The organism is Mesorhizobium sp. CAU 1741 (genome assembly GCF_039839275.1).
Taxonomy (GTDB): domain Bacteria; phylum Pseudomonadota; class Alphaproteobacteria; order Rhizobiales; family Rhizobiaceae; genus Aerobium.
Window position 1 is genome coordinate 732,759 of record NZ_JBDOQP010000001.1, and the last position, 57,671, is coordinate 790,429.

Annotated in this window: 47 protein-coding genes (2 of these 47 cut by a window edge); 27 read left to right on the plus strand and 20 right to left on the minus strand. The window is 62.9% G+C overall.

The window, feature by feature from the left end:
* The 11 genes from AAFN84_RS03570 to treY all read left to right on the plus strand — a co-directional run.
* Positions 1-115 carry the 3' end of a MarR family winged helix-turn-helix transcriptional regulator gene (locus AAFN84_RS03570; protein WP_347513131.1) on the plus strand. The gene continues 314 nt to the left of window position 1, outside the view, so 115 of the gene's 429 nt are visible here — the last part of the coding sequence; the start codon falls outside the window, past its left edge; it ends in the stop codon at positions 113-115.
* Between the two features lie 72 nt (positions 116-187).
* Positions 188-694 carry a 2Fe-2S iron-sulfur cluster-binding protein gene (locus tag AAFN84_RS03575; protein ID WP_347513132.1) on the plus strand — a complete coding sequence of 169 codons (507 nt, stop codon included), beginning with the start codon at positions 188-190 and terminating at the stop codon, positions 692-694.
* Positions 691-1,677, plus strand: coding sequence for a xanthine dehydrogenase family protein subunit M (locus AAFN84_RS03580; RefSeq protein WP_347513133.1), 987 nt, complete (start codon positions 691-693; stop codon positions 1,675-1,677). Before AAFN84_RS03575 ends, AAFN84_RS03580 begins: the two co-directional genes overlap by 4 nt.
* A gap of 5 nt (positions 1,678-1,682) precedes the next feature.
* The gene (locus AAFN84_RS03585; protein ID WP_347513782.1) at positions 1,683-3,986 is read left to right on the plus strand and encodes a xanthine dehydrogenase family protein molybdopterin-binding subunit; all 2,304 of its coding nucleotides are present in this window, start codon (positions 1,683-1,685) and stop codon (positions 3,984-3,986) included.
* A 184-nt stretch (positions 3,987-4,170) separates the two neighbouring features.
* The gene (locus AAFN84_RS03590) at positions 4,171-4,383 is read left to right on the plus strand and encodes a hypothetical protein (RefSeq protein WP_347513134.1); all 213 of its coding nucleotides are present in this window, start codon (positions 4,171-4,173) and stop codon (positions 4,381-4,383) included.
* A gap of 423 nt (positions 4,384-4,806) precedes the next feature.
* Positions 4,807-5,313: a ferritin-like domain-containing protein gene (locus AAFN84_RS03595; protein ID WP_347513122.1), complete on the plus strand. Its 507-nt coding sequence runs from the start codon at positions 4,807-4,809 to the stop codon at positions 5,311-5,313.
* Between the two features lie 87 nt (positions 5,314-5,400).
* Positions 5,401-7,518 (plus strand): catalase, encoded by a 2,118-nt coding sequence (locus tag AAFN84_RS03600; RefSeq protein ID WP_347513135.1) that lies wholly within the window; start codon positions 5,401-5,403, stop codon positions 7,516-7,518.
* 524 nt (positions 7,519-8,042) lie between these two features.
* A complete protein-coding gene (gene glgX / locus AAFN84_RS03605) occupies positions 8,043-10,124 on the plus strand; it encodes a glycogen debranching protein GlgX (protein ID WP_347513136.1) in 2,082 nt (693 codons plus the stop codon).
* Positions 10,117-11,934 carry a malto-oligosyltrehalose trehalohydrolase gene (treZ, locus tag AAFN84_RS03610; RefSeq protein ID WP_347513137.1) on the plus strand — a complete coding sequence of 606 codons (1,818 nt, stop codon included), beginning with the start codon at positions 10,117-10,119 and terminating at the stop codon, positions 11,932-11,934. The genes glgX and treZ overlap by 8 nt, the downstream gene beginning before the upstream one ends.
* Positions 11,935-12,086: 152 nt before the next feature.
* Positions 12,087-13,763, plus strand: a complete 1,677-nt coding sequence (gene malQ / locus AAFN84_RS03615; RefSeq protein WP_347513783.1) for a 4-alpha-glucanotransferase — start codon at positions 12,087-12,089, stop codon at positions 13,761-13,763.
* Positions 13,760-16,411 (plus strand): malto-oligosyltrehalose synthase, encoded by a 2,652-nt coding sequence (gene treY, locus AAFN84_RS03620; RefSeq protein ID WP_347513138.1) that lies wholly within the window; start codon positions 13,760-13,762, stop codon positions 16,409-16,411. Before malQ ends, treY begins: the two co-directional genes overlap by 4 nt.
* A gap of 35 nt (positions 16,412-16,446) precedes the next feature.
* Here the strand turns inward: treY and AAFN84_RS03625 are convergent, their stop codons facing one another.
* Both AAFN84_RS03625 and glgA read right to left on the minus strand, forming a co-directional pair.
* The gene (locus AAFN84_RS03625; RefSeq protein WP_347513139.1) at positions 16,447-16,716 is read right to left on the minus strand and encodes a DUF2934 domain-containing protein; all 270 of its coding nucleotides are present in this window, start codon (positions 16,714-16,716) and stop codon (positions 16,447-16,449) included.
* A 45-nt stretch (positions 16,717-16,761) separates the two neighbouring features.
* Positions 16,762-18,249 carry a glycogen synthase GlgA gene (gene glgA, locus AAFN84_RS03630; RefSeq protein ID WP_347513140.1) on the minus strand — a complete coding sequence of 496 codons (1,488 nt, stop codon included), beginning with the start codon at positions 18,247-18,249 and terminating at the stop codon, positions 16,762-16,764.
* A 394-nt stretch (positions 18,250-18,643) separates the two neighbouring features.
* Between glgA and AAFN84_RS03635 the strand changes: the two genes are divergently transcribed.
* The 4 genes from AAFN84_RS03635 to glgB all read left to right on the plus strand — a co-directional run bounded on the left by AAFN84_RS03635 (position 18,644) and on the right by glgB (position 26,442).
* Positions 18,644-18,835 carry a hypothetical protein gene (locus tag AAFN84_RS03635; RefSeq protein ID WP_347513141.1) on the plus strand — a complete coding sequence of 64 codons (192 nt, stop codon included), beginning with the start codon at positions 18,644-18,646 and terminating at the stop codon, positions 18,833-18,835.
* An 88-nt stretch (positions 18,836-18,923) separates the two neighbouring features.
* The gene (locus AAFN84_RS03640; protein ID WP_347513142.1) at positions 18,924-20,957 is read left to right on the plus strand and encodes an alpha-1,4-glucan--maltose-1-phosphate maltosyltransferase; all 2,034 of its coding nucleotides are present in this window, start codon (positions 18,924-18,926) and stop codon (positions 20,955-20,957) included.
* Positions 20,954-24,241, plus strand: a complete 3,288-nt coding sequence (gene treS, locus AAFN84_RS03645; RefSeq protein WP_347513143.1) for a maltose alpha-D-glucosyltransferase — start codon at positions 20,954-20,956, stop codon at positions 24,239-24,241. The genes AAFN84_RS03640 and treS overlap by 4 nt, the downstream gene beginning before the upstream one ends.
* Positions 24,238-26,442 carry a 1,4-alpha-glucan branching protein GlgB gene (gene glgB, locus AAFN84_RS03650; protein WP_347513144.1) on the plus strand — a complete coding sequence of 735 codons (2,205 nt, stop codon included), beginning with the start codon at positions 24,238-24,240 and terminating at the stop codon, positions 26,440-26,442. Before treS ends, glgB begins: the two co-directional genes overlap by 4 nt.
* A gap of 55 nt (positions 26,443-26,497) precedes the next feature.
* Here the strand turns inward: glgB and AAFN84_RS03655 are convergent, their stop codons facing one another.
* The 5 genes from AAFN84_RS03655 to AAFN84_RS03675 all read right to left on the minus strand — a co-directional run bounded on the left by AAFN84_RS03655 (position 26,498) and on the right by AAFN84_RS03675 (position 30,971).
* Entirely contained in the window at positions 26,498-27,034 is a 537-nt protein-coding gene (locus AAFN84_RS03655) for a sigma-70 family RNA polymerase sigma factor (protein ID WP_347513784.1), read from the minus strand.
* Between the two features lie 136 nt (positions 27,035-27,170).
* A complete protein-coding gene (locus AAFN84_RS03660; RefSeq protein WP_347513145.1) occupies positions 27,171-28,700 on the minus strand; it encodes a tripartite tricarboxylate transporter permease in 1,530 nt (509 codons plus the stop codon).
* A gap of 3 nt (positions 28,701-28,703) precedes the next feature.
* A complete protein-coding gene (locus tag AAFN84_RS03665; protein WP_347513146.1) occupies positions 28,704-29,135 on the minus strand; it encodes a tripartite tricarboxylate transporter TctB family protein in 432 nt (143 codons plus the stop codon).
* Positions 29,132-30,100, minus strand: coding sequence for a tripartite tricarboxylate transporter substrate-binding protein (locus AAFN84_RS03670; protein WP_347513147.1), 969 nt, complete (start codon positions 30,098-30,100; stop codon positions 29,132-29,134). The genes AAFN84_RS03665 and AAFN84_RS03670 overlap by 4 nt, the downstream gene beginning before the upstream one ends.
* 70 nt (positions 30,101-30,170) lie before the next feature.
* Positions 30,171-30,971 (minus strand): GntR family transcriptional regulator, encoded by an 801-nt coding sequence (locus AAFN84_RS03675; RefSeq protein WP_347513148.1) that lies wholly within the window; start codon positions 30,969-30,971, stop codon positions 30,171-30,173.
* A 64-nt stretch (positions 30,972-31,035) separates the two neighbouring features.
* On the opposite strand from AAFN84_RS03675, the gene AAFN84_RS03680 reads away from it, so the two are divergent.
* The 11 genes from AAFN84_RS03680 to AAFN84_RS03730 all read left to right on the plus strand — a co-directional run bounded on the left by AAFN84_RS03680 (position 31,036) and on the right by AAFN84_RS03730 (position 46,352).
* Positions 31,036-32,001 (plus strand): hydroxymethylglutaryl-CoA lyase, encoded by a 966-nt coding sequence (locus tag AAFN84_RS03680; protein WP_347513149.1) that lies wholly within the window; start codon positions 31,036-31,038, stop codon positions 31,999-32,001.
* A complete protein-coding gene (locus AAFN84_RS03685; protein ID WP_347513150.1) occupies positions 31,994-33,274 on the plus strand; it encodes a CoA transferase in 1,281 nt (426 codons plus the stop codon). The genes AAFN84_RS03680 and AAFN84_RS03685 overlap by 8 nt, the downstream gene beginning before the upstream one ends.
* Positions 33,271-34,296 (plus strand): aldo/keto reductase, encoded by a 1,026-nt coding sequence (locus tag AAFN84_RS03690; protein WP_347513151.1) that lies wholly within the window; start codon positions 33,271-33,273, stop codon positions 34,294-34,296. Before AAFN84_RS03685 ends, AAFN84_RS03690 begins: the two co-directional genes overlap by 4 nt.
* A 241-nt stretch (positions 34,297-34,537) precedes the next feature.
* Complete coding sequence (locus tag AAFN84_RS03695) at positions 34,538-35,974, plus strand: ATPase domain-containing protein (RefSeq protein WP_347513152.1); 1,437 nt, start codon at positions 34,538-34,540, stop codon at positions 35,972-35,974.
* On the plus strand, positions 35,971-37,050 hold the full coding sequence (locus AAFN84_RS03700; RefSeq protein ID WP_347513153.1) for a sensor histidine kinase: 1,080 nt from the start codon (positions 35,971-35,973) through the stop codon (positions 37,048-37,050). The genes AAFN84_RS03695 and AAFN84_RS03700 overlap by 4 nt, the downstream gene beginning before the upstream one ends.
* Positions 37,047-37,436: a response regulator gene (locus AAFN84_RS03705; protein ID WP_347513154.1), complete on the plus strand. Its 390-nt coding sequence runs from the start codon at positions 37,047-37,049 to the stop codon at positions 37,434-37,436. The genes AAFN84_RS03700 and AAFN84_RS03705 overlap by 4 nt, the downstream gene beginning before the upstream one ends.
* A 142-nt stretch (positions 37,437-37,578) precedes the next feature.
* Positions 37,579-38,490 (plus strand): cellulose biosynthesis protein BcsN, encoded by a 912-nt coding sequence (gene bcsN / locus AAFN84_RS03710; RefSeq protein WP_347513155.1) that lies wholly within the window; start codon positions 37,579-37,581, stop codon positions 38,488-38,490.
* A 173-nt stretch (positions 38,491-38,663) separates the two neighbouring features.
* Entirely contained in the window at positions 38,664-40,856 is a 2,193-nt protein-coding gene (gene bcsA / locus AAFN84_RS03715) for a UDP-forming cellulose synthase catalytic subunit (protein ID WP_347513156.1), read from the plus strand.
* Positions 40,853-43,165, plus strand: coding sequence for a cellulose biosynthesis cyclic di-GMP-binding regulatory protein BcsB (locus AAFN84_RS03720; RefSeq protein ID WP_347513157.1), 2,313 nt, complete (start codon positions 40,853-40,855; stop codon positions 43,163-43,165). The genes bcsA and AAFN84_RS03720 overlap by 4 nt, the downstream gene beginning before the upstream one ends.
* Positions 43,162-44,205 carry a glycosyl hydrolase family 8 gene (locus AAFN84_RS03725; RefSeq protein ID WP_347513158.1) on the plus strand — a complete coding sequence of 348 codons (1,044 nt, stop codon included), beginning with the start codon at positions 43,162-43,164 and terminating at the stop codon, positions 44,203-44,205. Before AAFN84_RS03720 ends, AAFN84_RS03725 begins: the two co-directional genes overlap by 4 nt.
* Positions 44,196-46,352 (plus strand): cellulose synthase, encoded by a 2,157-nt coding sequence (locus AAFN84_RS03730; protein ID WP_347513159.1) that lies wholly within the window; start codon positions 44,196-44,198, stop codon positions 46,350-46,352. Before AAFN84_RS03725 ends, AAFN84_RS03730 begins: the two co-directional genes overlap by 10 nt.
* Positions 46,353-46,473: 121 nt before the next feature.
* Here AAFN84_RS03730 and AAFN84_RS03735 read toward each other — a convergent pair whose 3' ends face one another.
* The 7 genes from AAFN84_RS03735 to AAFN84_RS03765 form a co-directional block, all read right to left on the minus strand.
* Entirely contained in the window at positions 46,474-47,733 is a 1,260-nt protein-coding gene (locus AAFN84_RS03735) for a DUF5996 family protein (protein WP_347513160.1), read from the minus strand.
* Positions 47,734-47,759: 26 nt separating this feature from the next.
* On the minus strand, positions 47,760-48,695 hold the full coding sequence (locus AAFN84_RS03740; protein WP_347513161.1) for a pirin family protein: 936 nt from the start codon (positions 48,693-48,695) through the stop codon (positions 47,760-47,762).
* 128 nt (positions 48,696-48,823) lie between these two features.
* On the minus strand, positions 48,824-49,717 hold the full coding sequence (locus AAFN84_RS03745; RefSeq protein WP_347513162.1) for a LysR family transcriptional regulator: 894 nt from the start codon (positions 49,715-49,717) through the stop codon (positions 48,824-48,826).
* Between the two features lie 422 nt (positions 49,718-50,139).
* A complete protein-coding gene (locus tag AAFN84_RS03750; RefSeq protein ID WP_347513163.1) occupies positions 50,140-50,571 on the minus strand; it encodes a PRC-barrel domain-containing protein in 432 nt (143 codons plus the stop codon).
* A 137-nt stretch (positions 50,572-50,708) separates the two neighbouring features.
* Entirely contained in the window at positions 50,709-51,251 is a 543-nt protein-coding gene (locus AAFN84_RS03755; RefSeq protein WP_347513164.1) for a DsbA family protein, read from the minus strand.
* Positions 51,217-51,729 carry a redoxin domain-containing protein gene (locus AAFN84_RS03760; RefSeq protein ID WP_347513165.1) on the minus strand — a complete coding sequence of 171 codons (513 nt, stop codon included), beginning with the start codon at positions 51,727-51,729 and terminating at the stop codon, positions 51,217-51,219. The genes AAFN84_RS03755 and AAFN84_RS03760 overlap by 35 nt, the downstream gene beginning before the upstream one ends.
* 35 nt (positions 51,730-51,764) lie before the next feature.
* Complete coding sequence (locus AAFN84_RS03765; protein ID WP_347513166.1) at positions 51,765-52,376, minus strand: HdeD family acid-resistance protein; 612 nt, start codon at positions 52,374-52,376, stop codon at positions 51,765-51,767.
* Between the two features lie 175 nt (positions 52,377-52,551).
* On the opposite strand from AAFN84_RS03765, the gene AAFN84_RS03770 reads away from it, so the two are divergent.
* Positions 52,552-53,397: an aldo/keto reductase gene (locus AAFN84_RS03770; RefSeq protein WP_347513167.1), complete on the plus strand. Its 846-nt coding sequence runs from the start codon at positions 52,552-52,554 to the stop codon at positions 53,395-53,397.
* A 15-nt stretch (positions 53,398-53,412) separates the two neighbouring features.
* Here the strand turns inward: AAFN84_RS03770 and AAFN84_RS03775 are convergent, their stop codons facing one another.
* The 6 genes from AAFN84_RS03775 to AAFN84_RS03800 all read right to left on the minus strand — a co-directional run.
* Complete coding sequence (locus AAFN84_RS03775) at positions 53,413-53,712, minus strand: antibiotic biosynthesis monooxygenase (RefSeq protein WP_347513168.1); 300 nt, start codon at positions 53,710-53,712, stop codon at positions 53,413-53,415.
* 75 nt (positions 53,713-53,787) lie between these two features.
* Positions 53,788-55,473, minus strand: a complete 1,686-nt coding sequence (locus AAFN84_RS03780) for a cation:proton antiporter (RefSeq protein WP_347513169.1) — start codon at positions 55,471-55,473, stop codon at positions 53,788-53,790.
* 336 nt (positions 55,474-55,809) lie between these two features.
* On the minus strand, positions 55,810-56,463 hold the full coding sequence (locus AAFN84_RS03785; RefSeq protein ID WP_347513170.1) for a BON domain-containing protein: 654 nt from the start codon (positions 56,461-56,463) through the stop codon (positions 55,810-55,812).
* Between the two features lie 200 nt (positions 56,464-56,663).
* Entirely contained in the window at positions 56,664-57,167 is a 504-nt protein-coding gene (locus AAFN84_RS03790) for an Hsp20/alpha crystallin family protein (protein WP_347513171.1), read from the minus strand.
* A gap of 13 nt (positions 57,168-57,180) precedes the next feature.
* Positions 57,181-57,564, minus strand: coding sequence for an Hsp20/alpha crystallin family protein (locus AAFN84_RS03795; protein WP_347513172.1), 384 nt, complete (start codon positions 57,562-57,564; stop codon positions 57,181-57,183).
* A 13-nt stretch (positions 57,565-57,577) separates the two neighbouring features.
* Positions 57,578-57,671, minus strand: partial view of an Hsp20/alpha crystallin family protein gene (locus tag AAFN84_RS03800; protein WP_347513173.1) — the 3' portion only. The gene runs 347 nt beyond the window's last position; 94 of the gene's 441 nt are visible here — the last part of the coding sequence; the start codon falls outside the window, past its right edge — the gene reads right to left on this strand; it ends in the stop codon at positions 57,578-57,580.

The following is a 57,671-nucleotide window of genomic DNA, read 5'->3' on the forward strand; positions in this document are numbered from 1 at the left end:
CACGTACAAGCATGCGCACGATTCGCTCTTTCGAATGATGCTCGAACGGCTGTTGCCTGAGGAACGAGAGACCTTTCTCCACCTCATTTCGAAAATCGCACACCACGACGATTGAATAATACGAATATCGTATTATCTTCGTGGTGAGGCGCCGGAGGCGGCGTCCCTCAAGCACGGGGATAAAATCATGGCGATACGTATCAACGATACCGACGTAGCCGTACCCGACGACCCACGCGTGTCACTACTCGATCTGCTCCGGGACGGCCTGCACCTGACCGGTACGAAGGTCGGTTGCAACCAGGGCGCCTGCGGCGCCTGCACGGTGCTCATAGACGGCAAGCGCTCGCTTTCGTGCCTTACCCTCGCGGTGCAGGCTGACGGGCGCTCGGTCACGACGATTGAAGGAATTGGCAGCGCGGCCCAACCGCATGCGTTGCAATCGGCATTCATCGAGCACGATGGCTTTCAGTGCGGATATTGCACCCCGGGCCAGATTTGCGCTGCCGTTGCAATGTTGCAGGAGATCGCCGACGGCATTCCGAGCTACGTCACGGCCGACCTGGCCGAAAAGCGCATCCTGCTGTCGTCGGAGGAAATTCGCGAGCGCATGAGCGGCAACCTGTGCCGATGCGGGGCGCATAACGGGATCGTCGAAGCGATCCTGCACCACGCCAGGGAGAACGCGGCATGACGCCTTTCACCTATTCGCGCGCTGCCTCCGTCGACGATGCCATGCAGGCGATCGGGCAGGAGGGACAAAGGTTACTGGGCGGCGGGACCAATCTCGTCGATCTGATGCGAAAGGGGGTGGAGCGGCCGTCGACGCTTGTCGACGTGAGCGCGCTGTCCGCAGACATCCGGGAAACGGACACTGGCGGCCTTCTCATCGATGCGGCCGTCCGCAACAGCGCGCTTGCCGCGCATCCTTTGGTCCGCACGCGATATCCCATGCTTTCCAGGGCCATTCTCGCCGGAGCATCGGCGCAGATTCGCAACATGGCAACGGTGGCCGGCAACATCATGCAACGGACACGATGCGTCTACTTCAACGACGTGGCCGGTTCGCGTTGCAACAAGCGCGTGCCGGGCAGCGGCTGCGACGCCAATGGCGGGTTTGCACGTTACCAGGCGATCGTCGGCGCCTCCGAAGCCTGTAACGCTACGCATCCGTCCGATATGTGCGTCGCGCTGGCCGCGCTCGACGCGCTGGTCCATGTGGCCGGCGTGGATGGCGCGCGGGTAATACCGCTGGTCGATTTTCACCGCCTGCCGGGCGACAGGCCTGATCTCGAAACCGTGCTCGGGAGTGGCGAGATCATCACCGCAATCGAGATACCCGCTTCGGCCGTTGCTGCTCGCTCGACCTATCGCAAGGTGCGGGACCGGGCGAGCTATGCCTTCGCGCTGGTTTCCGTCGCCGCGGCCGTCAGTGTCCGGGACGGACTGGTCGACGATGTGCGGTTGGCGCTAGGTGGTATTGCACCCAAGCCATGGCGCGCCCATCGCGCCGAGGCGATGTTGCGCGGCGGACCGGCGACCGCGCCGGCTTTTGAAGCCGCCATCGCGGCGGAACTGGCCGAGGCGACGCCGCAAGCCGGGAATGCGTTCAAGATCGAACTGGCAAAGCGCACGACGCGTGCGGTCCTCGTCGAACTGGCCGGAGACAACCAATGAGCAGGATGCAGAACGTCGTCATAGACTCGGTCAAGACAGTGATCGGGTGGGTACCGGAGCGCTGGCTGCCCGGCGGAACCCCCGACCCGCTGATCGGCCGGCGTGGCGCGGTCGGTACGCAGGCATCGCGGCTCGACGGTCCACTCAAGGTCGCAGGCCAGGCACGCTTTGCCGGCGAGGTGGCGATGGAGGGGATGTGCTACGCCACGCTTGTCCACAGCCCCGTGACACGCGGGACCATAACCCGCCTCGATACCGGCCGGGCGGAAGCCGCTCCCGGTGTCATCCTGGTGATGACCCATCGCAACATGCCGCGGCTCGGCACCGTGCCGCTCATCAGCATGACGGACCTCTCTGCGGTCGGCAACAGCGCCGTGCCGATCATGCAGGATGCCGAGATACGCTATAACGGGCAGGTCGTCGCACTGGTGCTCGCCGAGACGCAGGAGCAGGCCGATCATGCAGCCTCGCTCCTTGACATCGACTACGCGGTTTCCGCCGCGAAGACAGACTTTGACGGGGCCAAGCCGAATGCTCGTGTCCCAGCCTCAATACTGATCGAAAAGAACCACGTCTCCGTCGGAAACGCGGAGCGTGAGCTGGGCAGTGCGCGATACAGCGTCGACAATGTCTACAAGACTCCCGGCCAGAACCACAATGCGATCGAACTGCATGCCGTCACACTGGCCTGGCAGGGCGACTCGCTCACGATCCATGACACGACGCAGATGATCGCGGCGAGTGCCACTGCAATTGCCAAGCTGTTCGGGTTGAAAAGAGAGCAGGTCCGTGTGCTCTCGCCCTATGTCGGGGGTGGCTTCGGCGGCAAGGGCCTGTGGGACCACCAGATCGTGGCGATCGCGGCGGCGAAGCTGGCAGGCCGGCCCGTTCGCCTGGCGCTCAGCCGGGAGGGTGTCTATCGCATCATCGGCGGGCGCACTCCGACCGAGCAGCGCGTCGCGATCGGCGCGGATGGGGACGGGCGGTTCACTGCGCTCGTGCATACCGGCTATTCCGTGATGCCACCCTACGGCGCATCGCCCGAACAGTACAGCATGAGCGCGCGTGCCGCCTATCGCTCCAAGAGTTTCGAGATCATTCAGCGCCATCTCGATCTCGATATCGTTCCCAACACATTCATGCGCGCCCCGGGCGAGGCGATCGGCACCTTTGCGGTGGAAAGCGCCGTCGACGAACTGGCCGACCAGATGGGCATCGACCCGATCGAACTGCGTATGCGCAACGAGCCGGAGCAGCATCCGTTGTCGGGCACTCCCTTCTCGCAGCGCGCCCTTCGGAAGGCATTTGAAGACGGTGCACGGCGCTTCGGCTGGGAAAAGCGTCAGGCGCAGCCGGGCATGGTGCGCGACGGCGAATGGCGTATCGGCATGGGCTGTGCCGCGGGCAGCTTCCCCTACGCACGAATGCCGGGCGCCGAAGTGCGCATCCGGCTCGGCCGCGATGGAACGGCAACCGTATCCTCCTCGGCACAGGAGATGGGGATGGGCACGGCCACGGTGCAGGTCCAGCACGCCGCGGATCGCCTCGGGCTGCCGATGGAGGCGATCACCTTCGAGATGGGTGACTCCGACCTGCCGGCCGCTCCCATGGCAGGAGGCTCCTCGCAGACGGCCTCCCTGGCGGCAGCCATCGCCGCCGCCGCCGACAAGCTGACGGTCGAACTGCTGCGGCTCGCCGGCAACGCCAGTCCGGTGGCAGGCCTGCGCGTCGGTGAGGTTCGTCTCATGGAGGGAGAAATCGTCGGCATTGAGGAGCCGTCGCGGCGGGAGAGCTTCAATTCCATCCTGTCCCGGTCTTCCCGCGACGAAGTCGTTGTCACCGCGGGCGGTGGTGCGCCGCTGGAAATCTTCAAGTTCGCCATGCACAGCTCGTCGGCAATCTTCTGCGAAGTAAGGGTGAGCGACGTTACCGGCGAGATACGTGTGGAACGGCTGCTTGGCTCATTCGACTGCGGTGCGATCCTCAACCCCAAGACAGCCATCAGCCAGTTCAAGGGCGGGATGATCATGGGGCTCGGTCTTGCGTTGACCGAAGAGACGCTGTTTGACGAACGCAGCGGCAGGATCATGAATGCCACGCTCGCCGACTATCACGTGCCCACCCATCTCGATGTGCCGGAGATCGAGGTGATCTGGACCGGCATTCCGGATTCGCGTTCGCCGCTGGGCGCGCGCGGCATCGGCGAAATCGGCATCACAGGGGTAGCGGCTGCTGTGGCTAATGCGGTCTACAACGCAACCGGCAAGCGTGTCCGCGACCTGCCGATCACTCTGGACAAGGTGCTTTGAGGAGACGCGTCATCGTTGGTCCGATGATGGCATATTGCTTTCCATCCGAACCTTGACGTACCACTGGGCGACCGAAGCGATAGCATCTGCTTCGGTCGCGGCGCCCGGCCACCGGCGGCGCAATCTGATGCACAGGCAGTCGGCGCGTGTCTCCCTGACACCGCGACGCCATCCGGAGAAAAGAATGGACTCCTCGCAGAGGGACTTCGTGGGACTGAGCTATCGCACCCTCACCAGCGCCGAGCGCGATACGCTCCAGGAGATCAAGGAAAGGGGCCAGGCCTTCATCGCCTTCATCGATGGTCTCGGCCGCTCGGAAGCGATCGACATCGCCCGCGTCCGCGCGGAAGAATCCGTGATGTGGGCCGTCAAGCACCTGACTTCCGCAAAGGGCTGACACGGCCCCGCGCTGCGGGACGCTTCCCTTTCTCGGGCGTGACCAGTTGCATCAAGGCTAATGCTCGCCGTGTCTCTGGACGGCGGCCTACCCAATTCATCCTGACAACGTGATGTTCGCGTGCATGGCCAGAATTTCGGTCATGCGCCCTCCATGGCGCGCGGCGACGGACCGGAGAGCCGTGTCTACACCTTCGCCCGGACGCTGACGGGACTTGAAGAAGGCTCGTCGGCCAATTCGACCGTTCTCCGCCAGCCATTTTTCGCGCGCGCAGCGGACTTCAGGGCACAGCGCTTTCGGCATTGCCGTATGGCCGATGAATTCTGCCGGAGGGGGAACAGCGGGCCAGCAGGCGCGTTGGTTTGCGTGATCACGGCCGCGTGATTCACCACCCAACCAGAATTCCGCGAAAGGGACATGACAATGGCCAAGGAAAAGACGCTGGAAGACCTCTTCCACGACACGCTGAAAGACATCTACTACGCCGAGAAAAAGATCCTGAAGACGCTGCCGAAGATGAAACGGGCGGCGCAGTCGGAGGAGCTGAAGGCGGCGTTCGAGAAGCATCATCAGGAGACCGAGGGCCAGATCGAGCGGCTGCAGCAGGTGTTCGAGATCATCGGCAAGCGCGCCCAGGGCAAGACCTGCGACGCCATCGAAGGCATCATCGCCGAGGGCGAGGAGATCATCGACGAATTCAAGGGCACGGCCGCGCTGGACGCAGGCCTGATCTCGTCCGCCCAGGCGGTCGAGCACTACGAGATCACCCGCTATGGCACGCTCAAGCGCTGGGCGACGGAACTCGGCATGGCGGATGCCGCCAAGCTGCTCGACGCGACCTTGCAGGAAGAGTCGAAGACGGATGGCGACCTGACCAAGCTGGCGGACGCCTCGGCCAACGACCGCGCGAAGGCGAAGAAGGCAGCCTGACATCATGTACGCAGCCCGGAAGCAATTCCGGGCTGCGTCATCTGCGATTGAACACGTCGACCCGTCAGCCAGCTACAGGAGCCAGCCATGGCCAAGAATTCAAGCAAGTCCGGCAGCAAGCCGGAGAACGATACCGTATCGATACACGACCAGAAGCTCGTCCGCGGAAATGGCGGCGAGTTGCACCAGATCGCGCAAGGCGACACTGAGATATTGACCACCGCCCAGGGCGGTCCCGTTGCCGACGACCAGAACACGCTGAAAATCGGTGAGCGCGGGCCGGCGCTGATGGAGGATTTCCATTTCCGCGAGAAGATTTTCCATTTCGATCACGAGCGCATTCCCGAGCGCGTCGTGCACGCCCGCGGCTACGGCGCGCATGGCTATTTCGAGACCTACGAATCCCTTGCCAAATACACCCGCGCCGACATCTTCCAGCGCGCAGGTGAGAAGACGCCAGCTTTCGTGCGTTTCTCGACGGTCGCAGGCTCGAAGGGATCGTTCGACCTTGCTCGCGACGTGCGCGGCTTTGCGGTCAAGCTCTACACCCAGGAAGGCAACTGGGACATCGTCGGCAACAACATCCCGGTCTTCTTCATCCAGGACGCGATCAAGTTTCCCGACGTGATCCACTCCGTGAAGCCCGAGCCGGACCGCGCCTTTCCGCAGGCACAGTCTGCGCATGACAATTTCTGGGATTTCATTACTCTGACGCCAGAGTCGATGCACATGATCATGTGGGTCATGTCGGACCGCGCGATTCCGCGTTCCTTCCGTTTCATGGAAGGCTTCGGCGTCCACACGTTCCGCTTCCTGAATGCCAATGATGAATCCACCTTCGTCAAGTTCATCTGGAAGCCGAAGCTGGGTCTTCAGTCCGTCGTCTGGAACGAGGCGGTGAAGATCAACGGCGCCGACCCGGATTTCCATCGGCGCGACCTGTGGGATTCCATCCAGGCCGGTGATTTCCCGGAATGGGAACTGTGCGTGCAGCTCTTCGACCAGGATTTTGCCGACTCGTTCGATTTTGACATTCTCGATCCGACCAAGCTCATTCCCGAAGAGGTGATCGAGCCAATCCCGGTGGGCCGGCTCGTGCTCGATCGCATGCCCGACAACTTCTTCGCCGAGACCGAGCAGGTCGCGTTCATGACGCAGAACGTACCGCCTGGCATCGACTTCTCCAACGATCCGCTGCTGCAAGGACGCAACTTTTCCTATCTCGACACGCAGATCAAACGTCTCGGCTCCACCAATTTTACGCATCTGCCGATCAACGCGCCAAAATGCCCGATGCATCATTTCCAGCAGGATGGGCACATGGCGATGCGCAACCCGGTTGGGCGCGCCAACTATCAGCCGAACTCGTGGGGCCAAGGGCCGCGCGAACATCCGCAGAAGGGCTTTCGCTCATTTGCAGAGCCCGCGGAAGGTCAAAAGGTCCGGCTGCGCGCCGAGAGCTTCGCCGACCACTATAGCCAGGCGCGGCAGTTTTTCATCAGCCAGACGGTTCCTGAGCAGCAGCACATTGCGATGGCACTGACCTTCGAACTGTCCAAGGTCGAGACGCCCGCCATTCGCGAACGCATGGTCTCGCACCTGCTCAACATCGATGAGGGGCTGGCTGAAACGGTGGCCGAAAAACTCGGCATCAAGAAGCTGCCGAAAAAGGCCGATGCCGCTGTCGCCCCCCGCGACGACTTGCCGGCGTCAGATGCACTTTCGATCGCCAAGAACGGTCCTGAAAGCTTCAAGGGCCGCAAGGTTGGCGTGCTCGTCAGCGACGGGTGCGACGGCGCGCTGGTCAAGAAGCTCCAAGCTGCTCTCAAGAAGGAAGGCGCGATGATGGAGATCGTGGCGCCCAAGGTCGGCGGCGTGGAAGCGGCAGATGGCACTGTCATCCCCGGCAAGCAGATGATCGATGGGGGCCCTTCTGTCCTCTACGACGCGGTTGCGCTGATTGTCAGTTCCGACGGCGCCAAGCAACTGGCGAAGGAGGCGACCGTGCGCGACTTCGTGGCCGATGCGTTCGCGCACTGCAAGTTCATCGCGCGCGTGGACGCCGCGCAGCCACTCCTGGACAAGGCTGGAGTCGAGCCGGACGAGGGGGTTATGCCGCTCGGGTCGGCGGCCGACATCGAGAGCTTCATCGAGAGCTGTCGCAAGCTGCGCCTCTGGGCGCGCGAGCCCAAGGTCAAGCTTTAGGGGCCGGGATTTCATTGCCTGCATGTCCGCGTCGACATGCAGGCGATCCCTTCTCCCGGGCGCTTCCGTGGTGGCCGGCCTCCATAGCAATTGCGCCCGGCAGCGTGGCGGCTGTCGGGCGCAAAATGCAGGGGTATCGCTTCTCGGTGCTACTTCCTAGGATCGGCCCAGGACCAGAACAGTGCGCCGCATTCGATCTTCTTGGGCTTGTAACCATATGGTTTGGGCGTAGGGGTGGGGACACCTCTTGCCTGCCGATTTTCCGGCGAACGATCACTGGGTCCCGCAAGCTTTGGCTGCGGGGCCACGGGGTGCGGCAACGTTTGCGTCGCTTCGTTCATTGTGTCCTCCCTGATTGATGATGCGCTCCTAACTGCAGAGACGTCAGAATGTTCCTGAAAAGTCGGCAACCGACCGAGGTGTTTCCGGGTTGTCTTGGAACATGCGGGCCGTTGGACGGTTCGTATCCGCGCTCCCAACTCTTGGCCGTCGAATTCTTGGCAGCCCAACTCTTGGCAGGATGAATGAACCCTACAAAGTCTCTTCCAAAAGCCGGCTTGCCCTTCCCGCTCGGTGCCCGGTGGGATGGCACCGGCGTAAACTTTGCGCTGTTTTCCGCGAACGCCACCAAAGTTGAGCTGTGTCTTTTCGATCGCGGCGGCCGACGCGAGCTGGAGCGCGTGGAGTTGCCGGAATACACAGACGAGATCTGGCACGGGTACCTGCCGGATGTGCGACCAGGCCAACTCTACGGATACCGCGTCCATGGCCCCTATGCGCCAGAGGCCGGACACCGGTTCAATGCCAACAAGCTGTTGCTCGACCCCTATGCGCTCGCGTTGCGCGGGGAGATCAGTTGGCATGACGCGCTGTTCGGCTATCGCATCGGCAGTGCGCGGGGGGATCTCGTCATGGACCGACGCGATTCCGCTTTCGTCATGCCGAAATGCGTGGTCGTCGATACCGCCGTCACTTGGGGCAGGGACCAGCGTCCCGCGATACCCTGGCAGGAAACTGTCATCTACGAAGCACATGTGAAGGGGATGACGGCTGCCAACCAGGCCATACCGACCCAGTTGCGCGGTACGTTCGCCGGGCTCGCCCAGCCGAACGTCATCGAGCATCTGGTGAAGCTCGGCGTGACCGCCGTCGAGTTGATGCCGGTGCAGGCCTTCTTCGACGATCGGCATCTCGTCGATCGCGGGCTCAGCAATTATTGGGGCTATAACACCATCGGCTTCTTTTCGCCCGCCCCGCGCTATATTTCGCCGGAGGGCAATATCCACGAGTTCAAGCTGATGGTGCGCCGTCTGCACGAGGCGGGCATCGAGGTCATCCTCGACGTGGTCTACAACCACACCGCCGAGGGCAACCATCTCGGACCGACGCTCTCCTTCCGCGGCATCGACAACGCCAGCTACTACATTCTGTCGGATGATCCGCGCTACTACTTCGACACGACGGGTTGCGGGAACACCGTGAACCTGCGCCACCAGCGCGTGCTGCAGATGGTCATGGATTCGCTGCGCTATTGGGTGGAGCAGTGTCACGTCGACGGCTTCCGTTTCGATCTCGCCAGCTCACTGGGGCGAGAGCGTGAGGCATTCGATCATCACTCGGTCTTCTTCGATGCCATCAGGCAGGATCCCGTGCTTTCGACCGTGAAGCTGATCGCGGAACCATGGGATACGGGACCCAATGGCTACCAGCTCGGAAACTTTCCGCCCGGCTGGAGCGAATGGAACGACAAGTATCGGGATACGGTGCGTGGTTTCTGGCGCGGCGACGAGGCGATGGCCGGAGATCTGGCCGGAAGTCTTCTCGGGTCGTCCGGACTTTTCGAGAAGAGAGGGCGCCGACCATGGTCGAGCGTCAATTTCGTCACCGCCCACGACGGGTTCACGCTCGCCGACGTCGTCAGCTTCAACGACAAGCACAATCAGGCGAATGGCGAGGACAACAATGACGGCCACTCGCACAATCTGAGCTGGAATTGCGGTGTCGAAGGAGCGACGGACGACGAGAACGTCCTCGCTCTGCGGGACCGCATGCGGCGTAACCTGATCGCCACCGTGCTGCTCTCGCAGGGCACTCCGATGATGCTGATGGGTGATGAAGTCGGCAGAAGCCAGGATGGTAACAACAACACCTATTGCCAGGATAACGCGCTCAACTGGCTTTCATGGCAAGAGCCTGAGGAACGCGATCGAAACTTCCGGCAGTTCGTCTCCGAGCTTGTTGCGATCCGCCGTTCTCATCCCGTGCTGGCTCAGCCCACGTTCCTGCATGGCGCCCTGACGTCGAACGGCGATCCCAACGTCGTGTGGCGGCGCCCCGACGGTCATCAGATGGATCAGCAGGACTGGGACAATCCGGAGACACGGGCGATGGCCGTGCAACTGACCGACGGAACCCAGCGCTTGCTGATGCTCTTCAATGCGCACCACGAGCCGCTCGACTTCGTGTTGCCCGAGGGCCTCCGTTGGACGCTTCTCGTCGACACGGCGCAGGGGCTTCCGGAAGCGGCTGCCCCCCTCATCGAGGGGATCATCACGGTCGCGGAGCGCTCATTGGTCTGCCTGAAGGAAAAGCGCATCGATGGTTGAGACTGGGGATTTCACGGTGTTTCCCAAGCGCTGGGGGGCCGAGTTCGTCCGTGCGGGAGACGTTCGCTTCCGCATCTGGGCGCCTGACCACACGCGACTGTCTCTGCGCCTCAGCGGAGAAGATACGCCGATGAGCCGCGACGAGGACGGCTGGTTCGAACTCCTGGCGTCGGGCGTGGAGGCGGGCGCACCCTATGCCTTCGTCCTACCGGACGGGCTTATGGTGCCGGACCCCGCATCTCGCGCGCAGGAAGGCGACGTGCACGGCCCGTCCCTGCTGGTCGACCCCACCGCCTATCGCTGGACGAACGCCAACTGGCGGGGTCGGCCGTGGACCGAAGCGGTGGTCTACGAGCTGCACATCGGGACATTCACCGAGGAGGGGACCTTCGCAGCAGCCATCGAGCGGCTTCCACATCTGGCCGGTTTGGGCGTCACCGCAATCGAACTGATGCCGATCGGCCAGTTTTCGGGGAACCGAGGCTGGGGGTACGATGGCGTGCTCCCCTACGCGCCACACAATGCCTACGGGCATCCCGATGATCTCAAGCGGCTCGTTGACACAGCGCACCAACTGAACCTGATGGTCTTGCTGGACGTCGTGTACAACCACTTCGGGCCAGACGGGAATTATCTACCGGCATACGCCTCGGCGTTTTTTGATGAGGCGCGGCATACACCTTGGGGAGCCGCGATTGCCTATGGCAAGCAGCCGGTTCGGCAGTTCTTCATCGACAACGCGCTGTACTGGCTGGATGAGTTCAACTTCGATGGCCTGCGCCTCGACGCGATCGACCAGATCAAGGACGATCGCCAGCCGGAACTGCTGATCGAGCTTGCCCGCGCGGCAAGGGAAACGCTGCCGGGACGGCATATCCATCTCGTCACCGAAGACAACCGCAATGTCGCCTACCTTCACGAGCGTAGCCAGGGACAGGCCAGCCAATATACCGCGGAGTGGAACGATGATTTTCACAATGCAGCCCACTGCCTGCTGACAGGGGAGCGGGACGGCTACTACGAAGATTTCGCCGACGATTCCTTGGCAAAGCTGGCGCGCTGCATGACCGAAGGCTTCGCCTACCAGGGTGAGCCTTCACCGCACGCGGATGGCAACGCCAGGGGCGAGCCCAGCGCGCACCTGCCGACAACCGCCTTCATCGATTTCCTGCAGAACCATGACCAGGTCGGCAACCGAGCCACCGGCGAACGGCTGAGCCTCTTGGTGGAGTCGCGCCAGCTCGAAGTGATGACCACGATCCTTCTGCTGTCACCGCATATCCCCATGCTCTTCATGGGAGAGGAATGGGACGAGACGCGTCCATTCCTGTTTTTCACCGACTATCATGGAGACCTCGCCGACGCCGTTCGTGACGGTCGGCGAAGGGAGTTCGCAAAATTTCCGGCCTTTCAGGCAGAAGACAGCCGGGAGGCAATTCCCGACCCCAATGCGATGTCGACTTTCGCGTCATCTAAGATTGATTGGAGTGCGATGGAAAGAAGTTCGGGAAAGGTTCGGCTGGAACTCATCCGAGCGCTTCTCGAGACACGACGCCAGCACATCGTCCCATTGTTGGAAGATGGAGTGGCGTCGCCCGGCACGGTGATCGAGGCCCAGGCCGGCATGCTCGCCGTCGACTGGTCACTGAACAACGCAGTGTTGCGGATACGGGCCAATCTCGGCGATCGGCCGGGCCGGTGTGCTGGCGCCAGGGGCTCGGTCATCTTCTCCAGTGGTGAGATTGATCTCGCCGCCGTCCCCGACGAACTGGCTCCGTGGCATGCTGTCGTCGCATTGGAGCGGAGCTGATGGTATCGCCCGACATCGCATTGCAGTACGGCATCGTGCCGTCATATCCCGGGGCGGATGGCAGGCCCGTGATCGTCCCAGATGAGACGCGTAGACATTTTCTACGTGCGCTGGGAGCCGATGCGGGACGGTCACGGAGCCATCCCGACCCTATGCAGGATGCACCGACCACCTTGGCGCAACCCTGCTTTTTTCCGGACTGGCTGCGCGAACGCCGGTCATGGGGAATGGCAGTGCAACTCTACGAGCTTCGATCCAGACGGGACTGGGGCATCGGCGATTTCGCGGATCTTGCCGCTTTCTGTGAAATCGCGGCGCAGGCCGGCGCCCAGTTCATCGGCCTGAATCCGCTGAGCGCTCTCTTTGCCGCTGAGCCGGAGCGCTGCAGCCCCTTTTCGCCGTCAAGCCGGCAGTTCCTGAACCCGCTCTACATCGCCGTGGATGAGGTCGACGGTTTTGAATCCGGGATGGTGGACGATGAGGAGGTTGCGCGGCTTCGCGCGCGCGATCTGGTGGACTATGCTGGTGTCACGCGCCTGAAGCTGTCCGTTCTCCGGCAGATATGGATCGCCCGCAAGGGCCGACTGTCGGACACGCTGGAATCGTTCATTGCCGACCAGCCTCTCGTTCAGCGCCATGCAACGTTCGAGGCCTTGTCCTCACACATGCGCGATGCCGGTCACGGAGCCGGGTGGAGCAACTGGCCCGAGCCGTTTCGGGATGCCGGGTCGCCGGATGTCGGGGCCTTCGCCAAAGACAATGCGGACGACGTCGCATTTCACGTCTGGCTGCAGATGCTCTCACGCGAGCAACTGGCCGCAGCCGCCACGCGGGCGAGGCAGGCTGGAATGCGGATCGGTCTCTATTTGGACTTTCCCGTCGGCGAGGCGCCCGACGGGTCCGCGACATGGAGCAATCCGGAGCTCTCGGTGGCCAATGTCTCCATAGGAGCGCCGCCCGACGTGTTCACGACACAGGGTCAGGACTGGGGACTTGCGCCGCTCTCGCCGTTGCATGTCGCCGACGATGATTTCGGAAACTACAAGGCTCTCATGGACGACGCCATGCGCTGCTCCGGTGCGCTGCGGATCGATCACGCGATGGCGCTGCGGCAGCTTTTCTGGATCCCGCGCCAAGGCAGCGCGGCCGAGGGTGGGTACGTCATGTACCCGATGACGGGCATGCTGAAGGCGCTCGCCGATTTGTCGCGCCAGAACGAAGTGATCGTGATTGGCGAAGATCTCGGACATGTGCCGGAGGGCTTCCGGGATGTCATGTCCGGCGCCGGCATCCTGTCTTACCGCATACTTTATTTCGAGCGCGCGATGCAGCGCTTCCTGCCTTCCCGCAATTGGCCGTCGCTTGCGCTGGCCTGCCTCTCGACGCACGACCTGCCGACGCTGAAGGGCTGGTGGGCCGGCAACGATATCGCGCTTCGGCTCGAGTATGGCCTCATCGATGCAGATGCGGCACGGCATCAGGAGCGCGAGCGGCGCGGCGAACGTGCGAGCCTCCTGCGACGTCTGCAGTTCGAAGGCTTGCTGCGGCGGCAAGAGTGCCGCGCGCTGGCCCGAAAGCGACGCCTTGATGAACGGGACTTCACGTCTCTCTCCGTTGCCGCGCATCGCTTCATCGCTCGCACACCCGGCCGCCTTGCCTGCGTCCGGCTTGCCGATGCGGTTGGAGAAGAGCATCCGACCAACCTTCCGGGCACATCGGACGAGTATCCGAACTGGCGACGGAAATTGCCGGTCTTGCTGGAGGACCTGCCGTCCCTGCCGCTGTTTCGCGCCCTGACCACCGCCATCGCACGGGAACGTCCGTTATGAATGGTGCTCCGACAGCGACTTACCGTCTGCAGTTCCGAAACGGGATGACCTTCGATGGCGCAGTGGAGATCCTGCCCTATCTGCGTCGGCTCGGCGTCAGTCATCTCTACGCCTCGCCGATCTTCACCGCCGTCGGTGGCTCGACGCACGGCTATGATGTCGTGGACCACAACGAGTTCGATCCGAGCCTGGGAGGCGAGGCGGGTTTCGAGCGTCTTCACGCGGCGTTGCAGGACGCCGGCATGGGATTGGTTCTCGACATCGTGCCGAACCATATGGCGGCCTCGGTTGAAAACCGCTGGTGGCGCAGTGTCATCGAATTCGGCGCAGCCAGTCCATTCGCACGCCATTTTGACATCGACTGGTCCCGCAAGCTTACGCTTCCCATCCTTGGACAGGACTATCGCGATGTACTGGCTGCCGGGGAACTCAGGGTGGAGGCCGATCACAAGCATGGGATGCTCGTGCTCGTCTATTTCGATAATCGGCTACCACTCAATCCCGAGAGCTATCGGCTGATCGCCGAGGAGGCTGGCGATGCGTCAGCCACCCTCGATGGCTTCGCGCAATTCGACATGCGACACGGCTCCGTGGAAGCGTTTCACGACGCCATGCGCGCCGGGCTGGCCGCGGATAACGCCACTCACCTGGACGATTTGCTCGCAACGCTTTCACGGGATCTTGGCTTCATCGACAGGCTTCACGAAGCCCAGTCGTGGCGGCTGACCTACTGGAAAGATGCCCGCCGCGACCTGAGCTATCGCCGCTTCTTCGAGGTCACGGGCCTCGTCGGCGTGCGCGTGGAGGAAGACGAAGTCTTCGACGACGTGCATCGACTGGCGTTGTCGCTGGTGCGATCGGGGAAAGTCGATGGCTTGCGGGTCGACCATGTGGATGGTCTCGCGCTGCCGACCAGCTACCTTCGTCGCCTGCGCAGCGAAGCGGGGCCTGAAACGTGGATCCTCGTCGAGAAGATCCTTGCCGATGGAGAGCGGTTACCGGCGGCGTGGGAAGGGTGCGGCACCACCGGTTACGAGTTCATCTCTGCTGCCGCACAATTGCTGGTCGACACCAACGGCGTTGCGGGACTCACGCAAGGCTATCAGACGTTCGCGAGTGTGCCGACTGACGTCGATGGTGCGTTGCGTGAGGCCAAGCAACTGATCCTGCTGCGCAACTTCGAAGGCGAGCTGGAGAGGTTGGCGACCGCTGCTTTCGAACTGGCGGACCAGGTCGACGGCCTGGACCGCGCGAACCTGCGTGATGCCATCGCCGAGATCATCCTGGGGTTCGACGTCTACCGTACCTACGGAGAGTCGGGTCCGCTGAGTGATCAGGACGAGCTTGTGCTCGAGCGGGCGGTCGATATTGCCCTGGAAGGCGGGCGGGCCCTGCCGCGCGCGATCGCCTTCATCGTGGCGCTGCTACTGGGCGATGGCGACGATGATTTGAGCCGGGGAGGCGCGTTCGCATTTCGGCTACGGTTCCAGCAGTTGACGGGACCGATCATGGCGAAGGCAGTCGAGGACACGCTGTTCTATCGCTTCAATCCCCTGATTGCGCTCAACGAGGTCGGGTCTTCCCCTGAACTGACCGCCTTAGATGTCGACAGCTTTCATCGATCTATCGGCGGGCTTTCGGGTGGACGCGATCTAATGGCAACCGCCACCCATGACACCAAACGCGGCGAGGATGCCCGCGCGCGCCTTTATGCGTTGGCGGAGATGCCCGGAGACTGGTCAGATGCCGCGTCCCGATGGAGCGAACTGAACGCGAAGCTGAAAAGGTCCGTGGGCGAACACAAGGTGCCGGAGCCCGATGTGGAGTGGCTCTTCTATCAGGCGCTGGCGGGCGTCTGGCCGGCAGGCATGGACCCACAGGATCGCCGCGCCCTCGACGAGCTTGCCGGCCGTTTCCTGCCCTATGCGGAAAAGGCATTGCGGGAAGCCAAGCTGCGCACCGACTGGCTCGATGTCGACGAACACTACGAGCGGACGGTGCAGGACTTCGTCAAGGGCATGCTGAGCGTGGACAACGCTCGGTTCCTTGGAGACTTCGATGCAACCATGCGCCCGTTGATGATCGGCGGCGCGATAAACGCCCTGTCCCAGACCCTGGCCAAGCTTACTGCACCCGGCATTCCGGACATCTATCAGGGCGCTGAAAGACTGGATCTAAGCCTTGTCGATCCGGACAATCGGCGGGCCGTGGATTTTGCCAGCCTCGCTGCTGCGCTCAATCCGGCAGCGGATGCGCCGGGGGGCGATGAGGCTCTGCTCGACGGAACGTTCAAGCAATGGATGATCGCGAGATGCCTGGCTTCACGCCGCGAGCATCCCGGGCTCTTCCTTGAAGGCGACTATCAACCGCTACGAGTGGTGGGTGACCTTGCATCCCATTACCCCGCGTTTCTTCGGCGCATTGAAGACGATTTTGCGATCGTCATCCTGCAGCGTCTGCCGATCCGGCGTGCAGGACAGGCTTCATCGCTCGGCGCAACGCACCTCGAGCTGCCGGTCCAATGTCATGGCCGCCGATTCCGCAATGTGTTGACGGGTGAGGTGTTCAGCGGTGCGCCGACCTTGCCGCTGGAGTCCGTTCTCAAAGGCCTGCCGGTGGCAATGGCAGTTGCGTCCGCACCTTACTGATGCGGACGCCTGTGATGCAGCAATAGGTGCGGTTGTCAGGGTTTCTTGGGGCGGGGCGTTCGTGGACGGGCAGCGGGCTTCTTCGCCTTTCGTTCGGTGGCCGGCTGATTGTTCGGGTCTTCTCCGACCGCGAGGCCGATCGTCTCGGTCACCGTGCGCTCCAGGCTCGTGGCGCCTTCTTCCGCGTCGATTTCTTCTCTGGCCCGTTGCCAATGGTGCTCATGCACGCCTTCCGGCTTGCCTTCCTGCTCCCATATCTGATGTGCACGTTCCCGAATGCGCCGTTCGCGTTCCGCGTCACTCATGTCTGTCTCCTGAGTTGCCTCGCCGGTCCTTTGGGACTTGCGTGTTCATGCCTGAATTATCTCGCATGGCTGCCCGAGATCCGATTGGGCCACCGGGCCACCGCCACCCATCAATTGATCATAGAGCGCGCCGTAGCGACGGGAAGACTGAAGCCAGTTTAGAGGGCGCTTCATTGCCTTGCGGCGCATCTCGGCCATCTTTCTCGGCGAGCCGAACGCGTCGAACGCTCTGAATATTCCGTCCATAAGACCTGCAATTGACAGGTGGGAAAAAAGAAAGCCGGTCTCATCGTCTTCGATCGTGTCTGCAAGGCCTCCAGTCCGGTGGGCAACCGGCAACGAGCCATACCGCTGCGCATACATCTGGCTGAGACCGCACGGCTCGAAGCGGGAGGGCATGAGCAGGAAATCGCTCCCGGCATAAAGGCGCCGCGCCTCCGCCTCGTCGAAGCCGATGCGCAAGCCGACATTTCCCGGATAGCGCCGGGCGAGATCCCGAAGCGCCGATTCCATCGCCGGCTCGCCTTGCCCCGTCACCGCGACCTGGCCTCCGCGCGTCACGATGTCTTCGACGGCCTGCGCTGCAATGTCGATGCCCTTCTGATGCACGAGCCGCGAAATGATTGCGAAGAGTGGTCCGCGTGAAACTTCGAGGCCGAACGTCTCGCGCGCATCACGGGCGTTTAACTTGCGGCCATTGAGATCGAGACTATCAAATCCTGCGGCCAGGTGTGGATCGCTCTGCGGGTCCCAGCTTTCATCGACACCATTGAGGATGCCTGTAAGCCGGTCTTGGCTGGCGCGGGTCCGCAGGAGTCCCTCGAGACCGCAACCGAATTCCGGTGTGGTGATCTGGTGGGCATAGGTCGAGCTGACGGTGGTAACGTGAGAGGAATAGTAGATGCCGGCCTTGAGGAACGACATCCTGCCGTAGAATTCGACGCCCTCCATGTCGAAGGCTTGTTCGGGGACGCCGAGCACCGGAAGACGCGCTTGGTCGAATACGCCTTGATAGGCAAGGTTATGGATCGTCAGGACGCTGGGAACAGCTTCTTCGCGCCAGGCGAGATAGGCAGGGGCAAGCGAGGCCTGCCAGTCGTTGACGTGCAGCAGATCGGGCTTCCAGCCAAGCTCGGGTAGACCGGCGGCGATCTCGGCCGCGGCCAGAGAAAAGCGGCCGAACCTCAGGTCGTTGTCTTCCCAGTCTTCGCCGCTGCTGCCTCCGTAGGGCATCCCCTCGCGATCGTAGAGGTCGGATTGAAGCACGACATAGACCACGAGGCCGTCGGCCATGTCGATGCGCCCTATGACGCAGGCAGGCAGGCCGGCCATGGCAGGCAGACGCGCGACCTCGTTGATTGAAGCCTTTTCCAGGACTTGCCTGTAGCCGGGGATCAGCACCCGAATATCATGCGTTTGCCTGAGCGCGCGGGGCAGGGCGGCGGAGACATCACCCAGTCCACCTACCTTGACGAAGTCCGTCAGTTCCGACGTCGCGAAAAGAAGACGCGGTGGCCTTTCGTCCGCCGACACGGTTCCGCTTTTTCCGATCCCACTCTTGCAGAATGGAAATCTCGACTGTCCTGAATTGACCGCAACAACGATGGACACCATCACACTCCGCTCGACATGCGGGCTGCTCTACCGTCGAGACAGCCCTTGCTCGCACCGTCCCCATGCAGCGAGGCGTGGGGCCGGGCGGTTTCGAACCGCCGGCGTTGGAAAATGTTCCGGCGATACCGGCAGATTTCCGGATTGCCGCCGAGACGCTGCCTTCACACGCGCCAAAAGCGAACGCGCGCATCCTTTCCAACCGTAGCGGGAGTTCGCGCGGGCCGGCATTCGGCGCAGCAAGCCCCCTTGCCATCGCCGCCCTCAGGCCCCAAGTTCAACGAAGGGACTATCAAATGTTATACTCAGGACCACCATGGCTCCCACTCGCAAGCAATTTTCTCATCAGGACACAGTCGATCTTCCAGACCTGGATGACTTGCTGACATCGATCGAGAATGAACGCGTTCCTGATAGACTTCTGGCGCTGGCGCAGGAACTTCAGCATGCCTTGAGTACGCGCAGGCTTCCCGCCGATGTTCGCGCCTTGAGGCCGGAGCCGATCTGAAAGGCTGATGCAAGCCTTTCGCTCGAGGTTCGGAACATTGGAGGCCCTTGGTCATTAGACTCACATGAAGCGGGTCCAAAAGAGCGCGGTGGCAATAGAACGATCTCAGCCAAAGCCTGGTAGTCAACAGCCTCAGAGTTCGTCTGAACAGAAGCTGACGGCTCTGGCCGGTACGCGCATCGCCATCGAAGGAATCGATCCTGAGATCGATGGCGGGCTGTTTCCAGCCAAGGCTGTACAAGGCAGCGCTTTCACGGTCGAAGCCGATGTGTTCAGCGACGGGCATGATTCGATCGCAGCCGCGGTGATGTGGCGTGCCAAGGGCGCAGAGGCATGGAACGAGACCAGCCTCGAATTCGATGCAAATGACAGGTGGTCCGCTACTCTCCGCTTCGCGGCTCCGGGCCTGCATGAATACAGCATCTGCGCGTGGCGCGACCTGTTCGCCACTTGGCAGAAGGACACGCTGAAGAAAGTATCGGCCGGGCAGTCGGTCACCCTCGAACTCATCGAGGGACGCCACCTGATCGAGGCGGGGCAGAAAGCAGCTGATGGCGAGGCGAGACGCCAACTTGATATGCTTCTGGACGGACTGGCCAGGGCGGTCGAAAATGGCAGCGATGAAGCCAGCCTAGACCTTCTGCTTTCCCCGGACACTCTGGCGACCATGCGCAACTGGGGACCACGCACGAACCTCTCGCGCTATCCCCGTATCCTGGAGGTGTGGGTCGATCACCCGCTTGCGGGGTTCGGCGCCTGGTACGAACTCCTGCCACGCTCGCAGGGGCCGGAGGAGCGGCACGGAACGTTCGACGACGTGATAGCGCGTCTGCCCTATGTGCGCGACCTCGGGTTTGACGTGCTGTATTTTCCGCCGATCCATCCGATCGGGAAGACCAACCGCAAAGGGCCCAACAACGCCCTGCAGGCCGGGCCGGACGACCCCGGCAGCCCCTATGCGATCGGATCGCCGGATGGCGGGCATGATGCGATCCACCCCGAACTGGGCTCACTGGAAGACTTCAGGCGCCTGGTGGACGCCGCGCGGGAGCATGGCCTCGAAATCGCCCTGGACTTCGCCATTCAGTGTTCGCCCGACCATCCTTGGATAAGAGAGCATCCGGAGTGGTTCGACTGGCGCCCGGATAGCACCATCAAGTTTGCCGAGAACCCACCCAAGAGGTACGAGGACATCGTCAACGTCCACTTCTATCGTGGTGCGATCCCGGGATTGTGGCTGGCTTTGCGTGATGTCGTCCTGTTCTGGATCGACAATGGCGTTTCGATCTTCCGCGTCGACAATCCGCACACGAAGCCATTTCCGTTCTGGGAGTGGATGATAGGCGAGGTGCGCGAAAAGCACCCCCAGGTGATCTTCCTGTCCGAAGCATTCACCCGCCCCAAGGTGATGAAACGGCTCGCCAAGGTCGGGTTTACGCAGTCCTACACATATTTCACGTGGCGCAACACGAAGGCGGAACTCACCGAGTATCTGACGGAGCTGACGCAGGAGGAGTGCCGGCACTACATGCGCCCGAACTTCTTTGCCAACACGCCCGACATCAACCCACGCTACCTGCAGACCGGTGGCCGCCCGGGATTTCGCACGCGTCTGGTCCTCGCCGCCACGCTGGCGGGCAGCTACGGCATCTACAATGGCTTTGAGATCTGCGAAGCCGCAAGCGTTCCCGGAAAAGAGGAGTACCTCGATTCCGAAAAATACCAGCTCCGCAGTTGGGACATGGACCAACCTGGAAACATCCAGGACGACATCCGCCTGATCAACAAACTGAGGCGCAAGCATCCTGCCTTGCGAAATGACATTTCACTGACATTCCACAACGCCTTCAACGAAAACGTGCTCTATTACGGCAAGAGCGACCCGCAATCGCAGGACTTCCTGCTTTTCCACGTGAACCTCGATCCTGACAATGTACAGGAGTTCGAATTCGAGGTGCCCTTGTGGGAGTTCGGCCTGTCGGACGATGCCTCGATCGAGGTGCAGGATCTGCTGCACGGGAACCGCTTCACCTGGCATGGCAAGACCCACGTCCTCCGGCTCGATCCGCATGAGCGCCCCTATGCTATCTGGCGGCTTTTCGCGCCGGAGGTGTCGCGATGAGCCCGGCGTCGAAGCGCATGGATGGCATCATCGATCGAAGCCAGCCCGACTGGTACAAGGACGCCATCATCTATCAGCTGCACATCAAGGCGTTCCAGGACGCCAATGGTGACGGCATCGGCGACTTCGCCGGACTGATGCAGCGGCTCGACTATATCCAGGAGCTCGGCGTGACGGCGATCTGGCTCCTCCCGTTCTATCCATCGCCGTTGCGCGACGACGGCTATGATATAGCCGAGTACAAGGCCATCAATCCGTCCTACGGGCAGATGAAGGACTTTCGCGCCTTCGTCGCGGAGGCACACAGGCGCGGGCTACGGGTGATCACCGAGCTGGTGATCAATCATACTTCCGACCAGCACCCGTGGTTCCAGCGCGCACGACGGGCGAAACCGGGATCCGCCGCAAGGGACTTCTATGTCTGGAGCGATACCGACACGAAGTACCCTGAGACCCGGATCATCTTTCTCGACACCGAGACCTCCAACTGGACATGGGATCCGGTGGCCGGGCAGTTCTTCTGGCACCGCTTCTACTCACATCAGCCAGACCTCAATTTCGACCACCCGCGTGTCCTGCAGGAAGTCATCAAGGTGATGCACTTCTGGCTCGATCTGGGTGTCGACGGCCTGCGGCTCGACGCCATCCCGTATCTTGTGGAGCGTGAAGGCACGAACAACGAGAATCTTCCCGAAACGCATGTCATCCTGAAGAAGATTCGCAGCGCGCTCGACGAGCGCTATTCCGACCGGATGCTGTTGGCTGAGGCCAATCAGTGGCCCGAAGACACGCGTCCGTATTTTGGCGACGCGGACGAGTGCCATATGGGATTCCACTTCCCGCTGATGCCGCGCATGTACATGGCGCTCGCGCAGGAGGATCGGCATCCGATCACCGACATCGTCCGGCAGACGCCCGACATACCTGACAGTTGCCAGTGGGGCATTTTTCTGAGGAACCACGACGAGCTGACGCTCGAAATGGTGACCGACAAGGAACGCGACTATCTCTGGCGCACCTATGCCGAAGACACGCGGGCGCGCATCAATCTCGGCATCCGCCGCCGTCTCGCTCCATTGATGCAGAACGACCGCCGCAAGATCGAATTGCTGAACTCGCTGCTGCTGTCGATGCCCGGCACGCCGATCGTCTATTACGGCGACGAACTTGGCATGGGTGACAATTATTATCTCGGCGACCGTGACGGGGTCCGCACGCCGATGCAGTGGTCGCCGGATCTCAACGCCGGCTTCTCGCGCGCCGATCCGCAGAAGCTCTTTCTTCCCGTCATTCTCGACCCCGTCTACGGATACCAGGCCGTGAATGTAGAGAGCCAGGCGAAAGACCCATCCTCGCTGCTGTTCTGGATGCGGCGCCTGATATCGGTGCGCAAGCAGCATGACGCGTTCGGTCGCGGTTCGATGATGCTTCTTTATCCGCGCAACCGGAAGATACTCGCTTATGTGCGAGAGTATGAGGGCGATCAGATCCTGTGCGTGGCCAACCTTGCCCGGTCGGCGGAAGCCGTGGAGCTGGACCTGTCCCAGTGGAAGGGTGCCGTGCCCGTCGAACTCTTGGGGCGCTCGGCATTTCCTCCGATTGGTGACCTGCCCTATCTGATCACGCTGCCGGCCTTCGGTTTCTACTGGTTCGTCCTGTCCGATGATGCGGAGGCGCCGAGCTGGCATCAGCAGATGCCGGACATGCTGCCCGAGTTTGTCACGCTGACCGCCCGCGACGGGCGCGTCTCGACGGCGATAAGCACCGCGCAGGGTCCACGCCTCCTTGACGAAACCCTGCCGAAGTTTCTCGCGCTTCAGCGCTGGTTCGCAGCCAAGGACCTCGACATCAAGCGGGTGCATGTCCGCCCGTTGGCGGAGACCGATGACGGTCAGCACCTGTTCACGGCGTGCGACGTCGATTTCGCGCATGGCCCGACGCAGACCTATCTCTTGCCGCTGTCCGCCAGATGGGGGGAGGAGCACACCGTCTTCGGTGCCCCGGGTCTGTCCTACACGCTCGCGAAACTGCGCCGCGGCCCACGGGTCGGCGCGCTGGTGGACGGGGCCTACTCGGAAGAGTTTGCCGCGTTGCTGCTGGAAGGGCTCAAGGACGAGTTGGAGATTGCGGGCGATGACGGCAAGATCACGTTCCACCGCAATGAGGAGCGCTCATTCTTCGAAAGCGTTGGCGCCGCAAATCCGCTCCGGGCGGAACAGAGCAATGTTTCCGTCGCGTTTGGCGACGAGCTCATCGTGAAGATCTACCGGCAACTGCGCACCGGCCCGCAGCCGGAGGTCGAAATGGCGCGCTTCCTCACCAACGAGGCCGGCTTCGAGAACACGCCGAAGTTCCTTGGATCTGTCGAATACCTCTCCAATGACGGCGAGTCGGCCGTGCTCGGAACCGCCTTCGCCTATGTGCGCAATCAGGGCGATGCGTGGGCGAGCGTCGTCTCAGCGCTCCAGCGCGACTTCGAGGACAGTGAGTCCGGCGAAACGGATGGAGAAGAGCTTCCGTTCGAGCCGAGACTGCAGATTGGCGATGTGCTGGGCCGGCGTACTGCGGAATTGCATCGTGCGCTTGCAACACCGACGGACGACGCTGATTTCGTGGCCGAACCGCTGGACGGCGATCACCTCCGCTCCTGGGTAGACGCAGCACGCGACGAGGTCGAGCAGATGTTCGAGGCGCTTTCGGCCGCCGCCGGGCAACTCGGTGACGAAGCCGCAGCGATGGCCGACCAGATGGAGCGTCACCGCTCACATCTCGAGCGACGGCTGGGCGATTGTCTTGCTTTCGCGCCGTCCGGCGGGATTTCCCGGATTCATGGCGACTACCACCTCGGGCAGGTGCTGGTGATCCATGACGACATCACTATCATCGACTTTGAGGGCGAGCCCCGCCGATCGATCGACGAGCGCCGCGCAAAGACCTCTCCCTTGCGCGATGTCGCCGGCATGCTGCGTTCGATCGACTATGCCGCGGAGGCGGCGTTGCGTCAGCGGTCCGCCCTGCCGCCCGGACAACAGGAACACGCGGCAGCGCGCGCGGCGAGCTGGCGATACCAGACGATAGACAGCTTCCTCGCGACATACAGGGATGTCATCGACGGATGCTCGACACATCCGCAGGATCGCGACCTCGAACGCGCCTTGCTCGATCTCTTCCTGATCCAGAAAGCCGCCTACGAAGTCGGCTACGAACTGGCCAATCGTCCTGATTGGGTCGACATTCCACTCAAGGGCCTGCTCGATCTTCTGGAAACGGAGGCAGAGTCGTGAACCCGCCTCCCGCAGTGCCCTATTCGTCCGACATTCCCGCCATCGTCGGCGGGCGGCACGGCAACCCCTTTGCCGTGCTCGGCATGCAGGGCGGGGAAGGCCACCCCGTCGTCGTCAACGTCTTTGCGCCGCATGTCTCGTCCGTCTCGGTGATCGATGCCGCCAGCGGCGAGGAGGTTGCCGAACTCCAGCGCGTCCACCCGGACGGATTCTTCTGCGCAACGCTGATCGATCGCCGCGAGAAGTTCGCTTACCGCCTTGGCCTTCGCTCTGATGACCGGCGCTGGGAGATCGAAGATCCATACAGGTTCCCCCCGGTACTGGGCCAGCTTGATGAATATCTGCTGGGGGAGGGCCGCCATCTGGAACTCTACCGGCGGCTGGGCGCCCATCCCATGACGCTTGAGGGTATCGACGGCGTGTCGTTCGCCGTGTGGGCGCCGAATGCCAGGCGCGTGAGTGTCGTCGGCGACTTCAATGCCTGGGACGGCCGGCGTCACCCGATGCGCAAGCGCTTGGGCGTGGGCGTCTGGGAGCTGTTCATTCCCGGCATCGATGCAGGTGTACTCTACAAGTACGAGGTCCTTGGTGCGCATGGCGACGTGCTGCCGCTGAAGGCCGATCCGGTTTCACAGGCCCATGAGGCGCCGCCCTCCACGGCATCGATTGCCTGTGGCGATCTTCGTCATGATTGGCAGGACGCCGGTTGGATGAGCGAACGGGCGCAAAGACAGGACAAGTCTGCTCCGATTTCGATCTACGAGATGCATCTGGCGAGCTGGCGGCGTGGCGGTGACGACGAGATGCTCGACTATGAGTCCATCGCCGATCTGCTCGCGCCCTATCTCGTCGAAATGGGCTTCACCCATGTCGAACTGCTTCCAATCACGGAACATCCATTCGGCGGTTCATGGGGCTACCAGCCGATCGGGCTTTTTGCGCCCACGCGGCGCTTCGGGCCTCCAGAAGCGTTTGCACGCTTCGTCGAGCGGATGCATGCGGCGGGAATCGGGGTGATAGCCGACTGGGTCCCGGCGCATTTTCCCTCCGATGCGCATGGACTCGTGCGTTTCGACGGCACGTCGCTCTATGAACATGACGATCCCCGGCTTGGATTCCACCAGGACTGGAACACGCTGATCTACAATTTCGGGCGGACGGAAGTCGCCAATTTCCTGCAGGCGAGCGCGCTCTACTGGCTAGACGAGTTTCACATGGACGGGCTACGCGTCGATGCCGTCGCCTCGATGCTTTACCTCGACTATAGCCGCAAGCCGGGCGAGTGGATCCCCAACCGCCACGGCGGCAACGAGAACCTCGACGCGATCGACTTCCTGCGATCAACCAACGCGCGGATCGGCGAGCGACATCCCGGTGCAATGATGATCGCCGAAGAATCCACGGCATTTCCCGGGGTCAGCCGCCCGGCCGAGGCCGGCGGCCTCGGTTTCGACTTCAAGTGGAACATGGGGTGGATGCACGACACGCTGGACTATATGAGCCGCGATCCCATCCATCGCACGCATCACCATCACCAGATGACTTTCGGCATGGTCTATGCCTATTCGGAAAAGTTCGTGCTGCCCTTGTCGCATGACGAGGTGGTGCACGGGAAAGGCTCGCTGCTCGGCAAGATGCCGGGCGACCGGTGGCAGAAATTCGCGAACCTGCGTGCCTATCTCAGCTTCATGTGGACCCACCCGGGCAAGAAGCTGATGTTCATGGGCGGCGAGTTCGCACAGGAGAGGGAGTGGAACCACGACCGCTCGCTCGACTGGCACCTGCTTGACGACGAACTCCATGGCGGCGTCCAGCAAATGGTGCGCGATCTCAACCATCTGTATCGCGATATCGCCGCGCTACATGAACTCGACTGCGAGCCAGCCGGCTTCGAGTGGATCGAGGCGAACGATGCGGAAAACAGCGTCTTCTCCTTCCTGAGAAGGGGACGTGGCGACGCCGCTCCCGCGATCGTCATCTGCAACATGACCCCAATCGTGAGGCGCGGCTATCGTGTGGGCGTGCCGGATCCGGTCAACTGGCGAGAAGCGTTCAATTCAGACGCGGAAATCTATGGTGGTTCCGGGGTTGGCAATGCATCGTCGATCGAGTGCCAGACAATCGGCTGGCACGGCAGGCCGCAATCGATCGAGCTCGATTTGCCGCCCCTTGCAGCTCTGGTGCTTGTGCCCGCCGGGTGATGCTCCGTCCCCCGCCTTGCATCTTGAAGGCGACGCTTGCGAAACGTCTCCGAAACTACAGATGAACAGACCCGACAGGATGTCGGGCATCATTTTCCACGGAGGCGTTGCTCGACGTCTCACCGAGTTCTTCGAGCAGGCGGGCGCGAGCGCGATTCAGGCGGCTCTTGATGGTGCCGATCGCGCAGCCGCAGATTTCCGTCGCCTCTTCATAGGAGATACCCAGCACGCCGATCAGCATCAGCACCTCGCGCTGTTGTTCAGGTAGCCGCTGGATCGCCTGGGCAATCTCCCTGCCGCGAGCCGACCACTCCTGTGTTGGGTCGGACGCCGGGCGCAGCGATATGCAGTCGGCGGCCCCGGGCGCCTCGCGGGTCTCCACCTTGATCTTTGTATAAAAGGCGTTGCGCATGATCGTGAAGAGCCACGACTTCATGCTGGTACCCGGTTTGAACTGGTGAATGCTCGACAGCGCCCGCGTCAATGTCTCCTGGACCAGATCATCGGCATCATTCGTCTCGCGGTAGAACGTCCGGGCAAATGCGCGGAGGGCAGGGATGAGATCCACGATCTCAGTTTTTGGCGAAGCCATCTTGGTTCCCTGCACCGGGCCAGCCTCTTCCTGCTCTATTGACGCCCACGCTTGATCAATGAAGCGAGGAGCCAGGAGTTCCGCTGGCCCAACGAAATCCGACTTCATGTCTGCCTGGAAGGGGCCGATGGCGCCGTCAGAGGTGGGGATTGGCCTGCTCGTCCGCCGCTGCGCGTGCCGCCCGCTTGTCGGTAAAGGAAAGGTAGAACGCCGCAGCGAGGATAACGAAGGTCACGGCGTACAGGCCGAGAGCAATCGGGCTCGTGACCAAGATCAGGGGGTCGCCGCCGGAGATCGACAGTGCGCGACGCAGATTGTTCTCCATGTCCGAGCCAAGCAGCAGTCCGAGGATCACCGGCACCAGCGATATGTCGAGTTTGCGCAGGATAAAGCCGAGAACGCCGAAGGCGATCATGACGAGCACGTCGAAGCTCGAATTGCTGATCGAATAGATGCCGAGGAAGCTGACCATCACGACGAAGGGCATCAGGATCCACTGCGGAAGGCTCAGCATCCTGGTAAACAGTCCCACCATCGGGATGTTCATGACCAGGAGCACGAGGTTGGCGATGTAGAGCGAGGCGATCAGGCCCCACACCATTTCCGGTTCGCGGCTGAAGAGCAGCGGTCCGGGCTGAACGTTGAGCGAGATCAGCAGCGCGAGCATCACGGCGGTGGTGCCGCTGCCGGGCACGCCGAGCGTGAGCATCGGAATGAGGGCGCCGCCGGACGCGGCATTGTTGCCGGCCTCGGGCGCGACGATGCCTTTCGGGTCGCCCTTGCCGAACGTGTCGTTCTTGTTGCTGATGCGCTTTTCCACGACATAGGACATGAAGGCGCCCAGTGACGCGCCGGCGCCCGGCAGGATGCCGCAGATGAAACCGATCACCGACCCGCGCAGATGCGCCCAACCGCCCACCATGATGTCGCGCAGCTTCGGGATGGCGCGGCCGAGCGGTACCATCTTGCGGTCGCCATTGTGCATGTTTTCCAGATAGAAGAGCACCTCGCTGATCGCGAACAGGCCGACGATCGCAACGATCGGGTTGAATCCGTCATACAGATGATAGGAGCCGAAGGTGAACCGGGCCGTTCCTGTGGCCGGGTCGAGCCCCACGGACGCGATCATCAAGCCAATCATCGCGGCAAGCAGCGTCTTGAAGGGGTTGGCGCCGGTCACACCGCCGATGGTCGCGAATGCCATGACATAGAGCGCGAAATAATCGGCGGGGCCGAAATAGATCGCTGCGCCCGCCAGAAGAGGCGCAAAGAGCGTCAGCCCGATGGTGGCGAAGGTCGCGCCGACGAAGGACGCCAGAGCAGAGATTGCCAGCGCCTCGGCGGCCCTGCCGGCCCGAGCCATCGGATAGCCGTCGAGTGTCGTCATGATCGCCGGCTCGTCGCCGGGAATGTTGAGCATGATCGAAGAGATGCGCCCGCCATACATGCAGCCATAGTAGATGCACGACAGCATGATCAGCGCGGAGACCGGCTCCAGGCCCAGCGAGAAGGCGAGCGGTATCAGGATCGCAACGCCATTGACCGGACCGATCCCCGGCAGCGCGCCGATGATCGTGCCGATAAAGCAGCCGAAAAGCGCCAGTGCCAGGTTCGTTGGCGTCAGGGCGACGGCGAAGCCCTGTGCGAGCAGCGCAAAGGTTTCCATGATCTAACTCAAGGCTTCCGGGAGGGCACGCAGAGGCAACCCCAGCAGGGTGTCGAACGTGACGAAAAGAATGAGACTCATCACCGCTCCGGAGAGCGCCGATTTTGCCCATCCGCTGAGAAGAATGCGCCCGAGCAGCGTCACTGCGATGAACGTCGAGAGCAGGAAGCCGAGCGGCTCCAGAAGCAGCGCATAGGCGATGAGCAGCGCCACGGTGGCAATCTGGCGGATGAGCGGCGCGCCCGTCACCCAGGCCGGATTGGGATCCGGCCTGAGGATGAGGGCAAGGCTCAACAGCCCGGCAGGGATTGAAAGCATCACCGGCAGCGCGGCGGGTCCCAAGGGGTCCCCGAAGCTCGCCTTGTAGCTACTTGCCGTTATGCCGAACGCGATCGACACGATCAGCATGAAGATGCCGGCGATGCGGTCACTCATTCGATGACGCCGATCTCGCGGGAGATTTCCTCCATCTGCGAGGCCTGTTCGAGAACGTATGCTTCGAACTCCTCGCCGCCGCGCCATACGGTCACAAGGCCGCTGCCTTCGGCTGCAGCCTTCCATTCATCGGTCTCGTAGAGCTTCTGGAGCGTGGCGACCCAGCGATCGTAGTCTTCGTCGGATACCTCGCCACCGGTGTAGAAGCCGCGCCAATTGTAGCCGGTGACGTCCAGGCCCTGCTCGGCTGCCGTTGGCGCGTCCGGGAATGCAGGAATACGCTCGTCAGACAGAGCCGCAAGAATGCGGATATCGCCGGATTCGACGAAGCCGGCAATTTCGCCGAGATCGGTGGTGACGATATCGACCTGCCCGCCGAGCATCTGAGTCACGGCCGGGCTGCCGCCATCGAACTGCACCCAGCGAATGGCCTTGTATTCCTCGCCAGACAGGCCGGCTGCCTCGGCCAGCATAAGCAGGCGGATGTGATCCCAGCCGCCCGCGCCGGAAGAGCCGGCGGCGGTCACCGATGTCGGATCTTCATTCATGGCCGCCGTCAGGTCTTCCAGGGTCTCGAACTCCGAATCCTTGGGAACGACGATCACGCCGACATCGGTGCCCAGCATGGCGACCCAACGCATGGCATCGGTGCCGGCCGGATACTGGCCCTGAGCAATCTGGGTGATGCCGACCGTCGAGGTCGCGACCATCAGCGAGCCGTCGTCATTGCGCCTGGAAGCGACATTCGCCCAGGCGACAGCGCCAACACCGCCTGGCATGTTGGTCACCTGGACCGGATTTTCGACGAGATCGAGATCGTAAAGGAGCTTGCCGACGGTGCGGCATGTGAAGTCCCAGCCGCCACCGGGATCGGCCGGCGCGATGCATTCCTCGGCCGCCGCCGCGACGACGGAAAGCGACAGCGCGAAAGCGCCCGCGCTTGCGAGTTTCATCAATTTCTTCATTTGGTATTCCTCCCTGAATGATCAGTCTTGTGGTTCGATCCGCCCGGCTTCCTCATCGCCGGGGGGGATATCAACGGGGTTGCCACCCCGCGCTGTCGGGGCTGCTCTGCCCTGATGGTGTCGGGTTTCCGCCCGGCTGGGCGGCGCTCTTCGGCATGCTTGCAAAGCCCCGTGCGCCCAGAAGGCGGCGCGCATCCTCCAACGCCTGTATGATCTGCAGGCGCACATCGCGTGCATGAGCGCGTACTGCATTGGCGGCGTCTTCGGCTCGGCCCTCTCGCACGAGTTCGACGATCGCGCTGTGCTCGCGATGCGCAACGGCACGCATTTCGGCGGAACTGGCGACCAGCCAACGTGCGCGTAGCGTCCGGTTGACTGCATCCTGCACGGCATCGCGCATGAAACGGTTGCCGGAAAGCGCGGCAAGCTGCACATGCACGTCAAGACCGACCTTGAACCATGCCTCCGGCGTGAAGTCGGTCAGCCCGCGATCGATCGACACCCGGATCGCGTCGATTGCTTCGGGCGTGGCGCGCGCGCAGGCGAGGCGAATGGCGGCATCCTCGACGATTTCGCGATATTCGAAGATTTCCTCCAGTTGTTTCAGATCGAAAGGCGCGACGATGTAACCGCGCTCGCCCTTGAGCACGAAGCCATCGCGGATCAGTTCCGTCAGAGCCTGGCGGATCACGGTGCGTGACACGCCGTGGCGGGCTTCGAGGAAGCGTTCGGTGATGGGTTCGCCGGGCGCGAGCGTCAGCGTCAGGATATCGGAACGGATGTCCGCCATGGCCTTGTGGCCAAGCGAGCGCTCCGCATCAGCGTTTCCGCTGTTTGTCCGCTGGCTGACTTGTCCCGTCACGTATGCCATTGACCCTCCACAGGTGAACGGTATACCAAATTGGTCGACCGACGCAATCAGGTTGGAGGACGTTGTGCACGAAACCGCTTCCGGAACACTTCCCGGCTTTCCGAAAAAGGTCAGCGTCATCGATGTCGGCCCGCGCGACGGGCTGCAATCGGAGCCTGCCTATGTGTCGGTGAGCGACAAGATCGCGCTGGTCAACGGCCTGATCGACGCCGGCGTCAGGCATCTCGAGGTGACGTCGTTCGTGTCGCCCCGCGCCGTGCCGCAGATGCGGGATGCCGCCGAAGTGCTGGACGGCATCGATCGCAGCCGGGGTGCGGTGCTGACAGCGCTCGTTCCCAACGAGAAGGGCGCGCAGAGAGCGGTGGAGGCCGGAGTCGACGCCATGGTCGTCTTCATGTCGGCATCCGAGAGCCACAACCTCAAGAACGTGAACCGCACGCGAGAGCAGTCCCTTGCCGGTTTTCAGGCCATTTGCCGAATCGCCGAGGCTGCGAAGATCGACGTCTATGGCGCAATCGCCACGTCCTTCGGCTGTCCGTTCGAGGGTGACGTTCCCGTCGCCGACGTCGTCGATATCGCGCGTGCCTATCGCGACATGGGAATAACGACGCTTTCGCTTGGCGACACGACCGGCATGGCGACGCCGCCGCTCGTCACCGAGCGGGTCAGGGCGCTGGGCGAGGCCGTGCCGGAGGCCGACATCGCACTCCATTTCCACAATACCCGCGGCGTCGGCCTGGTCTGCGTCTATGCCGGTTTGATGGAAGGCGTCACCCGCTTCGAGGCCAGTATCGGCGGGCTCGGCGGCTGTCCGTTCGTGCCACGTGCGACCGGCAACATCTGCACCGAGGACCTCGTCTACATGCTGGATGAATGCGGCGTCGAAACGGGCATCGACCTGAAGAAGCTGATCGCCGTTTCGCAGCGCGCCGAAAGCGTGATCGGCCGTTCGTTGCCGGGGCAGGTGATGAAGGCCGGCCACCGCCTCGATCTTCATCCGATGGATGCAGTCAGGACGGCGAATGGCTGAGGACGGTGATCCAGCCATTCCGCCGGATGCCGCCGGCCTGAAAGCGCCGCTGTCCGGCATTCGGGTCATCGACCTGACGCGGGTGCTTTCCGGGCCGTTCTGCTCCATGCTGCTTGGCGACATGGGCGCCGACGTCGTGAAAGTGGAGTCGGAAACCGGCGATCCGATCCGCGAGCAGGGCGCCGGTCGAGACGGGCTTTCTTGGTATTACGCCTCGTTCAACCGCAATAAGCGTTCAGTCGTCATCGATCTCTATAGCGCCGAGGGCCGTGCGGTCCTTTCGCGACTGATCGAGACGGCCGACGTGCTCATCGACAATTTCCGCCCCGGCGTCCTGGCGCGGATGGGGTTCGACAAGGCGCGGCTTGCTGCGCTGAACCCGCGACTGGTGACGGCCAATATCAACGGCTTCGGAAGCACCGGGCCGTATGTCGATCGCCCCGCCTTCGATTTCATCGCACAGGCGATGAGCGGGTTGATGAGCGTCAATGGCCGCGAAGGCGAAGAAGCCATGCGCGTCGCCCAGCCGATAACCGACCTTCTGGCTGGGCTCTATTGCGCGTTCGGCATCGTCAGCGCGTTGCGGGCGCGCGATCTCAACGGTCGCGGCCAGCATGTCGAGACCGCCATGATGATGAGCGCGGTGTCGATGATGGCCTATCTCGCGTCGGAATATCTGGCGACGGGAAAGACACCGGTTCGCACCGGAAACGACCATCCGCTCGTCGCACCCTATGGTCTCTTCCAGACGACGGACGGCGAAATTGCGGTGGCGCCTTCGAACGACGTTATCCTCAAACGCTTTCTCGACGTCCTCGGCCTCGGTTCGTTGTTGGAGGATGCGCGCTTCGACACAAACGCCAAGCGCTTCGCACGCCGTGACGAGATAAATGCGCTGTTGAACGCCAGGACCCGGACGAGGGCGCAGTCGGACTGGATCGAAAGGCTGAACGCTGCCGGTGTCCCGTGCGGGCGGGTCCAGGATCTGGCAGAGGCGCTGAACGATCCGCAGGTCGCGGCGCAGGACATGGTCATCGACGTGGCGCATCCCGGTCACGGCACGGTTCGCATGCTGGGCTTTCCGGTGAAGCTCGACGAAACACCCTGCCGCATCATGCGGCCTGCACCCCGGCTCGGCGCGCACACGGTCGAAATCCTGAAGGAAGCCGGATTTGGCGCCGACGCGATCGCAGATATGATGGAGGCCGGCGCCGTGCGCGACGACCGGGGGCTGCCAGGCGAGGACGGGGACGTGAAGCGGGTGAAGGCATGACGATATTGGCCGAGAAACGTCCGCTTTTCGCTGGCGGACCAGACGTGTCGCCGCTTTGCCTCGGAACGATGATGTTCGCCGACCAGACCGGCCGGGACGAAGCGGAAAATATCCTTGAGACCTTCTTCGCGGCAGGCGGCAATTTCATCGATACCGCGGATTCCTACTCGAGTGGAAAATCCGAAGAAATGCTCGGCGAACTGCTCGGTCGGCACCGCGACGCTTGCGTGCTCGCGACCAAGGTCGGCAATCAGCTGGCGACCGTTCCAGGGTCGGGCGGCATTTCAGCCGAATGGATTCGGCGTGCGGCGGCGATGTCACTCGATCGACTGAAGACCGACTGCATCGACCTCTATTATCTCCATCTCGATGACGAGCGCACGCCGCTCGAAGAGACGATCACGGCGCTGGGGCGGTTGATTGACGAGGGCGCGATCCGGTATTGGGGGGTGTCGAACTTCCGGCCGTGGAAGATCGCGGAGATGATCCGTGTCGCCGATCTGCTGGGGGTCGCGCGTCCAGCAGTTCTCCAACCCTATTATCATATGCTGAACCGCACTGCGGAGAGCGATGCTCTTCCTGCCTGCGCGCATTTTTCCCTCGGCGTCGTGCCGTACTCGCCGCTCGGCCGGGGAATCCTGACCGGCAAGTATCGCGGTGGCACGCCGCCTGGCTCGCGCGGCGCGCGCGGCGACAAGCGCATACTGGAGACGGAGTTCAGGCCGGAAACGCTGGCGCGCGCGGCTGAGGCCGCAGCCTATGCGGAGGCACGGGACCTCGATCCCGTCGCCCTTGCAGTGAATTGGGTTCTGGCACACAGGTCCGTCTCCTCGGTCCTGGTCGGACCCAAGACGCGCGATCAGTTCGATCGCTATCTCGACGCGGTGTCGCATCCCTATCACGCCGAAGACGAGGCGTTTCTGAGCGGCCTCTGTCCTCCGGGGCACACTCCCGCCCCGGGTCATACCGACCCGCGCTACGCTCTGCGCGGCCGCATGCTGCGCGAGGGGTTGTCGACCTGAGCCGCGGTTGCTTCCTTAATCCGATAGACCCCATGAGCGGCCGTCCTTAAGGCGGCGCGGCGTGGCGTGGTCATCCTCTATGGTCGTGGCCAGAATTTGTGATCCCCGAGATTTGATGGCGGGTTCTTCTCGCTGAGGTCTTGGTCAACCGGGCGGGACGATCGCGGTGCTGCGGTTTTTTGTTCGCTCCAGCCAACCAAAGATGGTAGCGACGCCTAGGGACGCGAAATCTGGACTTGAAATGGCCAAGCGGAAGAAACTGAAGCCGATTTCCACGGGGATCGCTGGACTGGACGATATTTTGCGAGGCGGTCTTCCGCCATCCAACCTTTATATGCTGCAGGGCGCGCCTGGCGCCGGCAAGACCACGGCGGCGCTGCAGTTCCTGCGGGCTGGCGTCGAGGCCGGCGAGCGGTGCATTTACGTGAGCCTTTCACAGACCGCTGCCGAACTGGAATCGATCGCGGTCTCGCATGGATGGTCCATGGACGGCATCCGGATCGAGGAGCTTTCGGCCTCCGACGCTGTCGGTGGCGGCGCGGATCAGACAATCTTTCAGACTGCGGAGCTGCGGCTGGACGAGACGCGCCAGGCGATCGAGCGCGCCATCGAGGAGCACAAGCCGAGCCGTCTCGTCTACGACTCGCTTCTGGAGATCCGTCTCATCACCGGCGATACGCCTCGTTTCCGGCGCGAACTGATTGGGTTCAAGGCCTTTCTGGCGAAGCGCAACGTGGTCGCCCTGCTCCTCGACACCCAGGACCGGGAGGGCAACAACGGTGAGGAAGTGGAAGGTATCGCGCACGGCGTGATCCGGTTCGACAAGTCGCTTCAGGATTATGGCGCCGTGCGTCGACGCATCGAGGTGAGCAAGATGCGCGGCGTGCCGATCGCCGATGGCTATCACGACATGGCGATCCGCGAAGGGGAGGGCGTCGTCGTGTTTCCGCGCATTGTCGCGGGATCGATGCCGGAGAACACCCAACCTGAATTGATCAAGTCGGGCGTTGCCACGCTCGACGAAATGTTCGGCGGCGGACAGGAATCGGGGACGATCACGCTCGTCATCGGCCAGTCCGGTACGGGCAAGTCGACGATGGCCTCGCTCTACGCGACAGCGGCACTCGAGCGCGGCGAGAACGTTGCATTGTTCCTGTTCGAGGAGCGGCTGGAGACCTTTTTCCGCCGTTCGGAAGGGCTCGGCATGAACCTGCGTCCCTTCTACGACAAGGGCCAGCTGATCATCCGCGATTTCAATCCGAACGAAATCTCGCCAGGCGAATTTGCTCAGATCGTGCAGACGATCGTCACTGAAGATCGCACCCGCGTCGTGGTGATCGACAGCTTCACCGGCTATCTCAATTCATTGCCGCATCGTGACAAGGCGGTTCGCGACATCCAGTCCCTGCTCAAATATCTGGCGAGGGCCGGAGTCCTGACGATGCTGATCGTGGCCCAGCATGGGCTTCTCGGACACAATGTCGGCATCGATGTCGATGTCAGTTTCCTGGGCGACACCGTCCTCCTGCTACGGCTGACCGAGCACGACGGACGCCTTCGTCGCAACATCACCGTCGTGAAGAAGCGCCATGGGCCACACGATCTCGATGTCCATGAGCTTTTCATCGCGAGCTCAGGCGTTACGGTCGTGCCGTACAACCCGCTTCCGGAAGCGTGAACGTCTCGGACCAAAGATATGAGAGTTCGGCGCTGGATCACGTGCTGATCCTGGCGCCATATCGCAAGGACGCCGACTATCTGGGACGGCTACTCAGGGACCATGACATCGGTGTCAGAGTAGGCACCCAGGCGGACGATCTCGACGAACTATTGGCTGCGTCGCCCGGTGTGCTGGTGGCGACGCACGAAGCGCTTACGCCGGGCATCATCGCGGCCGTCGCGGGTCATTTGCAAGCGCAGCCCTCATGGTCCGAGATTCCCATTGTCGTTCTGCTCGACCGGGCATCGCGGCCCGAGCAGGTGCGTGCTGAACTAGGTCGCGTTTGGCCAAGAGCGAGATTATTGTTCTATCAACGACCCGTCACGACGGTTGAACTGGCGAGCGGAGTCCAGTCGGCGCTGCTGGCGCGACTCCGCCAACGAGACGTTCGCGATCACATCGCCAAAGAGATCGAACTGCGCCGGGAACTGAACCACCGGGTCAAGAACATCCTCGCAAGCGTCACCTCGATCTTCGAAATGACCCGCAGGGGTGCGACCTCCATGGATGCGTTCGCCGAAGACTTTCGTGGCCGTCTCGGGGCCCTGGACAAGGTGCATTCCGCCGTTTTCCGCTCTGAGGGCGACAGCACCTCGATCTCCGAGATCGCTCAACTCACCTTCGATCCGTATCTCCTGCATGGAGAAGACAGGATCGTCGCGCACGGTCCTCCTGTCGTGCTGAGTAGAGAACCTGGCACCACCCTGGCGCTCTGCCTTCACGAGCTTGCAACGAATGCGATCAAGTATGGTGCACTGTCGCAGCCGAAAGGACAGGTTCGCTTTAATTGGACGCTGTCGGATGATGATGAGCCCGACCTGGCGATCGTCTGGCAGGAGCAGGGCGGTCCGGTTGTCGAAGAGCCAACCCGCGCCGGCTATGGGACGCGCTACATCCGCTCGGCGCTGGCCAGTATTTTCGGCACCAAGCCGCTCATCGTTTTCGACAAGGCCGGCCTGCGATGCGAGGCGAGCGGTCCCTTTTCACGCGTAGCAGGGCAACCTCTGACGCACGGGCGAGTTAAGCCGGAATGAACAAGACCACTGCCGGCACGTCGTCGCCATTGCGCATTCTGTACCTTGAGGACAATCCGCTCATTGTCTTCCACATCGAGCAGATGATCGAAGATTTTGGCCATGTCTTCGTTGGTGCGCTCGACAGCTTTTCCGAACTCCAGAAGCAATTCCCGTCGTTGGAGATCGATGGCGCGCTGATCGACATCGACCTCGCCGATGGGTCGACAGGACCGGACGCGGCTGCCTGGTTGCATGAACGAGGCATTCCATCTTTTTTCGTGACGGGGCAGGCACAGATCGCCGCCGAGTATGGCGATGTCTCCCTTGGGGTCGTATCCAAGCCTGTGTCGCAGAATGAACTGGCGACCAAAATCGAGCTGTTCAGAGAATCGGCTGGACGATAGGTCCGTCGCTGGCGGGGGCAGTGCCGTACAGTCTCGATACGGCGCTCATGTGCAAAGTCACGATCTGGACGTGTTGGTGCTTTCTCGGATGCCGTGCGCGCGTTAGGAATGGCGCAGGACGGCGGGCCAACTGATTCGAGTGATGGTGACGACTGGAGCGACAACTCTGGCCGGCAATCGTTTCCTGCAGCAGGCATCGCGATTGCTGGCCCCCCTTCTGGCCCTTGCGCTCGGCGCCTGTGTCGCGTCGCCGACGCGCCTCGAGCAGGCGTCGCTGGCAAGAAGCGTTCCGGCCGCTGACGCGATTGCGCTGCCACCTCCGGGCGGGCCGGCGGTGGTCGGCGTCGTGGAGCGCCGCTACGCCAACGCCATCCAGCAGGACATCGCGCTGGGCGCAACGACATCGGTGCCCGGCCAGAACCTCATGCGTGTCCAGATGTTCGGCCCGGTGGGCAGCGATGGCAGTACGACGAGGCTTCCCGACCACGGACTGCGCGAGGCCGAACTGAGGCGCGAAATGCGCGCCGCGCTTCCCGGCATCGCCATGCAGCGTTCGCCGCTCTACGTGCAGAACGGCTACGGACCTTTCGGCTACGCCACCGGCACTTCGGGGCGCAACCGCTGCATCTATGCCTGGCAGCGCATCGTGCCCAATCGCGGCAGCTCGCCGTTTTCCAGCCGCGGCTCGGTCCAGATGCGGCTGCGCGTGTGCCAGATCGGTGCCAGCGAGCGCGGCCTGCTGGCACTGATGTATGGATATACGATCAATTCGTCCTTCAGCGGGTTCGGTTGGAACCCGTATGGGACGCCCTCCGCCGCCGATCCGCGGCTCGGCCAGACAGGAAAGCCGATCGTGCCGGCGTCGAGCGGGGGCTTCGACGCGATGCTCGACCCGCCCCCGGCGCCGCCGGTACCGCGCAGGAGCGCCACCCCACGGCGGGTTCCTGCGGTCCCCACACCGGCCGCCCCTCCGGCCGGCGCGCCGATCGTGCCGCCGCCGCCGCGCATAGAAACCGTGCCGGCGCCGATCGTGCCGCCGCCGCCATCGCGCTGATGAAACGGTACAACCGCAATCACGTGCTGGTTTTACCAATGATTAAGCAGGGTTGAAGCTTTGCCGGTGATTATCCTGGAAATGCCGAACCATGACCTGTCTCTTCCGTTGGCATGCAAAGGGCGGCGCCTGGGGTTTGGTGTCCGCAGGTGTTCAACCATGACGGCAGGTGAATGAGCAAGCTCCTCCTGGGCCTCCTATGGGCGTTCGCGGCGATCGTGGTGATCTTCGTCGTTTCGCTGCCGATCAACCTCCAGACGCATCTCATCGCCGGCGCGGTGATCCTTGCCCTGATGATGGCCATGAAGCTGTTTCGCCCGGAAGGCACGTGGCGCCTGGTCGCGCTGGCGCTCGGCACCGCAATCGTCATGCGCTACGTCTACTGGCGCACGACCAGTACACTGCCGCCGGTCGGCCAGCTTGAGAATTTCATCCCTGGTCTGCTGCTCTATCTCGCAGAAATGTACAGCGTCTTCATGCTGGCGCTCAGCCTGTTCATCGTCGCAAAACCGTTGCCTTCGCGCCCGCCCATGCCGATGGCGGAGGAAGACCTCCCGCATGTTGACGTGTTCATTCCCACCTACAACGAGGAGGCAGTGCTGCTGGCCGACACCATCGCCGCCGCCAGGGCGATGGATTATCCGCCAGAGCGGCTGACGGTCTGGCTGCTCGACGATGGCGGGACGGTGCAGAAGCGCAATGCCGACAACGTGGTGGCTGCCGAGCAGGCCGAGGAGCGCCACGTCGAACTGCAGAAGCTTTGCGCCGATCTCGGCGCCCGCTACCTGACGCGCGAGCGCAACGAGCATGCCAAGGCCGGTAACCTCAACAACGGGCTGGCGCATTCCAGCGCGGCACTCATCGCCGTGTTCGATGCCGATCACGCACCGGCGCGTAGCTTCCTGCGCGAGACGGTGGGGTATTTCTCCGAGGATCCGCGCCTCTTCCTCGTCCAGACGCCGCACTTCTTCCTCAACCCGGATCCGCTGGAAAAGAACCTGCGCACCTTCGAGAAGATGCCGTCGGAAAACGAGATGTTCTACGGCATCATCCAGCGCGGCCTCGACAAGTGGAACGCGTCGTTCTTCTGCGGCTCGGCGGCGGTGCTACGGCGCGAGGCGCTGGAGGAGACCAACGGTTTTTCCGGCGTCAGCATAACCGAGGATTGCGAGACCGCCGTCGAGCTCCATTCGCGCGGATGGAACAGCGTCTATGTCGACAAGCCGCTGATTGCCGGGTTGCAGCCCGCTACCTTCGCCAGCTTCATCGGCCAGCGCAGCCGCTGGGCACAGGGCATGATGCAGATCCTGCGGTTCCGGTTCCCGCCGCTGAAGCGCGGGCTCAGCTTGCCGCAGCGGCTTTGCTACATGTCGTCGACGCTGTTCTGGCTGTTTCCATTTCCGCGCACCGTCTTCCTGTTTGCGCCACTGTTCTACCTGTTCTTCGACCTGGAGATATTCACCGCATCTGGCGGCGAGTTCCTCGCCTATACGCTCAGCTACATGGTCGTGAACCTGATGATGCAGAACTACCTCTATGGCAGCTTTCGCTGGCCGTGGATTTCCGAGCTCTACGAATACATCCAGTCGGTGCATCTGCTGCCGGCGGTTGTATCGGTAATGCTCAATCCGAGAAAGCCGACCTTCAAGGTCACGGCGAAGGACGAGTCGATCGCGTCTAACCGGCTGTCGGAACTGAGCCGGCCATTTTTCGTGATCTTCGCCGTCCTGCTGATAGGCGTGGCGGTGACGGCGTGGAGGGTCTATGCGGAGCCATGGAAGGCCGACGTGACGCTGGTCGTCGGCGGCTGGAACCTGCTTAACCTGATCATGGCCGGATGCGCGCTCGGGGTCGTCGCCGAACGCCGCGAACGGGCCGCCACGCGCCGAGTCAAAATCAACCGGCGCTGCCAGTTTGGCGAGGAAGGCAACTGGCTTCCCGCGACCATTGAGGATGTTTCGGTTAATGGCTGCCGCGTGCAGGTCCATGGCAAGGGTATCACCGGCATGATCGAGAGTGGCCGCGCCAGCGTGCGTTTCGCGCCGCTTTCCGGCGGTGATCCTGCCATCCTGCCACTCGACATCATGAACAGCGAAAAGTCAGGCGAGGCGGTCGCAATCGGCTGCCGCTATGTGCGTTCGCTGCCCGAGCATCATCGCTACGTCGCCGACCTTTTATTCGCCAATGCTGATCAATGGAGCCAGTTCCAGAGTTCGCGCCGGCGCAATCCGGGCGTGCTCATGGGGACGCTGTGGTTCCTGCGCCTGGCGCTGTTCCAGACATCGCGGGGGCTCGTCTACCTGTTCCGCGGCATGCGTTCGGCACGGGAGCAGAAAGGTCGCGCCGTGAGTGGAGCGCGCACATGAAGCGGACATTGATCGCATTGATGCTGCTTGGCGCGCCCGCCGCGGCGCAGCAGCAGCCGTTCGACATGTCGCCGGAACGGCCTCCGGCCGAGACGCTATCGCCGCCGGCGGCAGAGCAGGAACCGGTCGCTGAGCCCGCGCCGGAAACCGGCGAGACGCCAACTGCGGTCCCGCCCGCGGATGTGCGGCGGCATCTGCTTCCGGATGGCGCGCTGACGCTCTCGGGCGAAAACCCTTCGCGGAGCTGGGCGATCCATCTTACGGCAGCGCAGGCCGTGTCGGCGGCCCGATTGCATCTTGCCTTTCGCAATTCGGTTGTCGTCGCACCGGAAAGCTCGCGCCTCAGGGTCTTTCTCAACAACACACTCGTCATCGATCGGCCGGTACAGGCCGCCGATGGCTTCGTGCCGATCGAAGTGGACGTGCCGCCCGCACTGCTGCGATCGGGGCGCAATGAATTCTCAGTGCGGGTCGACCATCGGCATCGGACAGACTGCACCGTCGCCTCGACCTACGAACTGTGGACCGAACTGGACCCCGCCGGCGCCTACCTGTCCTTCGGCGACGCGGCGGCTGACACTTTCGTCGGGCTGACGGACCTGCGCGCACTGGCTCCGGGCGCGCAAGGCAAGACCCGCATCGAGATCGTTGCGCCCGCGATGGAACGCGAAAACATGACGGCGGAAATCCTGCAGCTCGTGCAGGCGCTTTCCCTTTACGTCAATCAGCCGAACCAGGAGTTCTCGGTCTCGCGCTCGCCGCAGGCCGAGGACGCGAACCTGGCACTGCGGGTGCTGCTTGGAACGGCTGAGGATTTGGCGCCCTATGCCGGCGACGCGACCGATAACGCCGAGCAGGGACCAGCGGTCAGCTTTCGCGCTGGCGCGGAATCGGTGGCGCCGACGCTGCTGGTCAGCGGCCGTCGCCGCGACGAGTGGGCCTCCGCCATCAACCAGATTCTGGCGCCGGTGGACCGCGCCGCCGGCAGCCGGCGGGACGCGCTCGTCACCGAGAACTGGCGCGCGCCGAACGCCCCGATGATCTACGATCGGCGCAGCCTGACCTTCGCCGAACTCGGCATTCCATCGCAGCAATTCTCCGGACGTCGCTACGCGAGCAGCTTCACCTTCGCCATCCCATCGGATTTCTATGCCGCTTCGTATGGCGAGGCCCGCCTGATGCTGGATGCGGCATTTTCAGCCTCCGTCCTGCCGGGCAGTTCGATCAACGTCTACGTCAACGGCAACATCGCCGCATCAACGCCACTCACGGAACAGGGAGGCGCGATCGTCAACCAGCTTCCGATCAAGGTCACGATGCGCCACTTCCGGCCCGGGCTGAACGAGATCATGGTTGAGGCCAACCTCCTGACCGAGCAGGATGAGACCTGCCTGCCGGGCGCGCCGTCCGACGAGACGCCCCGCTTCGCCATCTTCGATTCGTCGCGGTTTGTCGTTCCCGACTACGGCCGTGTCGGCCAGTTTCCAAACCTCGCCTCTACATCTGGAACGGGTTATCCCTACGGCCAGGCCGACGAGCCCGTCGCGATCATCCTCGACGGTGACGGCGCTAGCCTCTCTGCGGCAGCCAACATTCTCGCCAGAATCGCCGTCGGCGCAGGACGCTCCATTCCGCTGTCGTCGACCTATTCAACCGATGCGGCACGGCAGCAGCATGCGATCTTCGTCGGTGCGGTCAATTCGATACCGCAAGGCGTGCTCGCTCAGGTCGGCGTGGCCGAGGAGGCCCGCACCGACTGGATGCCGCAGGATGGAAACCCGGGCGCCCAAGCGCCGGACCAAACCAACCTCGATGAGTGGCGCCAGCGCATGGAGGGAACCGGCCTGAGCGATGTTCAAGACTGGTTCTCCGAGACCTTCGGAATAACGCTGGAAATGATGCGCTTCGCTCCATCGGACGACGCCGATTTCAACCCGGCCTCCGATGACGCGCTGTTGGTCGCGCAGGGACTCAACCCCTCCGGAACCGGCGTATGGACCGTCGTTGCCGCGCCCACGTCAGACGGGTTGAAAGCGGGGACGGAGGCGGTTTCGAACTTCCGTGCGTGGGAGAGGTTGGCCGGCCGCGTCAGTGTGGTTCAGAATGACATGGAAACAGTGACCTCTGAGCCCGTCGCCGCCTTTTCCTTCGTCGAGTCGCAGGAACCGACGATCGGCAACTACCGGCTGGTGGCCGCCAACTGGCTGTCGGCCAACATCCTATCGTATTCGCTGCTGCTGGTGCTGGCGTGCCTGCTTCTGGGCACCGCGACGTCCGGGCTGTTGTCCCGGCTAGGGAGGCGTCGATGAGCAGAGCCGCAGCGCTGTGCGTCCTTGGTCTGCTCTGGCCGATGAACGCCAGTTCACAACCCGCGACCGCCGTGATCCAGCCGCAGGAGTGGGACGCCTACAAGACACGGTTCGTCGAGGAGTCCGGCCGGGTCGTCGACGACGCCAACGGCAACATCTCGCACAGCGAAGGGCAGGGCTATGGGCTGTTGCTCGCCTGGCTGGCCGGAAGTCGTACCGATTTCGAGCGCATATGGTCATTCACGAGAATGAACCTGATGCTGCGCGATGACGGGCTCGCGGTGTGGAAATGGGACCCGCAGGCCGACCCACCCGTTACCGACACCAACAACGCCTCTGACGGCGATATGCTGATTGCCTATGCGCTCGCATTGGCGGGACGGGGGTGGAGCGAAGCGCGGTTCACCGACAGTGCCGGGGACATCGCGGTCTCATTGGCCGCGCACGCGATGTTCGAACATGAGGGTCGCATGCTGCTATCGCCCGGCGTGGCTGGTTTCGGCGCACAGGAACGGCCGGACGGACCAGTCGTCAACCTCTCCTATTGGGTGTTTGAAGCGCTGCCGGTCTTGCGGGAGCTTGCGCCGAACGCGGACTGGGCTGCACTCGACCAAAGCGGGCGCCAACTCGTCGCAGAAGCAGGATTCGGAGCGAGGGCACTACCGCCTGACTGGCTCTCGCTTGGCGGCCAACCACAACCGGCGCAGGGATTTCCCACCGAGTTCAGCTATAATGCGGTGCGAATCCCCCTCTACCTTATCCGGGCGGGGGAGCCGGACAGGGAGCTTCTGCAGCGGATGCTGACGGGAATGACGGGACCGGGCGGCGGGCTGGCACTGGTTGATCTTGAGAGCAACGAGATCAAGGCAGAGCTGATGGAGGCGGGCTATCGCATCATACCCGCACTGGCGCGGTGCGTGCTGCACGGAACCCCGCTGCCCCAAGACGTGCGACGCTTCGAGCCGACGATGTACTACCCTTCCACGCTGCACCTCCTGGCGCTGGCACATGCGAGGGAGGCGCGTCCGGAATGTCTTTGAACCCGACACAGCTTCGCGCGTCCGCCTGGCCCGTCCTGTTGGTGGTGCTGATATCCTTCGCCGGACCCGTGTTCGCCGACAGCTTCTGGAAAATCAACGGCAGGCCGGTGTCTGACGTGGTCACAGGTGCGGCTCCGTTCAGGGTGATGGAAGCCCCTTCGGCGGAAGACCAGTTGCCTGCCGAACTGGCGCAGGCGCCCGCAAGTCCGGAGGGCACGGATGATGCGGTAGTGCAGGTGGATGAAACCGCGCTGCGCTATTTCGCCCGTCAAGGCGATACCCGCCGCCTGGAGCGCGAGATCGCGCGGCTGCGCGCACTCTACCCGCAATGGACGCCGCCGGCCGACCCGCTGTCGATCCCCGTCCATGCCGACGAGCAGCTCGATGCCGTCTGGCAACTCTATTCCGAAGGCAGTCTGGCGGAAGCACGGCAGTCGATCGCCCGGCGCCAGGCTGACGAGCCCGGCTGGCAGCCTCCGCAGGACCTGCTCGACCGGCTCGCCCTGTCCGAAGCGCGGGAGCGGCTGGTGAACGCCTCCGAAATCGACCAGCACGAAACGGTTATCCGCCTTGGTTCTGAGAATCCGCATCTGTTGACCTGCGGCGATGTCGACGTGCTGTGGCGGGTCGCGGAAGCGTTCGCCCGCACCGATCGTCCCGCGCGGGCCAGCGATGCCTATTCCTACATCCTGGCCAATTGCGACGATCCGCAGGAGCGGCTGGCGACCATCCAGAATGCCAGCCAGCTTCTCGACCAGGAACAGCTCGACCGTTTGCTGGCGGTCGAACGGCAGGACGAGGGCGGCCTCGGCGAGTTCGATGCGGTGAGGGACGACATCTCACGAAATCTCGTGGCGCGCGGCGGCGAGGACGAAACCGTGATGGTGCCCGCCGACCAGCTTGCAAGGGTGGAACGACTTGCCAACGCAGACGACGGTGCGGCGGAAGCGCGCCTGCTCGGCTGGTATCATCTGCTGCGAGGCAATCATGCCGAAGCCGAAAAATGGTTCCGTCTCTCGCGCGGCAGGCAAGACACGGCGGACGCATCCGAAGGGCTTGGACTGGCTCTGATGGCACAAGGGCAGAACGCCGAGGCGGAAGACGTGCTCTATCGTTGGCGTGACGCTGATGACGATGCCCGGCAGGCTTATCTGGCTGCCGCCGCCAATCTCCTGGGACAGGAACCCAAGCCCGTCATGACCACTGAGGTGCTTCAGCGCATCGTTGCCGAAGCCGCAGCGGGCCGAGACGTCGCCACGGCACGTCAGCTCGGCTGGTATGCGCGGGCATGGGAGCAGCACGAGACCGCCGGGCAGTGGTTTTCAACCGCGCTCGAATGGGACCTCGACGACGAGCCCTCCGCGTATGGTCTGGCGCTGACCCGCCACCTGCTTGGGGATGCGAACGGGCTGGCCGAGATCCAGCAGACATGGTCCGGGCGCTCGCAGCGAATCCAGGATGTCGGCACCGATGCCGGCAGGACCGCGCCGGCGGTCATGCCAACGCCGCAACGGCAGGGCGCGTCGCCGCCTGCGACAACGCCGGCGGCTACGCAACAGCCCGTGCGCCCAGTAACCGAGACACGGCAGGATGCGGCGAACGCCTCGGGCGGCACTTCCGTTTCAGGAGGTACGACCTGCGCGTTTCGCATCCATCCCGCCGCCCTATCTGCTGCGGCGGCCTTGCGACGCGGCTGGTGCCTGATGGATATGAACCGGCCGATGGAGGCCATCGAGGCGTTCGACGTCGTCCTGAAAGGTGGTTCCGACGGTCAGCGGCGCGACGCCGCCTGGGGCAAGAGCCTCGCCTATCTGCGCGTCGAACTCGTCGACGAGGCTGCCGTCGCGGCGGTGGCGGAACCGCAGGACGCCGGTCGCGCCAACGAATTGCAGACGGCGATTCTCGCGCAGCGCGCGGCCGGTGCGTTCGAGCGCGGCAACTATGTCGAGACGCTGCTGGCGCTCGACCAGCGCAGCCAGATCGCGCCGGAACGCATCGACCTGATGGTGCTGCGCGGCTATTCCTATCTCAACCTCAACCGGTTCGGTGACGCCCGCCGGGTGTTCGAGGCGGTCGCGGCGACCGGCGACCGGGAGGGCGTGCGAGGTCTCGCCGCCGTTACGTCCAGTTCCTACGAGAATCGCTGACGCATTGCGTGCCATGCCGCAATTCGGCCGGTTAAGCGGTTCGGTAGCGACGTTTACCGACTTGTCCGCTGCAAGAACGTGACCAGTCTGGCAACGCCTTCCGGGGTGGCGGCCTGGCAGATCAAGTCGCCGGCGACCGACGCAGCACGTCCTGCCATTCGGGATGGCGACCGATCTGCGCCTTGGCAAACGGGCAGAGCGGAATGATCTCGACGCCGTCGCGCCGCGCATCCTCGATTGCCTGGCGCACCAGTCGCTCGCCCACCTTGCGTCCGCGCAGGGCTTCGGGCACCTCCGTGTGGTCGATGATGATCAGGCCGTCGCCGGCCCGGCTGTAGGTCATCTCCGCCTCGACGCCATCGACGACCAGTCGGTAGCGCCCCTTCGACGGGCCGTCTTCGCGCTCGACCGTCTCATCGCCTACCGAGGATGCATTTTCTGCCATCGCCGCGTCGGATGGGCGGACTTGGCGCGGCCGGCCCTGCGCACATTCCAGAAGGTCGCGGTCCCATCCGCCCAGATCCGCCGCCGCCTCGTAGGTCGAGACGAGAAAAGCCATCAGGGCTTCATCTGGATCGGCAGACGCCTGCACGGCATCGTAAGGGAGGACGAATTCCGAAAGTCCCTCGTGCCAGAACGCGGCTTCGGGTTGCACGGCGGCGGCGCGATATCCGCCGGGTGCCGGATAGGCGTAGGCGTAGAAGGCGGGATAGTCGATGCCGTTGCCGCCCGGCCAGAAGCCCGCCGAGGACACCTCGCGGTCATAGGCTTCCTGCGCCACGGTGTCGGGCAGGGACGGGATACCCGCCGGATGCAGCGGCGCGCGCCGGCCCGAAAAGCGGGTGACCGCGAGGTCGAGAGCGCCCCAGAACAGATGGACGGGGCTCGATTTGCCGAGAAACGACGTGCGGAACCGGTTGAAAACCCTGTCGACCGCGATCAAGGACTGATGGAAACGCTGAACGGCGTCGCGGTCGTACGGCCGGTCGCGATCATCCTCGGCGAAGGGCACCGGGAACGGCACCTCGTTCGGGCTGCCGCTGAAGGTTGGGGTTCCACCGAGGTCCGAAATCAGTTGCACGAAGCGCGCATGGAATACCGCCACCGTCATAGGCCCGAGATCGAACGATGCCTTGCGGCCATTGCCGCAGGTGCCGATGATCTTGTGCTCGCGCAGATCGAACAGGATCTCGATGCCGGGACCGTCCGGGATGGGCGAGGACGCCAAACCCTGGGGCGTGACGTAGAAGGTCGCGTTCCACGAATGGTTGAGCCATGGCGTGTGCGCCAGCCGGTATTTGCCGGCGATCTGGAGATAGAGATGCAGCGCCGAACACGTCTCGCGCCAGCTGAGGTAATCGAGTTGGGGCCATTTGTTCATGGTCGTCTCTCCACGCTGCTTCCCAGTCATTCGGGAAGGGGAATGTGCTCGTTCCGGTCGTCGACGGGGAGGTCGAAGCGACCCTTGCCCCAGTTCGCGGCGCGCCACTCGGCCTTGGCAAGCTCGATTCGCTCCTGCGACGAGGCGACGAAGTTCCACCAGATGTAGCGCGGCCCGTTGAAGGTCGCTCCGCCAAGGATCATCAATCGCGCGCCGCGATCGCCGGAGGCGACCGTGATCCGATCGCCCGGGCGAAAAACCATCATCTGCCCGGCCTCGAATTCCTGTCCGGCCACCGAGATCGAGCCGTCGACGATATAGATGCCGCGGTCCTCGTGGTCGTCCGGCATGGGCAGCCGGCTGCCCGGTTCAAGCTTCACATCGGCATAGAAAGTCTCGGAGAGCATCGTCGCGGGCGCGGACTTGCCATACGCGTTGCCGAGGATCAGACGGACCGAGAGACCGCTGTCCTCGATGACGGGCAACGCGTCCTTGCCGTGATGCTCGAAGCTGGCGTCGACATCTTCATGGCTGTCCGGCAGGGCCAGCCACGTCTGGATGCCGAACAGGCTGTTGGGGCCGCTGCGCGCCGTCGCGGAGGTGCGTTCCGAATGTGTGACGCCCCGCCCGGCGACCATCCAGTTCAACGCACCTGGCTTGATGATCTGGTCGGCGCCGGTGCTGTCACGGTGGTGGAAGTCGCCCTGGAAAAGGTAGGTCACCGTGCCGAGGCCGATATGTGGATGTGGCCGTACGTCCACGCCCTGACCGGTCAGAAACTCTGCCGGCCCGGCCTGATCGAAGAAGATGAATGGTCCGACCATCTGCCGCTTTGGCGCCGGCAGCGCGCGCCGGACCTCGAAATCGCCGAGGTCGCGGGAGCGCGGGACGATGAGGGTCTCGATGGCATCGGGGCCGACCTCGTCCGGGCAGCCCGGTTCAAGTGATGGGTTCCAGCTCATGCGTGCTATCCTTCTGCGATCCCGCCGGGTTTGACCTAAGCGTTGGCCGTGCGCGCAGCTAGCCGCGCGGGCCGATGAGCTGTGTCGCGAAAAGTGGAACGCTGGATGGCTGGCGCATGGAACCCTTGCTAGCGCTCGATGCCGGCGAGCCTGGCGTCTTCCTCCAGGCACTCGATCAGCAACTCGGTCAGGACGCGCACCTTTCGCGACGGATGCTGTCCCGGCGGGCGGATCACGTAGACCCCTGCCGAAGGCACCGGGTAACGCGTCATGATCGGCACGAGCGCGCCCGCGGCGACATAGGCGTCGGTGACGCAATCGGGCAGCCAGGCGACGCCCACGCCCGCGGCCGCGGCCGCGGCCAGCGCGATGCCGTTGTCGGCCTTGTAGCGCCCTTGCGGATTGATGGTGACGACCTTGTCGCCGTCCATGAACTGCCAGGCTTCCGTGCCCTGCATCAGCGCCTGGTGAAGGACAATCTCATCCGGTGCCTCCGGCGCGCCATGCGCCCTTATGTAATCGGGGCTGGCAAGAAACTTTCCATGGATCGCGCCCACGCGCCTTGCGACCAGGTTGGAGTCCTGAAGGTGGCCGACACGAACCGCGCAATCGAACCCCTCGGCGATGAGGTCGACGAAGCGGTCGCTGTAGGATGAATGGATGTGAAGTCGTGGATGGCGGCACGCCAGCTCCGCCAGCACCGGTGCCAGATGCGTCGGACCGAAGGTCAGCGGCATTGCGACACGCAGACGGCCGGTCAGGTCACCGGTGGGCTGGATGGTTTCCCGTGCCGCATCGATCTCGGCGCCCACTCTCGCCGCATGGTCTCGAAACGCGACTCCAGCTTCCGTTAATGCGGCACCGCGAGTCGTTCGGGCAAGAAGTTGGACGCCAAGCTCCGCCTCGAGCCTGAAAAGCCTGCGGCTGACGATCGACTTGGACACGCCGAGCCGACGCGCGGCAGCCGATACGCCCCCGGCATCGGCAACTTCGACAAATGTCCGCAGGTCCTCGATATCCATTCGACGTTCCCCGTCTCGCGACATTGCGTGGCAGGAACGAGATTTACCGCATCATGATTGGAGATGCCATTGGGTGGTCACCCGGACACTCCTGACTTGGCGGCGCCCGGATGGATCACCGTGGAGCGCACGAAGTCGCGTACGCCCGGTGGCTCTTGTCGGAATTCGTGTTCAGGCAAGGTTTGCCAGAAGCGCAATTCTCGCGAAGCACAGAATGATCGTTGGTTTAATCCACAACCCGGTAGCCAACGCCAAGCTCATCCAGAATGAAGCGCGGTGATGGCCGATGAAGACACGCAGATACTGAAGGTCGTGCTCGTGAGCTGGACCCCACTCGTCAGCAAGAAACTGTCAGTGGGTGACGATCGAGGAGACGACAACTGCGTGATCCGGTGGATCTGTTCAACCAGTACCGTGGGCGATCAGTTTTCCTCGTAGTTGAATTCCGGGAGTTTCTCCAGTTCTTCCTTGCTTCCCTCGGCGAGCACGATCGACGAGCCGTCCTCGCTGATTTCCAGCGCATCGTAGGGTATGGCGACGAGGTAGCCGCCGATGCCGAGAAAACCGCCGATTTCCAGGATGGCGAACAGAACCTTTTCACGGTCGACGATGAGGTCATCGATCGAACCGATCGTCTCTCCCGCACCGTTTTCGACATCGGCGTCGGTGAGCTCGGAGGCGCGGTAGCCTTTGGCTACTTCCTTCACATCGACGTCGATCACCACGACGTTCTGCGAGAACGCCTCACTGGTAGCCCATGGCAGGATGATGGCGGTCGTCAGGGAGATACTTCCGGCCATTGCCAGTGCGAGGTGGAGATTGCGATATTTGTCGGGAGTGCTGTGGGGTTGCATCACGAAATCCTCCGGCTTGAGAGCGATGGCGGCGGTCCGGGCGAGTTCCCGTCCTACAGCTTCGCGGGCCTTGTGAGATTGAACGAAATCCCCGCTATTGCCTTGATGCCCGTCAGTTTCCTGCGCAGGCACGAGACTCACCGGGCAGGAGCCAGGGCATTCATCGCGGCCTGGATCGACGCGGCAAGCTCCGGTGCGGCGAAGCTACCCTCGTGACGCCGCCCATTGACGAAGAAGGTCGGCGTTCCGTTGACGCCGCTACGCACGCCACCGATGAAGTCGGCCTGGATCTTGTCCGCGTGCAGCGAGCCGGTGATCGAATCACGAAGCCCGATCTGCGACAACCGCAATGTACCGGCGATGGAGAACAGGAGCTGAATGCTCAGCCGATGCTGGTTCGCAAAGATGGTGTCGTGCATGTCCCAGAACAGGGCATGATCGCCGGCATACTCCGCCGCTTCCGCCGCAGTTCCTGCAAAGGGATGAACTTCGATCAGCGGGAAATGCCGGAATATGACGGACAGGGCCGGGCCAAACCGGTTCTCCAGCAGCCGGACGACCGGATTGGCGGCGGCACAAAAGGGGCACTGGTAGTCGCCATATTCCACCAGCGTGACGGTTGCGTTCGGCCCGCCGCGAATGTGGTCACGCGGATTGACGGGAACTTTGAGCGTCGACATTTTTCTGCTCCACGGTTGGCATCTGGTCTAGGGCGTCGAGAATGCCGTCCGCGCCTGGGTTGACCGCCACCGGAGACAGGTGGCTCCATGCGATCGTGCCCTTCTCGTCGACGACGAAGAGCGCGCGCGCGCTCTCGCCGACGTCGTCGCGATAGGCGCCGTAGGCTCGTGATACCTCTCCCTTGGGATGGAAATCCGACAGCAACGGGAAATGCAGGTTCCGCTCTCGCGCAAAGGCCTGATGGCACCATGCCCCATCCACGGATATGCCGACGAGTTCCGCGCCCTTTTTGCGGAACTCGGAGAGGACGTGGTTGTAGAGCGTCATCTGGTCGCCGCAGACCGGGCTCCAGTCCGCAGGATAGAAGGCAAGGATGACGCGCCGTCCTGCGAACTCCGACAGGGACAGTGTCTGGTCGGGTGTCACGCGGAGCGTGAAATCGGGTGCCTTCGTTCCCGAGGCTAGAATCGCCGACATGTCGTTCCTCCTTGCTGCTGGGCGACCGCGCCGGGTCAGGCCGTGCCGGACGCGGCCAGATTGCTCGGCAGGCCGGTGCTGTGCGAACGCAGCCTGTAGGCCAGGACGAGCAGTGTGGCGCCCAGCACAAGCGCATGCGCGCCCGCCCAGAAGGTAAGCACCAAGGCGCCGATGAAAGGTGAGATGACGAGGAGCACCCCAAATATGATGCTGGCGACGCCGCCAACCACGAGCCAGACTCGGCCATGATCGATCTTGAGCCGGAACGCGGAGATCAGCATGGATGTACCCGAAATCAGGGCCCATGCCGCGACAAGAATGACGAAGGCCAGCGCCGTAATGCCGGGCCAAAGGATTGCCACCGCGCTCGCGAAGATACTGAGAATGCCGCTCAGGAGCAGCCAGACCCAGCGTTCGCCCTTGCGCGCCCCGCGCACCGACATGACGATCCCGAAGACGCCGTCGACGAAACTGAAAGCGGCAAACACCACCACCAGCGACAGCATTGTGAGGAACGGCATCGCGAATGCCGCGATGCCAAAGAGGATCGCGACGACGCCCCTCAACGCGACAGCCCACCAATTGTTGGCGAGCATGTCGTTCATCGCTTCTGTCTTAGGGCTGTCGGTTGATGAGATGCTTGTCATCGTGCTCTCCGTCTCCGTCAGGTGCCTGATCGTTGATGGCGATACCGTGATCGACCAGGACGTCGGGTCGCAAACCTAGGCTCGGCTCGCCGAGCACGCCTTGATGACCGTCAGTTTTGAGGCGATGCTCGGCCGATAGGATCGCGGCGTCTCCCCCAACAGAATGGACTTTGCCATGCCCTCATCCATCAGGACCACGCGACTGCCGGGCGGCGACGACGTTCCGGTTCTCGGTCAAGGCACGTGGGGCATGGGCGAAAAACCGATTAGGCGCACAAACGAGGTGGCCGCGCTCAGGCTGGGGCTGGATCTCGGCATGACGCTCATCGACACCGCCGAGATGTATGGCAATGGCGGTGCGGAGGATGTGGTCGGCGAGGCGGTATCAGGACGGCGTGATCAAGTATTCATCGTCAGCAAGGTTCTGCCGACGCATGCGTCGCGCCTTGGCGTGGTGACAGCGTGCGAGCAGAGCCTGCGGCGCCTTGGCACCGACCGGATCGACCTCTATCTGCTCCACTGGCGCCTTGGCACCCCTCTTGCCGAGACCGTTGCGGGTTTTGAGGCGCTGAAGGCGGGCGGCAAGATACGCCATTGGGGCGTCAGCAATTTCGACACCGCAGACATGGTCGAGCTTGCGGGCGTCGCAAACGGCAAGAATGTGCAGACCGACCAGGTGCTCTACAATCTGATGCGCCGCGGCATTGAGCACGACCTGCTGCCCTGGTGTCGTGAACGCGGCATACCGGTGATGGCCTACTCGCCCGTCGAACAGGGCGTCCTGGCGGATGATGGGCGTCTCACCAAAGTCGCCGATCGGCACGGTGTAAGCCGGTCGCAGATCGCGCTGGCCTGGGTTTTGCGCCAGGACGGCGTGATTGCCATTCCCAAGGCAGTCACACCGGACCATGTCCGGGAAAATCGCGCCGCGCACGACATCCGGCTCATTCCTGCCGATCTTCAGGAGCTCGACCGCCTCTTTCGGCCACCATCGGGCAAGCAGCCGCTCGAGATGATATAGAGCGACAGCGCCGGGTCACGGCAACTTGGCTGCGATCACATCGATCTTTTCGATCTGCGGCGGCATGCGAAATAGCTCTTCCGCGTGCGTCCGCAACGCATCCGCAACTTTCCCCGCAAGGTGGGCGTCACGGCCGGCGTCGTCCGGGAACGCATCGAAGATGCCGTAGGTCATCGGACCCATCTTGATGGCGAACCAGGCTTTCGTCGCTGGTTCCGCTTCCACCAGTGGCAACGCGCCCTTGAGAAATTCCTCTACCTTGGCCTCGAAACCCGGCTTGGCTTCCAACCGCACATAAAGCGCTTTCTTGACCATGATCGTCTCCTTCTTCGATACTGGATTTATCCCGGCAAACCGGTCATCGACTTCTTGGACATCCAACCAGTTCCCTCAATTCTGGATCAGCTTCGCCCTGACCGCGCCAACAATGCTGGCGGCTTCCTCCTGCGTCTTTCCACACAATAGCAGCGCCTGATCCGCCAGACTGAGGCCGGCAGCGAGATTTTCCGGAAACACTGCGGTGGGGTCGAGCTGCGAAAAGCGCGTCATGTCCAGGTCGTCGGCGGTGGAGACAAGCGAAGCCGGCGCGGCGTCGAGCTTCTTTATCTGATGCAGGATGCGCTCTACCGCATGGAGATGATCGAAGGTGAGGATGACCAGTTGCGCCCGATCCAGCCCGGCTGCCTCCAGAATGCGATGGTGTTTTGCATCGCCGAACACGACCTCGTGCCCCTGCCGGCGCGCGGCTCGAAACCGCACGAGGTCCAGCTCGATGGCAAGGTAGGCGATGTCTGCCGTTTCCAGGACGGTCGCCACCAGGCGGCCAACGCGACCGCAGCCACACAGGATCACGTGATCATGGAGCCTGTCGCTCTCGGCGCGGATCGACACCTCAGTCGCGGCGATCCGCCGATCACGATGGCCTAAGGACCATTCGGCCCAGTGGTTGCGCTGGATGACAAGCGGGGCGAGCCCCATCGTCAGAGCCAGGGCAATCAATACCGGCTGGCCGAGGTCCGGCAATACGAGGCCGGACTGGAGTGCCAGCGTGATGAGGAGCAATCCGAATTCGCCGCCATGCGCAAGAATGACTGCGGTTCTTGCCGAGGCGTTGCGGTGGGCTCCGACAACCAGGCCGGTCAAGAATACCAGGACAGCCTTAATGAGGAAGAACACGAGCACCCAAAGTATGATTGTGCCGGGAGCGAGCGCTACGATCGCCGGATCGATACTCATGCCCACACTGATGAAGAACAGACCAACCAGCACGTCGCGGAATGGTCGGATGTCCTCCTCGATGCGGTGCCGGAAGTCACTTTCGCCGATTACCAGGCCGGCGACAAAAGCGCCGATCGGCGGAGCCAGACCTGCAAGGTTCAGGGCATAGGCGGTGCCCAGCGCGGTCATCAGCACCCACAGCAGGAAGAGGTCGGACGAGTGGGTCTTGAGAACCCTCGAGAACCCCCATTGGATCAGTGGCCGCGCGATGATGGCTGCCGCGACGAGTGCTGCGGCCGCAACCGCCATCTGTTTCACAATGGCGACCGGAGCCAGTTCGCCGGCGCGTGACCAGGCGTCAGCCAGAACAAGAAGCGGCAGCGTCGCCAAGTCCTGGAACAGCAGTATTCCCAGCGCAAGGCGTCCGTGCCGGCTGGTGATCTCGCCCTGTTCGGCGAGCTGCTTCAGCGTAACTGCTGTCGACGACATCGCGATTGCACCGCCGACGATGATGGCCGGCTGCATTTGCACGCCAGTCAGGACAAGCCCGCTCGCCACCAGCGCTGAAGTCACGGCGACCTGGATGCTGCCGGCGACAAGGACGTCGCGTCGCGCGCCGAGAATCGCTGGGATCGAAAATTCCAGTCCGACCATGAACATCAGGAAGATCAGGCCGAGTTCCGCCAGAAAATGCGTCTCCTCCGCGGAATTGATCAGATCGAAGCCATATGGCCCGAGTGCCACGCCGACAAGCAGGTAGCCTGTGACGGCCGGCATTCGCAACGCGGCGAGCACGCCCACCGCCAGGCCCGAGGCCGCGACGAGGATCAAGGTTCGGGCCAGCAGGTCTTCGACCATTTTTTACCGTGACGATCTGCGTTGAACGGGATGGGGACTTTGGGAATCGGGCGAGGGGCGCTGTTCGCTGGCGTCCCGATCCGGAGGGGTGGCAGGGCGTGGATCTGCCGTCCGCGCGGCAGAACTGGGATTGGCGGGATTGCCAAGGTGCACCGGGATCCACGCGGGCGGATCGCTGGCGGGAAAGGAATCCATGCTCGCACGTTCGACTTCGTCGAGGTCTGCCGCCTCCGTGGGGTCAGGTTTCAGTTCCTGCTTCCGGTTCACGTTATGCGCTCCTCCATCGAGAGACACCGGCCGGACCGGGAAGTCCGGCTGGTCTCGCTGCCCGATCGATCACGGTGAGATGGTGATCTTGTTCTCGACCTTGGTGACGCCCGGCGCCCGCCAGGCTGCGCGCTCGGCCTCCTGCCGTTCCGCCCAGGATCGCACGGTGCCGGTGAGGGTCACTTCGCCGCCGTTGGCCGTCACCGTCACGCGGTGCGCATCGACTTCCGCCATTCGCTTCAGCGCCTCTTCGATCTTGGATTTGATCTCCGACGGAGCGACTCGCGGTTTCAGCGTGATCAGGTTCGTGATGCCCTTGACGCCCCTGACCTTGCGCACGGACGCTTCGGCACGATTGCGTTGATATTCCCACTCGGCATTGCCTTCGAGGGTCACCCATCCATTCTTGACGACGACCTTGATGTGTTCATGAGAGTAGGGAAGTTCGTACTTGAGTGCCTCGACGGCGGCGCGGGCAATCTCGGGGTCGGTCTTCTCGTGGATTGAAGGCAGTCGAACCTCGATGTCGTTGGCGACACCGAGCACGCCCTTGACGCGCTTCGCCGCCTTCTCGGCCTGATATTTCTGGTTGTAGCTGCGCACGAAGCCGCTCAGCGTGACGACACCATTCTTCACCGCCACCCCGATATCGGAAGCATCGATATCAGGATCCCATTTGAGTTCGCTTTCCACATCACGCTTGATGTCGCTATCCGTTGTCATGATGCAATCCTCCGCATTGGGTGGTTAGGCTGAGCTGCGTAAGGGTTGCGCAGCATCGCCACGCTAGCGCACAGGCGCGGCCACCCACCTTGATGGCCATCAGTTTTGGTTGAGCGAGCGCTACGGCCAGACATGAAAAAGAGTCCGCAACCGTGGGGGACGGTTGCGGACAGTTGGGCGGGTCGTGGGGAGGGGTGGGGCTAACCCGCCTGGACGGGAATGCGCTTCGTACTGGCCTGGAATTCGGCCGACTTCGGAATCGCGATCGTCAGCACGCCGTTCCTGAAGGTCGCCTTCGCCGCGTCCGGGTCGACGCCGTCGGGAAGCGGCACAGTCCGCTCGATGGCGCCATAGAGGCGTTCCCTGACGAAGACGCCGTCTTCCTCGGATTCCCGATCTGACTTCTTCTCGCCGCGGATGGTCAGCATGCCATCGCTGATCGACACGTCGACATCCGCGTCGCTCATGCCGGGCAGTTCCGCGCTGACCGAAACTTCCGTTCCGGTGTCGTGGACATCGACACGGACGGCATCTGCCTGGGGTAGCCGGGCGAGGGTCGTGAACGGGGAGGGCACCATGCGCCAGAAATGGTCGAAAGCACGGTCGACATCCAGTTGAAGTGCGCGCATGGGGTCCATCGGTGCCGCTTGAGGTGCGACCTCGCGGGCGGACCCTCGCCACGGAATGAGATCTGTGATTTTCATCGAGATGCCTCCATCACGCGGCTTTTACGCTAATCCTGGCAGCAGGCGACGGTGCCGCTTTGGGCAGGGTGAGTCGAAGCACGCCGTCCTTGAACACGGCTTCGATCGCGGCTGTGTCGATCGGTTCCGAGACCGTGAACCTGCGTTCATAGTTGCCATCGCGGTATTCTGCATGAACCAGAGCATAGCCTTCCGGTGCGCTGGATGCCGAGCGCGCCGAGATCCGCAACACGCGGTTGTCCAATGTCACATCGAGCGTGTCGGGATCGGCGCCCGGCATGTCGAGTACCATCTGAACGCCGGCTGTCGTCTCGATGATGTCGGTCGGCGGGGTGAAGACCGGCTCGGTCCGGGTGTCTTCTGCGGGCAGGGTCCCATTGGTTGATTGGTCAGTCATGGCGGCATTCTCCTCACGAGCGGCTGACGGTGATCTTGTGCGGCTTGTCGGACTCTGGCCGCGGCAGATCGAGCCGCAGCACGCCATTGCGGAACGTTGCCCTGGCC

Excerpts from the sequence above, each read along its gene's own strand:
- AAFN84_RS03725 (WP_347513158.1), top strand. The coding sequence starts at position 43,162 with ATGAGCAGAGCCGCAGCGCTGTGCGTCCTTGGTCTGCTCTGGCCGATG.
- AAFN84_RS03775 (WP_347513168.1), bottom strand. The coding sequence starts at position 53,712 with ATGGTCAAGAAAGCGCTTTATGTGCGGTTGGAAGCCAAGCCGGGTTTC.
- AAFN84_RS03765 (WP_347513166.1), bottom strand. The coding sequence starts at position 52,376 with ATGACAAGCATCTCATCAACCGACAGCCCTAAGACAGAAGCGATGAAC.
- AAFN84_RS03735 (WP_347513160.1), bottom strand. The coding sequence starts at position 47,733 with ATGAACAAATGGCCCCAACTCGATTACCTCAGCTGGCGCGAGACGTGT.
- AAFN84_RS03750 (WP_347513163.1), bottom strand. The coding sequence starts at position 50,571 with ATGCAACCCCACAGCACTCCCGACAAATATCGCAATCTCCACCTCGCA.
- bcsA (WP_347513156.1), top strand. The coding sequence starts at position 38,664 with ATGAGCAAGCTCCTCCTGGGCCTCCTATGGGCGTTCGCGGCGATCGTG.
- AAFN84_RS03635 (WP_347513141.1), top strand. The coding sequence starts at position 18,644 with ATGGCTCCCACTCGCAAGCAATTTTCTCATCAGGACACAGTCGATCTT.
- AAFN84_RS03760 (WP_347513165.1), bottom strand. The coding sequence starts at position 51,729 with ATGTCGGCGATTCTAGCCTCGGGAACGAAGGCACCCGATTTCACGCTC.
- AAFN84_RS03655 (WP_347513784.1), bottom strand. The coding sequence starts at position 27,034 with ATGGCTTCGCCAAAAACTGAGATCGTGGATCTCATCCCTGCCCTCCGC.
- AAFN84_RS03770 (WP_347513167.1), top strand. The coding sequence starts at position 52,552 with ATGCCCTCATCCATCAGGACCACGCGACTGCCGGGCGGCGACGACGTT.
- AAFN84_RS03580 (WP_347513133.1), top strand. The coding sequence starts at position 691 with ATGACGCCTTTCACCTATTCGCGCGCTGCCTCCGTCGACGATGCCATG.
- AAFN84_RS03745 (WP_347513162.1), bottom strand. The coding sequence starts at position 49,717 with ATGGATATCGAGGACCTGCGGACATTTGTCGAAGTTGCCGATGCCGGG.
- AAFN84_RS03600 (WP_347513135.1), top strand. The coding sequence starts at position 5,401 with ATGGCCAAGAATTCAAGCAAGTCCGGCAGCAAGCCGGAGAACGATACC.
- AAFN84_RS03730 (WP_347513159.1), top strand. The coding sequence starts at position 44,196 with ATGTCTTTGAACCCGACACAGCTTCGCGCGTCCGCCTGGCCCGTCCTG.
- AAFN84_RS03575 (WP_347513132.1), top strand. The coding sequence starts at position 188 with ATGGCGATACGTATCAACGATACCGACGTAGCCGTACCCGACGACCCA.
- AAFN84_RS03720 (WP_347513157.1), top strand. The coding sequence starts at position 40,853 with ATGAAGCGGACATTGATCGCATTGATGCTGCTTGGCGCGCCCGCCGCG.
- AAFN84_RS03690 (WP_347513151.1), top strand. The coding sequence starts at position 33,271 with ATGACGATATTGGCCGAGAAACGTCCGCTTTTCGCTGGCGGACCAGAC.
- bcsN (WP_347513155.1), top strand. The coding sequence starts at position 37,579 with ATGGTGACGACTGGAGCGACAACTCTGGCCGGCAATCGTTTCCTGCAG.
- treS (WP_347513143.1), top strand. The coding sequence starts at position 20,954 with ATGAGCCCGGCGTCGAAGCGCATGGATGGCATCATCGATCGAAGCCAG.
- treY (WP_347513138.1), top strand. The coding sequence starts at position 13,760 with ATGAATGGTGCTCCGACAGCGACTTACCGTCTGCAGTTCCGAAACGGG.
- AAFN84_RS03675 (WP_347513148.1), bottom strand. The coding sequence starts at position 30,971 with ATGGCATACGTGACGGGACAAGTCAGCCAGCGGACAAACAGCGGAAAC.
- AAFN84_RS03685 (WP_347513150.1), top strand. The coding sequence starts at position 31,994 with ATGGCTGAGGACGGTGATCCAGCCATTCCGCCGGATGCCGCCGGCCTG.
- AAFN84_RS03740 (WP_347513161.1), bottom strand. The coding sequence starts at position 48,695 with ATGAGCTGGAACCCATCACTTGAACCGGGCTGCCCGGACGAGGTCGGC.
- glgX (WP_347513136.1), top strand. The coding sequence starts at position 8,043 with ATGAACCCTACAAAGTCTCTTCCAAAAGCCGGCTTGCCCTTCCCGCTC.
- AAFN84_RS03790 (WP_347513171.1), bottom strand. The coding sequence starts at position 57,167 with ATGAAAATCACAGATCTCATTCCGTGGCGAGGGTCCGCCCGCGAGGTC.
- AAFN84_RS03755 (WP_347513164.1), bottom strand. The coding sequence starts at position 51,251 with ATGTCGACGCTCAAAGTTCCCGTCAATCCGCGTGACCACATTCGCGGC.
- AAFN84_RS03795 (WP_347513172.1), bottom strand. The coding sequence starts at position 57,564 with ATGACTGACCAATCAACCAATGGGACCCTGCCCGCAGAAGACACCCGG.
- AAFN84_RS03670 (WP_347513147.1), bottom strand. The coding sequence starts at position 30,100 with ATGAAGAAATTGATGAAACTCGCAAGCGCGGGCGCTTTCGCGCTGTCG.
- AAFN84_RS03780 (WP_347513169.1), bottom strand. The coding sequence starts at position 55,473 with ATGGTCGAAGACCTGCTGGCCCGAACCTTGATCCTCGTCGCGGCCTCG.
- AAFN84_RS03705 (WP_347513154.1), top strand. The coding sequence starts at position 37,047 with ATGAACAAGACCACTGCCGGCACGTCGTCGCCATTGCGCATTCTGTAC.
- AAFN84_RS03585 (WP_347513782.1), top strand. The coding sequence starts at position 1,683 with ATGCAGAACGTCGTCATAGACTCGGTCAAGACAGTGATCGGGTGGGTA.
- treZ (WP_347513137.1), top strand. The coding sequence starts at position 10,117 with ATGGTTGAGACTGGGGATTTCACGGTGTTTCCCAAGCGCTGGGGGGCC.
- malQ (WP_347513783.1), top strand. The coding sequence starts at position 12,087 with ATGCAGGATGCACCGACCACCTTGGCGCAACCCTGCTTTTTTCCGGAC.
- AAFN84_RS03665 (WP_347513146.1), bottom strand. The coding sequence starts at position 29,135 with ATGAGTGACCGCATCGCCGGCATCTTCATGCTGATCGTGTCGATCGCG.
- AAFN84_RS03595 (WP_347513122.1), top strand. The coding sequence starts at position 4,807 with ATGGCCAAGGAAAAGACGCTGGAAGACCTCTTCCACGACACGCTGAAA.
- AAFN84_RS03695 (WP_347513152.1), top strand. The coding sequence starts at position 34,538 with ATGGCCAAGCGGAAGAAACTGAAGCCGATTTCCACGGGGATCGCTGGA.
- AAFN84_RS03785 (WP_347513170.1), bottom strand. The coding sequence starts at position 56,463 with ATGACAACGGATAGCGACATCAAGCGTGATGTGGAAAGCGAACTCAAA.
- AAFN84_RS03625 (WP_347513139.1), bottom strand. The coding sequence starts at position 16,716 with ATGAGTGACGCGGAACGCGAACGGCGCATTCGGGAACGTGCACATCAG.
- AAFN84_RS03660 (WP_347513145.1), bottom strand. The coding sequence starts at position 28,700 with ATGGAAACCTTTGCGCTGCTCGCACAGGGCTTCGCCGTCGCCCTGACG.
- AAFN84_RS03590 (WP_347513134.1), top strand. The coding sequence starts at position 4,171 with ATGGACTCCTCGCAGAGGGACTTCGTGGGACTGAGCTATCGCACCCTC.